The organism is bacterium (genome assembly GCA_035295165.1).
GTDB lineage: Bacteria > Sysuimicrobiota > Sysuimicrobiia > Sysuimicrobiales > Segetimicrobiaceae > JAJPIA01.
In genome coordinates, this window is sequence record DATGJN010000049.1 from 1 (window position 1) to 57,441 (window position 57,441).

Annotated in this window: 52 protein-coding genes and 1 tRNA gene; 33 read left to right on the forward strand and 20 right to left on the reverse strand. The window is 67.2% G+C overall.

All coding sequences use genetic code 11. The features are described from left to right. The coding region (locus tag VKZ50_07215) for an FAD-dependent oxidoreductase (protein HLJ59504.1) at window positions 1-1,399 on the reverse strand (1,399 nt) is incomplete at its 3' end. 244 nt (window positions 1,400-1,643) lie between these two features. On the opposite strand from VKZ50_07215, the gene VKZ50_07220 reads away from it, so the two are divergent. Both VKZ50_07220 and VKZ50_07225 read left to right on the forward strand, forming a co-directional pair. Continuing rightward, window positions 1,644-3,005 carry an aminotransferase class III-fold pyridoxal phosphate-dependent enzyme gene (locus VKZ50_07220; protein HLJ59505.1) on the forward strand — a complete coding sequence of 454 codons (1,362 nt, stop codon included), beginning with the start codon at window positions 1,644-1,646 and terminating at the stop codon, window positions 3,003-3,005. A gap of 14 nt (window positions 3,006-3,019) precedes the next feature. After that, entirely contained in the window at window positions 3,020-3,799 is a 780-nt protein-coding gene (locus VKZ50_07225) for an enoyl-CoA hydratase-related protein (GenBank protein ID HLJ59506.1), read from the forward strand. Between the two features lie 226 nt (window positions 3,800-4,025). Here the strand turns inward: VKZ50_07225 and VKZ50_07230 are convergent, their stop codons facing one another. Continuing rightward, window positions 4,026-5,009, reverse strand: a complete 984-nt coding sequence (locus tag VKZ50_07230) for a sensor domain-containing diguanylate cyclase (GenBank protein ID HLJ59507.1) — start codon at window positions 5,007-5,009, stop codon at window positions 4,026-4,028. Between the two features lie 934 nt (window positions 5,010-5,943). On the opposite strand from VKZ50_07230, the gene VKZ50_07235 reads away from it, so the two are divergent. The 7 genes from VKZ50_07235 to VKZ50_07265 all read left to right on the forward strand — a co-directional run bounded on the left by VKZ50_07235 (window position 5,944) and on the right by VKZ50_07265 (window position 11,635). Further along, entirely contained in the window at window positions 5,944-6,381 is a 438-nt protein-coding gene (locus tag VKZ50_07235) for a transcriptional regulator GutM (GenBank protein HLJ59508.1), read from the forward strand. Between the two features lie 104 nt (window positions 6,382-6,485). Further along, window positions 6,486-7,067: a PTS glucitol/sorbitol transporter subunit IIC gene (locus VKZ50_07240; protein ID HLJ59509.1), complete on the forward strand. Its 582-nt coding sequence runs from the start codon at window positions 6,486-6,488 to the stop codon at window positions 7,065-7,067. Further along, entirely contained in the window at window positions 7,064-7,603 is a 540-nt protein-coding gene (locus VKZ50_07245; GenBank protein HLJ59510.1) for a PTS sorbitol transporter subunit IIB, read from the forward strand. Before VKZ50_07240 ends, VKZ50_07245 begins: the two co-directional genes overlap by 4 nt. Window positions 7,604-7,628: 25 nt before the next feature. After that, a complete protein-coding gene (locus VKZ50_07250) occupies window positions 7,629-8,012 on the forward strand; it encodes a PTS sorbitol transporter (protein HLJ59511.1) in 384 nt (127 codons plus the stop codon). A gap of 87 nt (window positions 8,013-8,099) precedes the next feature. Next, entirely contained in the window at window positions 8,100-8,483 is a 384-nt protein-coding gene (locus VKZ50_07255; protein ID HLJ59512.1) for a PTS glucitol/sorbitol transporter subunit IIA, read from the forward strand. Window positions 8,484-8,509: 26 nt separating this feature from the next. After that, a complete protein-coding gene (locus tag VKZ50_07260; GenBank protein ID HLJ59513.1) occupies window positions 8,510-9,811 on the forward strand; it encodes an SAF domain-containing protein in 1,302 nt (433 codons plus the stop codon). A gap of 1,614 nt (window positions 9,812-11,425) precedes the next feature. Beyond that, window positions 11,426-11,635, forward strand: coding sequence for a hypothetical protein (locus VKZ50_07265; GenBank protein HLJ59514.1), 210 nt, complete (start codon window positions 11,426-11,428; stop codon window positions 11,633-11,635). 157 nt (window positions 11,636-11,792) lie between these two features. Here the strand turns inward: VKZ50_07265 and VKZ50_07270 are convergent, their stop codons facing one another. Next, on the reverse strand, window positions 11,793-12,287 hold the full coding sequence (locus tag VKZ50_07270; protein HLJ59515.1) for a hypothetical protein: 495 nt from the start codon (window positions 12,285-12,287) through the stop codon (window positions 11,793-11,795). Between the two features lie 197 nt (window positions 12,288-12,484). On the opposite strand from VKZ50_07270, the gene VKZ50_07275 reads away from it, so the two are divergent. The 6 genes from VKZ50_07275 (at window position 12,485) to VKZ50_07300 (ending at window position 16,067) form a co-directional block, all read left to right on the forward strand. Next, on the forward strand, window positions 12,485-12,769 hold the full coding sequence (locus VKZ50_07275; GenBank protein HLJ59516.1) for a hypothetical protein: 285 nt from the start codon (window positions 12,485-12,487) through the stop codon (window positions 12,767-12,769). A 762-nt stretch (window positions 12,770-13,531) separates the two neighbouring features. Beyond that, entirely contained in the window at window positions 13,532-13,741 is a 210-nt protein-coding gene (locus VKZ50_07280; protein ID HLJ59517.1) for a GlsB/YeaQ/YmgE family stress response membrane protein, read from the forward strand. Between the two features lie 818 nt (window positions 13,742-14,559). After that, window positions 14,560-14,853 (forward strand): GYD domain-containing protein, encoded by a 294-nt coding sequence (locus tag VKZ50_07285; protein ID HLJ59518.1) that lies wholly within the window; start codon window positions 14,560-14,562, stop codon window positions 14,851-14,853. Window positions 14,854-15,004: 151 nt separating this feature from the next. Beyond that, the gene (locus VKZ50_07290) at window positions 15,005-15,241 is read left to right on the forward strand and encodes a hypothetical protein (GenBank protein ID HLJ59519.1); all 237 of its coding nucleotides are present in this window, start codon (window positions 15,005-15,007) and stop codon (window positions 15,239-15,241) included. An 18-nt stretch (window positions 15,242-15,259) separates the two neighbouring features. Further along, on the forward strand, window positions 15,260-15,601 hold the full coding sequence (locus VKZ50_07295; GenBank protein ID HLJ59520.1) for a hypothetical protein: 342 nt from the start codon (window positions 15,260-15,262) through the stop codon (window positions 15,599-15,601). A 37-nt stretch (window positions 15,602-15,638) separates the two neighbouring features. Beyond that, window positions 15,639-16,067 (forward strand): TIGR03668 family PPOX class F420-dependent oxidoreductase, encoded by a 429-nt coding sequence (locus VKZ50_07300; GenBank protein ID HLJ59521.1) that lies wholly within the window; start codon window positions 15,639-15,641, stop codon window positions 16,065-16,067. A 27-nt stretch (window positions 16,068-16,094) separates the two neighbouring features. On the opposite strand, the gene VKZ50_07305 is transcribed toward VKZ50_07300, so the two are convergent. Together VKZ50_07305 and VKZ50_07310 are read right to left on the reverse strand one after the other, a co-directional pair. Beyond that, window positions 16,095-17,012, reverse strand: a complete 918-nt coding sequence (locus VKZ50_07305) for an LLM class F420-dependent oxidoreductase (protein ID HLJ59522.1) — start codon at window positions 17,010-17,012, stop codon at window positions 16,095-16,097. Window positions 17,013-17,139: 127 nt separating this feature from the next. Beyond that, window positions 17,140-17,400, reverse strand: coding sequence for a hypothetical protein (locus VKZ50_07310; GenBank protein HLJ59523.1), 261 nt, complete (start codon window positions 17,398-17,400; stop codon window positions 17,140-17,142). A 10-nt stretch (window positions 17,401-17,410) separates the two neighbouring features. Here VKZ50_07310 and VKZ50_07315 point away from each other — a divergent pair, with 10 nt between their 5' ends. Then, complete coding sequence (locus VKZ50_07315; GenBank protein HLJ59524.1) at window positions 17,411-18,322, forward strand: hypothetical protein; 912 nt, start codon at window positions 17,411-17,413, stop codon at window positions 18,320-18,322. Between the two features lie 218 nt (window positions 18,323-18,540). Here the strand turns inward: VKZ50_07315 and VKZ50_07320 are convergent. The 3 genes from VKZ50_07320 to VKZ50_07330 form a co-directional block, all read right to left on the reverse strand. Then, a tRNA-Glu gene (locus tag VKZ50_07320) sits at window positions 18,541-18,618 on the reverse strand. A gap of 158 nt (window positions 18,619-18,776) precedes the next feature. Next, a complete protein-coding gene (locus VKZ50_07325) occupies window positions 18,777-19,277 on the reverse strand; it encodes an NUDIX hydrolase (GenBank protein ID HLJ59525.1) in 501 nt (166 codons plus the stop codon). Window positions 19,278-19,290: 13 nt separating this feature from the next. After that, complete coding sequence (locus VKZ50_07330; protein ID HLJ59526.1) at window positions 19,291-21,750, reverse strand: AAA family ATPase; 2,460 nt, start codon at window positions 21,748-21,750, stop codon at window positions 19,291-19,293. Between the two features lie 148 nt (window positions 21,751-21,898). On the opposite strand from VKZ50_07330, the gene VKZ50_07335 reads away from it, so the two are divergent. From VKZ50_07335 to VKZ50_07380, 10 genes are all read left to right on the forward strand, one after another. Next, window positions 21,899-23,203 carry a hypothetical protein gene (locus VKZ50_07335; protein ID HLJ59527.1) on the forward strand — a complete coding sequence of 435 codons (1,305 nt, stop codon included), beginning with the start codon at window positions 21,899-21,901 and terminating at the stop codon, window positions 23,201-23,203. Window position 23,204: 1 nt separating this feature from the next. Further along, a complete protein-coding gene (locus VKZ50_07340; protein ID HLJ59528.1) occupies window positions 23,205-23,534 on the forward strand; it encodes a TrbC/VirB2 family protein in 330 nt (109 codons plus the stop codon). A gap of 4 nt (window positions 23,535-23,538) precedes the next feature. After that, window positions 23,539-23,859 (forward strand): hypothetical protein, encoded by a 321-nt coding sequence (locus tag VKZ50_07345; protein ID HLJ59529.1) that lies wholly within the window; start codon window positions 23,539-23,541, stop codon window positions 23,857-23,859. Between the two features lie 10 nt (window positions 23,860-23,869). Beyond that, window positions 23,870-26,350, forward strand: a complete 2,481-nt coding sequence (locus tag VKZ50_07350; protein HLJ59530.1) for a hypothetical protein — start codon at window positions 23,870-23,872, stop codon at window positions 26,348-26,350. 101 nt (window positions 26,351-26,451) lie between these two features. Further along, entirely contained in the window at window positions 26,452-27,555 is a 1,104-nt protein-coding gene (locus VKZ50_07355; GenBank protein ID HLJ59531.1) for a hypothetical protein, read from the forward strand. A 27-nt stretch (window positions 27,556-27,582) separates the two neighbouring features. Next, window positions 27,583-28,617, forward strand: coding sequence for a hypothetical protein (locus VKZ50_07360; GenBank protein ID HLJ59532.1), 1,035 nt, complete (start codon window positions 27,583-27,585; stop codon window positions 28,615-28,617). Next, entirely contained in the window at window positions 28,592-29,215 is a 624-nt protein-coding gene (locus VKZ50_07365) for a hypothetical protein (protein ID HLJ59533.1), read from the forward strand. The genes VKZ50_07360 and VKZ50_07365 overlap by 26 nt, the downstream gene beginning before the upstream one ends. 301 nt (window positions 29,216-29,516) lie before the next feature. After that, window positions 29,517-30,821 carry an MFS transporter gene (locus VKZ50_07370; protein ID HLJ59534.1) on the forward strand — a complete coding sequence of 435 codons (1,305 nt, stop codon included), beginning with the start codon at window positions 29,517-29,519 and terminating at the stop codon, window positions 30,819-30,821. A gap of 70 nt (window positions 30,822-30,891) precedes the next feature. Further along, window positions 30,892-33,177 carry a DEAD/DEAH box helicase gene (locus VKZ50_07375; protein ID HLJ59535.1) on the forward strand — a complete coding sequence of 762 codons (2,286 nt, stop codon included), beginning with the start codon at window positions 30,892-30,894 and terminating at the stop codon, window positions 33,175-33,177. Between the two features lie 218 nt (window positions 33,178-33,395). Further along, window positions 33,396-33,890 carry a hypothetical protein gene (locus VKZ50_07380; GenBank protein ID HLJ59536.1) on the forward strand — a complete coding sequence of 165 codons (495 nt, stop codon included), beginning with the start codon at window positions 33,396-33,398 and terminating at the stop codon, window positions 33,888-33,890. Window positions 33,891-33,902: 12 nt separating this feature from the next. Here the strand turns inward: VKZ50_07380 and VKZ50_07385 are convergent, their stop codons facing one another. The 7 genes from VKZ50_07385 to VKZ50_07415 form a co-directional block, all read right to left on the reverse strand. After that, the gene (locus VKZ50_07385; GenBank protein HLJ59537.1) at window positions 33,903-36,365 is read right to left on the reverse strand and encodes a DUF3536 domain-containing protein; all 2,463 of its coding nucleotides are present in this window, start codon (window positions 36,363-36,365) and stop codon (window positions 33,903-33,905) included. 72 nt (window positions 36,366-36,437) lie between these two features. Next, window positions 36,438-37,679: a glucose-1-phosphate adenylyltransferase gene (glgC, locus tag VKZ50_07390; GenBank protein ID HLJ59538.1), complete on the reverse strand. Its 1,242-nt coding sequence runs from the start codon at window positions 37,677-37,679 to the stop codon at window positions 36,438-36,440. 22 nt (window positions 37,680-37,701) lie between these two features. Continuing rightward, window positions 37,702-39,420 (reverse strand): 1,4-alpha-glucan branching protein domain-containing protein, encoded by a 1,719-nt coding sequence (locus VKZ50_07395; protein ID HLJ59539.1) that lies wholly within the window; start codon window positions 39,418-39,420, stop codon window positions 37,702-37,704. 94 nt (window positions 39,421-39,514) lie between these two features. Next, window positions 39,515-40,342, reverse strand: a complete 828-nt coding sequence (locus VKZ50_07400) for a mechanosensitive ion channel domain-containing protein (protein ID HLJ59540.1) — start codon at window positions 40,340-40,342, stop codon at window positions 39,515-39,517. Window positions 40,343-40,360: 18 nt separating this feature from the next. Further along, entirely contained in the window at window positions 40,361-41,440 is a 1,080-nt protein-coding gene (locus tag VKZ50_07405; GenBank protein ID HLJ59541.1) for a glucosyl-3-phosphoglycerate synthase, read from the reverse strand. Beyond that, a complete protein-coding gene (locus VKZ50_07410) occupies window positions 41,437-42,714 on the reverse strand; it encodes a glycosyltransferase family 4 protein (GenBank protein ID HLJ59542.1) in 1,278 nt (425 codons plus the stop codon). Before VKZ50_07410 ends, VKZ50_07405 begins: the two co-directional genes overlap by 4 nt. Then, window positions 42,714-43,121 (reverse strand): hypothetical protein, encoded by a 408-nt coding sequence (locus tag VKZ50_07415; GenBank protein HLJ59543.1) that lies wholly within the window; start codon window positions 43,119-43,121, stop codon window positions 42,714-42,716. The genes VKZ50_07410 and VKZ50_07415 overlap by 1 nt, the downstream gene beginning before the upstream one ends. Window positions 43,122-43,297: 176 nt before the next feature. Here VKZ50_07415 and VKZ50_07420 point away from each other — a divergent pair, with 176 nt between their 5' ends. Both VKZ50_07420 and ugpC read left to right on the forward strand, forming a co-directional pair. Then, window positions 43,298-44,359: a bifunctional phosphoglucose/phosphomannose isomerase gene (locus VKZ50_07420; GenBank protein HLJ59544.1), complete on the forward strand. Its 1,062-nt coding sequence runs from the start codon at window positions 43,298-43,300 to the stop codon at window positions 44,357-44,359. A gap of 110 nt (window positions 44,360-44,469) precedes the next feature. After that, on the forward strand, window positions 44,470-45,570 hold the full coding sequence (ugpC, locus tag VKZ50_07425; GenBank protein HLJ59545.1) for a sn-glycerol-3-phosphate ABC transporter ATP-binding protein UgpC: 1,101 nt from the start codon (window positions 44,470-44,472) through the stop codon (window positions 45,568-45,570). A gap of 74 nt (window positions 45,571-45,644) precedes the next feature. On the opposite strand, the gene VKZ50_07430 is transcribed toward ugpC, so the two are convergent. Continuing rightward, complete coding sequence (locus tag VKZ50_07430) at window positions 45,645-46,508, reverse strand: SPFH domain-containing protein (GenBank protein ID HLJ59546.1); 864 nt, start codon at window positions 46,506-46,508, stop codon at window positions 45,645-45,647. A 160-nt stretch (window positions 46,509-46,668) separates the two neighbouring features. Between VKZ50_07430 and VKZ50_07435 the strand changes: the two genes are divergently transcribed. Next, a complete protein-coding gene (locus VKZ50_07435) occupies window positions 46,669-47,862 on the forward strand; it encodes a Xaa-Pro peptidase family protein (GenBank protein ID HLJ59547.1) in 1,194 nt (397 codons plus the stop codon). Between the two features lie 188 nt (window positions 47,863-48,050). Beyond that, window positions 48,051-48,599 (forward strand): hypothetical protein, encoded by a 549-nt coding sequence (locus VKZ50_07440; protein HLJ59548.1) that lies wholly within the window; start codon window positions 48,051-48,053, stop codon window positions 48,597-48,599. A gap of 111 nt (window positions 48,600-48,710) precedes the next feature. On the opposite strand, the gene accC is transcribed toward VKZ50_07440, so the two are convergent. The 4 genes from accC to accD are packed head-to-tail and all read right to left on the reverse strand — an operon-like array spanning window position 48,711 to window position 52,513. Next, window positions 48,711-50,069: an acetyl-CoA carboxylase biotin carboxylase subunit gene (gene accC / locus VKZ50_07445; GenBank protein HLJ59549.1), complete on the reverse strand. Its 1,359-nt coding sequence runs from the start codon at window positions 50,067-50,069 to the stop codon at window positions 48,711-48,713. 8 nt (window positions 50,070-50,077) lie between these two features. Beyond that, window positions 50,078-50,566 carry an acetyl-CoA carboxylase biotin carboxyl carrier protein gene (gene accB, locus VKZ50_07450; protein ID HLJ59550.1) on the reverse strand — a complete coding sequence of 163 codons (489 nt, stop codon included), beginning with the start codon at window positions 50,564-50,566 and terminating at the stop codon, window positions 50,078-50,080. After that, complete coding sequence (locus VKZ50_07455) at window positions 50,563-51,612, reverse strand: acetyl-CoA carboxylase carboxyltransferase subunit alpha (protein HLJ59551.1); 1,050 nt, start codon at window positions 51,610-51,612, stop codon at window positions 50,563-50,565. The genes accB and VKZ50_07455 overlap by 4 nt, the downstream gene beginning before the upstream one ends. Next, window positions 51,593-52,513: an acetyl-CoA carboxylase, carboxyltransferase subunit beta gene (gene accD / locus VKZ50_07460; GenBank protein ID HLJ59552.1), complete on the reverse strand. Its 921-nt coding sequence runs from the start codon at window positions 52,511-52,513 to the stop codon at window positions 51,593-51,595. The genes VKZ50_07455 and accD overlap by 20 nt, the downstream gene beginning before the upstream one ends. A 149-nt stretch (window positions 52,514-52,662) precedes the next feature. Between accD and VKZ50_07465 the strand changes: the two genes are divergently transcribed. From VKZ50_07465 to argS, 3 genes are all read left to right on the forward strand, one after another. Further along, window positions 52,663-53,904, forward strand: coding sequence for a trypsin-like peptidase domain-containing protein (locus VKZ50_07465; protein ID HLJ59553.1), 1,242 nt, complete (start codon window positions 52,663-52,665; stop codon window positions 53,902-53,904). Between the two features lie 45 nt (window positions 53,905-53,949). Beyond that, the gene (gene glpX, locus VKZ50_07470; protein HLJ59554.1) at window positions 53,950-54,921 is read left to right on the forward strand and encodes a class II fructose-bisphosphatase; all 972 of its coding nucleotides are present in this window, start codon (window positions 53,950-53,952) and stop codon (window positions 54,919-54,921) included. Window positions 54,922-54,983: 62 nt separating this feature from the next. Beyond that, entirely contained in the window at window positions 54,984-56,657 is a 1,674-nt protein-coding gene (gene argS / locus VKZ50_07475) for an arginine--tRNA ligase (GenBank protein HLJ59555.1), read from the forward strand. The last annotated feature ends 784 nt before the right edge of the window (window positions 56,658-57,441 follow it).

Here is a 57,441-nt window from a genome sequence, read left to right on the forward strand (position 1 = left end):
CCGCGGGATGGAGCCGGTACGCGCCGTTCGTGATGTGGGTCGTGCCGATGTTCTTGGCGGCCGGGAGGAGGTTCGACGTTCGGGCTGGCACCAGCGCGCCGAGCGGGATCTGGAACGGTTTGGTGTCGATGTCGGTCGTCCGATCGCCGCACCCGTGGAGGTCGATCGGATAGAACGCGATTCCCACCGCGTCGTCGAAGCGTGCAGCGCGCGATTCGGGGTGTGCGTGCGCCGCGATGTCCCGTTCGACGATCGTAGAACGCGCCCGCAGGCGCCGTCCCTCGCGCACGTACGGGACCTGCGACAGGCCGTCTGCGCTGCCCATCACGTCCGGCCGGAGACGAAGCTCGGGGTACCCGGTGCCGCCTTCGTCCCGGGGCGCTTCGGTCTGGAGCCAGTACAGGAAACCCAGGCTCAACAACCGCGCCTGCCGGTACCGCGTCGCTTGTTCGTCGGCCGCCCGGTCGACGACGGTGCCTCCGCGAAAGTCGTTCCCCGTCCAGTTCAGGATGCTGACGTCGCGGGGAACCCGCGGGTCGTTGAAGTTGCGCGCGTCCAGCGCGCGCCGGTACGTCCAGAACGGACCCCCGGTCCCCTGGGCCGTTGCGAACATCTTGTACGGGGGCGTGCCGGTCAGCCACGGACGATAGACGAACGTGTAGGGCTGGGCGTCGCGATTCTGCTCGTACCCCTCGGGTTTGGGGATCGTGTGGTCTTCCCCAGGACAGTACTCCACGGCGATCGGGAAGGTGAAGTTCTGGAGGCAGGCCGGGTTCGGTACGTCGGGCGCCGATGGCTCTCCGGTCTCCGCCCGCGATTCCTGCCCGAGCGCATACGCCGTCGCCGTGTAGACGAGCACGTCGCCCAGATCCGTGGCGTCGAGGACGAACGCCGCCCGGAACCGGATGAATGTTCCGTTCTCGCGGTGCCGCGTGAGGACGGACGCGACCTGTCCGTCGTAGACTTCCGCGGCGACCGCGCGCGTGTGGTAGAAGACCTGGAGCTCGCCGGTCTCGTGCGGGCCGGCCATCATCGCCTCGAGCACCGCGGCGCCGGCGCGGGGTTCGAACGACAGCCGGCTGACCCACGCGTTGCCGGGGTTGAGTTGCGGAGCGGCCGCAGCCGCGGAGGTGAGCGCGTACTGCGAGCGGTAGTAACTGCGGATCGCCTCACGCAGCGCATAGTACGAGCCGGTCCCGCCGAACGTTTCGATGTAACGGTGTTCGTCGAGCGACGAGACGCCCTGCGTGCTGATCTGACCGCCCGGCCACCCCGTCTCTTCGATGAGGCACACCCGCCGCCCGAGCCGGACCGCGCGCAGGGCCGCTGCGCACCCGCCAAGGCCGGCGCCCACAACGAGGACGTCGCAGGCGATCTCGATCTCCTGCTCCACTCCCATGCGCACATGCTCCCTGGCGGGCCGCCGTCCCGTCCGGGGGCGCGTGCCTGGTTCCCGCCGAGTTCGCTTCTCGCGCGTGCCCGTAACGCCGTCCGGCCGAGGCGCGCGCACGGGCGTGGATGGCCGGGGCGGCCGGCCCCGATACGCGCGCAGGTTGCTTCGGCGGGGTCGTGGGGCTTCCTGCCCCACGCGACCGTCGAGACCGAGACGGGATCGCCCCGCTCCGGCAGAGAAATCTGGCGCCATGACGCGTTCACGTCCGCCCGTCCTGCGTGCGCCGTCTTTGTGGCATCAGGGGCAGACCCAGGCGGCGCTGGCCCGCGCCGGTGGCCCGCTGCTTCTCGTGCGAGGCCAGGGCAGCCACGTGTGGGATTCGCGGGGGCGCGACTACCTTGATGCGCGCTCCGGCCTGTGGGCGGTGCTGGTGGGGTACGGCCGCGACGATGTCATCGCCGCGGTGGACGCTCAACTCCGCACGCTCTCGTTTGCGCCGCTCACCGACGTGGCGTCGCCGGTGGCGGCGGAGCTCGCCGTCCGTCTCGGCGCGCTCGCGCCCGGCGATCTCGAGAGCGTGGCGCTCGTGCCGACCGGCTCCGAAGCGGTGGACACAGCGCTCAAACTCGCCAGGTTGTTTCACTATGCGGGCGGAGACCGTCGGCGGCGCATTGTGATCAGCCGCGAGTACTCGGCGCACGGCAGCACGTACGCCGGTATCTCGCTCAGCGACCCCGATCGCGGGTTGCTGCGGGGCATCGGTCCCGGCGTCCGCGGCATCCGGTTTGCGCCGACGCCGTATCGGTACCGCTGTCCCTACTGCGCGGACGCGTCGGCCTGCACGCTCGCGTGCGCGGGAGCGCTGGAGGACGCGATCATTGAGGCCGGCCCCGACCGCGTCGCCGCGATCTTCGCGGAGCCGGTCCCGGGACCGGGCGGCGTCATCGTTCCCCCGGACGCGTACTGGCCGAGCGTGCGCGCGCTCTGCGATCGGTACGGCGTGCTGCTCGTGGCCGATGAGGTGGTGACGGGGTTCGGGCGGACCGGCCGCTGGTTCGCGTGCGACCATTGGGGGCTGGTTCCGGATTTGCTGATCGTGGGGAAGGCCATGACCGGGGGATATCAGTCGCTCGCGGCGGTGATGATGCGCCGACGCGTCGCCGAGCGTCTCGCGACTCGGCTCGTGCCTCACGGGTTCACCTACAGCGGCCACCCGGCCGCGTGTGCGGCGGCGCTCGCGTGCCTGCGCATCGTCGAGGACGAGGCCTTGGCGGAGCGCGCCGGGCGCCTGGGGCGCCGCTTGCTCGACGGCCTCCGCGATGCCCTCTCGGGGTGTCCTCTCGTGGGCGAGGTACGCGGCATCGGGCTCATGGCCGCGGTGGAGTTGGTCGACGATCCAGCGACGCGCGCGCCGGCGCGTCTGACGGCGCGGTTGTTGCGCCGCCTGGACGCGGATCTGCGAGGGCGCGGCGTGCTGTGCTTCGTCGACAATCCCGTGATCGTCGCCCCGCCCCTCGTCGTCTCCGACGAGGACGTGGACCGCTTGGTGAGCGTCGTGTCAGAGTCGCTGCGCGCGCTGGCGGAGCGCCGGCGCACCGCGTGGAGCGGATGAAGGGGGGACGGCCCATGACCGAGGCGATCGTGACGCTCGACGGCCAGGATGGCATCTTCACACTGACGCTGCACCGGCCGGACGTGCTGAACGCGCTGAGCACGGTCCTGTGTCGCGAGACCGCGGACGCGATCGCACGCGTCGCGCAGGATCCGGGTGCTCGGGCATTGATCCTCACGGGGGCGGGCCGTGCGTTCTGCGCTGGCGCCGACCTCAAGGAGCGGGAGGGCGCGACGCTCGAGGCGCTCTGGGCCCACAACCGCAGTATCGTGCAACTTCCGCACGCGCTCGAGCGGCTCTCGGTGCCGACGATCGCGGCTATCAACGGGTTGGCGCTCGGCGGCGGCTGCGAACTGGCGTTGGGATGCGACCTGCGGTGGGCCACCGAGGCAACCGTGCTCGGGTGTCCCGAGGTGACCCGCGGCATCATTCCGGCGGCCGGCGCGACCCAGCGATTGCCGCGCCTCGTGGGACCCTCGCGCGCAATGGCGATCATTCTGACCGGCGGGCGCATTACGGCGCAGGAAGCCTATCGGATCGGGTTGGTCGACGCGGTCGTTCCGGCGGATCGACTCTTGTCGGCCGTGACAGAGGTCGCGCGGGTGATCGCGGCCAATGCGCCGCTGGCCGTGCGCGCCGCGAAACAGGCGATCCGAGAAGGCTTGGCGCGCGGGCCGGAGGAGGGGTTCGAACTCGAGGGCCGGCTGCAGCGGCAGCTGTACGAGACTGCCGACTGCCGGGAGGGGATCGCGTCGTTCCGCGAGCGTCGGCCGCCGCGCTGGGTCGGGCGCTGAGCTCGGCGCCGCGCGGTCGTGTCCAGCCGATCGCGAACTCCATTCTCGCGGCGGCGGCGTTGGGGATTGGCGAGGGCCGATCAGGGAGGCAGACCCAGGGTGTTGGTGACACCGCTGGCAGCACGAAGATCTCGATGAACACCCGGCCGTCCGCGCTGCCGACGACCCTTGGTCCACCGGCTACGTTACCGCGTCGCGTGCGCGCCCGCCGGCGGGGCCCCGGCGACTACGCGGTGGGTGTCTTGGGCGACAGCGACCGCCGCTTCATCGCGTACAGGCGGGTGTCGGCCGCCTGCAAGAGCTGGTCTGCGGTATCTCCGTCCACCGGCCACGTCGCGGTGCCCCAGCACAACGCCAGGTGATGATGCGCGGGCAGGATCTCCGCCGCGCGCAGCCGGGTGACCAGGGCCTCCGCCTGCTCCGCGGACGTCTCGGGCATTAACAGGACGAACTCGTCGCCGCCGTACCGAGCGGCCAGGTCGGACAGTCGAATGGACTCGTGCAAGGCGCGACCAAAGGAGGCCAGCGCCGTATCCCCCGCGTTGTGCCCGAACGTATCGTTGATAGTCTTGAACCCATCGAGATCAAGCAGGGCGATGCTGCACGGCCTGGTGGTGCGGCGGCAGCGTCCGATCTCGCCGGTCAGGCGTTCAAGTAGCGTTCTGCGGTTCGGTAGCCCGGTCAGCGAGTCCGTGGTTGCGGCCTCCCGCAACTGTTCGTGCAGGCGCGCCACCTCGATCGCGCCCGCCAGATAGCTAGCCACCACCGTGAGCAGGTCCAGATCGGCATCTGTGAACGCGTCGGTGGACGCGCGATACGCGCTCAAGACGCCGACGCAGTGGCCCTGGCTGATCATCGGCGCGAAGATGCCTGAGCGCACACCCGGGTCTCTTCGGGTCACGCGACCGTCTGCGTGGAGGTCGGGCACGATCTCGGGGGTGGCCGAATCGATGACCCTCCACACCAACCCTTGGCCCCTGGGTAGGACGTATCCGCGTACGATGTGCCGGAGTCCGGAGCCCGCTCGAACCACGACGACCTCCTCGCCGTCGCGTGTCTCGCACAGGCCGATCGCACACGAGTCAAGCCCGGCCGCGTCCCGCAGGGCGTCCACCACCTGGTGCAACAGATCGGCCAGGTTGAGCACGACGGTGAACTCGGTCGTCAGCCGCGCGAGAAACGCGAGGGCCTTGTCCGGTTTGTTCTGCATGGGTGCGTCCGCCGCTGGTCGACGTCGAGACCGCGCGCCGCTACTCGCGGGCCGCGGCGTATCGGAGGCGTCATGCACGCGGCCCGCGTGTGTTCACGCCACCGATCACGCTGTCCCCCCCGTGGTTCAAGTAAGGAACTCTGTCCGTACACAGCCATCCTGCCCTCATGCGGGCCGGCTTAGACGCAGGCACGCGATCGGGGATCACGCCGCCGACATGATCAGTGAGATGTGAATGGCGAATAGTCGCTAAGTGTGGTTGTGCCGTGCGATGGTGACGGCCACATGCAGGTTCAGTGCAAGTTTCCTTGAACCGAATGCGTCCCCCGCCGGATAGTCAGTGACTCACCCCTGGACCGACGTTCGCGCGAATCTGGGCCCGATGAACGCAGACGTGCTCAAACTTCACGCGAGGGACATTCCGGCATAAGCGGATGTCTCGCCGCATGGGCAAGCCAGCGTCGGCGTACGGCGAGCACGGCAGCAGGAAATCTCAGGGTACTCGCGTAGGATGTCAGTGGCGCCAGCATCTCCGGGGAGATCAGATGCGAGCGGAAGTTACTGTCTTCCAACCGGCCAAGGAGTTGCGCGCACATCGGTCATTGTGGTTGCGCCGCCGGCAGGTTGGTGGATACGCCTACGTTGCCTCTTGGACGGTCGGCGTGAACGGTTCGAATCGCGCGTGCGCACGCGTGCCGCAGGTGCTGATTGAGCCGCGAGCACCTTTGATCGTACGCCCTCTGCAACCCTGCCACATTTCATCAGGTACTGGGATGCCTGTAAGGCATCCTGAAGCTGATTCCGGCGCCCCCGAGACGGCCACAAGATCAGAAGGGAGTGGGCAGGCGCGCGTTCCGCGGATCGCCCGCGATGCTACTTGCGGCGATCCGGAACGCCATGCGCTACCAAGAACCCTCGGAGGCGAGGTCCAACAATGAGTTCCACGGCGGCGGTCATCGTCATCGCCCTAGCCATCGTGTGGACACTTCAGTACCTGCTGACCTTCCGGCAGATGCGGCGGTTCTACAAGCGCACGGCCGAGTTGCGAGGTGACGGACTGCTGTCCATTGGCGTGGCGGGCTCGACGTGGCGGCGGAAGCAGTACGCGGTGCTCGTGGTCGACGAGCATCAGCGGATCGTCCACGCTGAGCAACTCTCCGGTTGGACAGTGTTCGCGAGCTTGAAACCCATTCCGGGGATCGTCGGCCAGCCGCTGGGCAATCTGAGGGACGACGATCTCAAGCTGCCGGTGTCACCGAAGTTGTTGGGCGCGCTGCGTAGTGCGTCGACGTACATCGAAAACCGCACGATCCGCGAGGGTACGACGCAAGCAAACGGGACCATGGGGGGCAAATCGGCTACGGCGAGTTGATGCGTGGCGCACCCGAGAGGGGGTGAGGGTTCGAACAACACTACGAACTCGATCCTGAGGAACAGGATCGGTTCGGACCCACGATGCAACACCCGAGGTGGGACATGGATGCTGTCGTCGCGTCGGCGGTATGGTTCATCGGCTTGTTTCAAGCTGGCGCCAAGTATTTCACGGGTTTGGTCACCGGTATTATCCCACTGGTCATCGTGCTGATGACGGCGTTCAACGCGGTCATTGCGCTCATCGGTCAGGAACGCGTCGACCGTTTTGCCGTGTTCGCGTCACGCCCCGGCTGGGCGTACACTCCCCTGCGGTACGTCGCGCTGCCCATCGTCGCAGTATTCTTCCTCACCAACCCGATGGCGTATACGATGGGACGCTTCCTGCCGGAGCGGTTGAAGCCGGCCTTCTACGACTCAGCAGTGTCGTTCGTGCATCCCCCGCTGGGCCTCTTCCCACACGTCAATCCCGGTGAGCTCTTCGTCTGGGCCGGCATCGCGCTGGGGGTGACGACTGGCTACGGGGCCGCCACGACGGCCCGGCTCGCGGTCGCCTATCTGATCATGGGGGTCGTGGTCATCTTCATCCGTGGCATCGTCACCGAGCGCATCACCGCAGCGCTCTGGAAGGCGCCGGCGCAGACGCCGGAAACCGTGGCAGTCGCTGGTGAAGGAGAGGCCCCATGAAAGCGTTCACCAACTTCCTCGAGAGGCTCGGACGCGGCACGGGGAAAGTGGTCGGCACATTGTATCAGGCCGGCCGCGACTCGGTGGATCAAGTCGTCAAGAACATCCTGCCGTTCATGGCGTTCATTTCGTTCGTCATCGGCATCATCACCGCGACCGGGGTGGGCAGCTGGCTGGCGCATGTCCTGCGGCCGTTGGCCAGCAACCCCATCGGCTTGATTGTGATGTCGTTGATCGTTGGCTTTCCCGTGCTCTCTCCGGTGCTCGGCCCGGGCGCGGTCATTGCGCAGATCATCGGGACCCTGCTGGGGACTACGTTTGCGAGCAAGGCGCTCCCGGCATCCATCGCGCTCCCGGCGCTCTTTGCCATCAACCCGCAGGTGGGGTGCGACTTCATTCCCGTGGGCTTGGCGCTCGGTGAGGCCGAGCCGTACACGGTAGAGGTCGGTGTGCCGGCGGTCCTGACGTCGCGGCTCATCACGGGGCCCATCGCCGTGATCCTCGCGTACTTTGCGAGCTTTGCTTTTGGATTCTAAGCTACACGACGAGCGGAGGGCGCGCATGCCGGAGGAAAGGGTCTATCATAAGGTCCGCGTCAAGAAGGGTCCGAAAGGCTGGGGAGGGCCGTTGGTCATCGCCCCCAAACCCGGCCGCGATTTGATCTATTCGGTGACCGGGGGTGGCATTCATCCGCTGGCGGCCAGGATCGCCGAGATGACTGGCGGGATCCCGTTCGACGGCTATAGGTCCAAAGCGGCCTTCGAACAAATCGCCGTGGCGGTCATCGACTGCGGTGGCACCGCCCGCGTTGGCGTCTATCCGATGAAGAAGGTGCTCACGGTGGATATCTATCCCACGTCGCCGTCTGGACCGCTGATGCGTTTCATCACCGAGGAGCTCTTTGTCTCGGGTGTGCGGCCGGAAGACATCGAGCTCATCCCCTAGCGGGGATGGGCGCGGCGGGGCGCGGGCACGATCGGCCCGGCGGCGACGGCCACCGTGCATCCGGACAGACCGGTGGCTGCTGACGCCATGATCAAGTACCAGGCGCGTATCACGGCCATCGGGCCGCTCGTGTCCGAATTCGTCGACGCGGGCATCCTCGTGTTCTTCGGCCAGACCGCGCCGCCCGAGTTGGCAGAGTTCTCGATCTTGCACGATGGCGTTCGTCTCGAAGGCACCGTTTCCCCCGGTGATCAGTTTTGTTTCGACGATCACCGGTATCGGGTGCTGGCAGTAGGCGAGGTGGCCAACAAGAATCTCGATATGCTCGGCCATCTGGTAGTCAAGTTCACGGGCGCGACCATGGCCCAGCTGCCCGGCGATGTGTGCGTGGAAGCTGCTCCGCTGCCCAAGCTCGCGCTCGGGATGTCCTTTCGTATCGAAGGAGGAGACGGCGACACGCGAGCTAACTGAGAGTCTTCCAGGGAGGATCAACTGACATGTCGTTGCGTCGGCGACTGCAGGAACGCGCGCGGACACTTGGCCCGATCCGTGTGGGGCTCGTCGGTGCGGGGCAAATGGGCACGGGCTTAGTCTGCCAGATGGAGCGGATGGATGGGATGCGCATCGTGGCGACGGCAGACGTCGTGTCTGGACGGGCGGCCTCCGCGTACGGCGAGAGCGGTGTGCCAGTCTCGCACGTCGTCTCTATGGACGACGATGTCGAGAGAGCCGCGGAGTTGATTCAGGAAGGCAAACGCATCGCCACCGCGCACGCCGACTGGCTCGTGCGGATTCCCGCGCTGGACGTCATCGTCGAGTGCACGGGTGTTCCCGAGGTGGGTGCGCAGGTGTGCCTGGCGGCCATCGAGGCTGGCAAGAGCATCGTGAATATGAACGTCGAGGCCGACGCGACGGTCGGGTACCGGCTGGCCCAGCTTGCGCTCGACAAGAACGTGGTCTACACGCTGATCGGCGGCGACGAACCGGGAGCGATCAAACAACTGTACGATTTTGCGGATGTCTTGGGGTTTGAGATCGTGGCCATCGGGAAGGGCAAGAACAACCCCCTGGACCGTACCGCGAACCCCGAGACGGTCCGCGCACAGGCCATCGAGCAGATGATGAGTCCCAAAATGCTGGCGTCCTTTGTGGACGGCACCAAGACGATGGTGGAGATGACCGCGGTCGGGAACGCGACCGGCTTTGCCCCAGAAGTTCCGGGCGGGTATGGTCCCCAATGCACGGTGGACGATCTGCCCAGAGTATTCGTGCCCAGGTCGGCCGGCGGCATTCTCTGCGCCCCCGGCGCGGTCGACTACGCCATCGGTCCGGCACCCGGGGTCTTCGTCGTCATCACCACCGATCAGCCCAAGATCATCCGGGACCTTGATTACCTGCACTTGCGAGGCCATGGCCGCCATTGGGTTTTGTATCGCCCGTATCATCTGGCCAATCTTGAGGCCCCGATCACAATCGCTGATGCGGTCCTCGACAGGAAGGTGACCCTCGCGACCTACCGTCCGCCGGTGTGCGAGACCGTCGCATGCGCAAAGCGCGACCTCAGGCCGGGGGACAAGATCGATGCGCTCGGAGGATACACCGTATACGGCCTCATTGAGCGGGCGCAAACGTCGTCCGCCGAGGGCATGGTGCCCGTGGGCCTGATCGTCGGTGCAACGGTGGAGCGACCAGTGAAGGCGAACGAGCCGATCCGGTTCCCCGATGTGGCACTCGACGAAACCCAGTCCATCGTGCGCCTGCGGCGCGAGCAGGATCGGGCGCTTCTGACTGTATCTTGAACGTCCGGCCATTCCTCGCGGCCGCCCTGCACCCAATCCGATCATGTCGGCGAGATTGTGCGGTCCGGTGTTTGGTGCCCCCAGCGAGATTCGAACTCGCGGATTCTGAGGGGACTGACCCGAGCAAGCCCAAGCAGGACAAGGGTACCAGCGAGCCCACTTAGCTCCGCTTCCCTCTTTTGCACTTGTTTTGCACTTGTGAGTGCCCGTGCCGACGACGCCCGCTCGGCCACACTCCAGCATTCAAAGTAACGGCTTCGACGGCGGCCGCGTACCACTGTCCAAGCCGATACAGGGGGATTCCCCGGTCGTCGGCGTTGCTCCAGTGTCGTCGCCCCCAAAATAGAAGCGAAGGAGAGAGATGCGTAATGACCCCTTGGCAAAATCAAACAGACTACACCTTTGGCGCGTCACAAGGTACTCCTGGCTCTGGTGCTGTCAATCCGTTTTCGATCAATTCCGCCTACCCTGGAATCTCCCTGGTGGGGACCGAGGGGAGCGGGCAAACTGTCTCGTGGTATGAAGTCGCAGGCAATCTTTGGTTGACAGTCAATGCGGTCCCATCCACCACGTCAGGGTTGTTCTCGTGTGTTTCGACGGGCTCACCGGCCTATGCTATCGAGTTAGATTCGAGTGGGAACCAAACGAAGTGGACGAGTCCCGCAACATCCGGACCCATTTCCTGGGTACAGGTCTGGACCGTAGACGCCAACGGTATCATTTCCACATCGGGACCTCAGAGATTCTCTCTGCTGACCCTGACTACAGGCACGACAGGAGCCCATACCATTGGCGGTGCGGCCACCTTTGGCCCCAATGTCACCTTCCCGTCCAGTCTCGCCACGACCGGCGGCACACAGACGGTTGCCAATAAGACAATCAATGCTTCCACGTTTGGCGGAAATGTCACATCCGCTATCATCTCGGCTTCAACATTCAGCGGCGGGAATCTCATCGGCGCAACCACATTAAGCGGAGCCTTGACGCTCGCAGCAGGAGCGACCATCGGCGGTGCCACACTCGCCGTTCCCCAAGTTACGATGTTCGGCGCAGGATCGAGTGTGTATACCTCGCCCTCCGGTGCCCGGTGGCTGATCGTTGAGGGCGTGGGGTCTGGTGGCGGCGGCGCTGGAGGGACCAGTGCCAATAACGGGTCTCGCGGAAGCGCAGGAGGGTACTTCAGAAAACTCCTTACCGCTCTTGCCACGACATATGGCTATACGGTGGGCGCAGGCGGCAGCGGTGGGAGTGCCGGGGGTAACAATGGTGTCGCGGGCAACGCCACGACATTCGGCACAGGTGGCTGAAACGACAGGTCGAGTCTGTCTCGCTCGGGTGAACGGGTGTGGCGGAGGGATGTGGGATTCAAACCCACGAGACCTCGCCGCACAGGTGCATTCGTGAGTAAGAGTCGGCACGAACGCTGACTCCCCAGCCCGGAACCGCTCCGCCACACTTAATTCGGTACTGCCCATCCTAGCTTTGAGCTAGCCGCGTTCGGCAGGAGCCGCGCACCGAACACGGGCGCAGGCGGGAATTCAGCGTGGACATTCTTGGGGCGGGGCTCTAGGAAGGCCGGTCGGAATCTAGCCCAACTCGTACGATCATGCCGGGTTGTTCGATGGCTTCCTCGGCGACCGTGCACACCAACTCATGTGGCAGCTTTCGCATTTTGCGCGCCAGGCGACGGTAGTGCTCGATGGCGCCCGGCGCGAGACCGAGGACCCGCAGCAACTCGAGCGACTCCATGAAGCGGGCTCGCCGCCCGACGCCGCGCGGGCTCGTGTCGCGTCGTTCGACGAAAACCTGTCTGCCCTCACGTGAGGACTGTTTCATATCCGGCCCCGGGCCATGTCACCGCGTGCGTCCCATCCGTATTCCTCGTAAGGTCCATACCCGTTGCCGAGCAGCCTTAGACGGGCGCTCTCTGTTCGGCAGGACCTCCGCACCGAGCCGTTCTCGTGGACGTGAGATCTTGCGCCTACTGACGGACTGTGGGGAGTTTGGTTATCACGGACAGTTCTGTGATTAGTTCCTCGAGGGGTGGGACGCCTTTCGGGTAGTTGACCACGATAGGCGGGTGGTTCCGCCCGTTGGCATCCGTCTCTCTCCAGACGCGGAGCAGGTTCAGCCCGGCCTTCGTGAAGGATTCGAGCGCGTCTTCGAACGCTAGGCGTCGCGGGTCGTCCACTGCCGCGGGATTCGGCGGCCTCACAGCCTCTCCCGCGATGCGACTGAATGCTGCCGCAATCACTCTAGAATCCGCCGCGGCCTCGCTCACCGCTACCTTGGCCAACTCACCACAGATCGCTTCGAATCTCTCGCGCCCCACGGCACCCAACACTTCCCACCCGTGCCGGAAGGGGGGACGCCGCAGCAATATGCCGTCGGCCCGCAGCATAACTGCAGATTCGTCCGGCATCTCCCGTCGTGCGACCTCGCCCGGGTTCTGCGAACCGCCCTTAACGCCCGCCATATTGTATCCTTTCCGTCGAATACCCCTTGCAACTTGAACATAGTGACCCCCGTTCTGAAAGACTATCAGTCGCAAAGAGCATTTCGGGCCTTCTGAGTGTTTGATGCGGCGGTCCTGCCAAACAATGAAGAACGTACTCCGCACCAAGATGTTCGTTCGGCAGGCCCCCCGCACCGAACACCTAGTAAGCACATTCCATGTGCCCCTACTGCGGCGAGCGCGACTGCGCGCACGTGATCCTGCGCTATCGGGGTCGGGACGCGATTGCTCGGCTCTATATGTGGAGTGAACTGGGCGTGAACACCGTCCATGCCGCCCCCGGTCCCTCCCTGGCAACGGAGATCCTCAACGCGCTGAACACCTACTGCTCGGTGCAGCGTGACGTCGTCTACGGCACCGAATGGGGACGAGAGTACGCGAGGCGGCAGGTTGCAACATACCTTCGGGAGATTGGGCTAGAAGTGGACAGTGGGGAGACTTAGGGGCCACGCCCTGACGAAGCGACGCGGCCCCTCTACCTCCAGCGGCAAGTTTACTAGCGCGGAGCAGTGGCCCGTTGGAACGCCGCTCTGTCGCGGTCGACCGCGGAAGCCCATGATTGAAGCGGGGTCACATGCCATTTGACTATCCCCCAAAACGGCAAACTGGCTAGCAGATCGCCCAGTGCTTCGTGAGAGTCTGCTTCGACCATGAAGACGCCTGCGCGTTCACCCGCCAACACACCACCCTTTATCTTACCCTCCTGTTCCCACTTGGCGAGTGTCTGAAGGCTCGGGAGTATGACGTTCTGCGCGAGTGGACCAAGGTGTTCGGGCGGCAGCAGCGCGCCCGTCTCAACGTACTTACCGGTAACCAAGAAACGCATATCCACACCCCCATAAATCAAATGTGGTGTCGGTAATGGCTTCGCGCCCTCTTTCGTCCGTGAAACGGCTGACGTAACGTCAGGTACTAATCCGTCGAGTCAGACTCCTGCCCTGACGACCGACGGAGCGCGGTTCCGGCGTTGTTCGGCAGGAACCCCGCACCGAAGGTCGGGCCAACCTAGCGCCAGGGATCCGTCAAGTCACGCTAGCGGGGATAGAGGGTTCGTGTGTAGTCCAGAAGAACAGGGCACTCGTGCTTCAAGGTGTTCCCCGTGATCTGTCGTGCGGTAGTTGCTTCGCATTCGCCATCAGGGAAGCGCCAGCGTGAGTATTCTCGCGTGGATTGTCGTCGGCATTATAGCGGGATGGCTTGCGAGAATGCTCGTGCCAGGTGAGGGTCCCGGTGGTCTCATCGGCGACCTCGTTATCGGCATCGTTGGAGCCCTTCTTGGCGGATGGATCTTTAGACAGTTGGGGCATGCCGGCGTGACCGGACTCAATATCGGTTCCCATCGTCGTGGCCTTCATCGGCGGCGTGATTCTGTTGTTGATTGTCCGCGCTGTGACGGGGAAACGGTTAGGGCCTAGGCTTAGACGGCTTCGCCCGCGCCTGAATCCAGGTGACGGGTCATGTGCGGCCGCGGCTCCGGGGTAGCCGAGTTCGTGTTGCAGGAGCCCCGCACCGAACGCCGGGAACCCTCCGCATATTCTCACTCGAGAGAGTCCACAGCGTGTCACGTGATGCCGAACGTATCCTAATCGACTTCCCTGGGTTTCTCCGCAGTGCCGAGGGAGGCTATATCAAGATCGAGGACTTCCTCTCGTTCGTTGCCGGCGCGTCACAGGGCAAGGGAGACACCAAGGATCGGGCGATGGCCTGGCTTCGGAAGCAAGGCGTAAGCGGGCCGATCGACCACCTCTCGCCGGCAGACGTCAGCCGACTCACCGCCGCTGCCCAGAAAGTAATCGCCGCCAAGCACGGGGCGAGACCGTCGCGTTGGTCCGTCCGCTGGCACGCCCGACCTCCCACCACTGCCAGAACCCAATGACGAGGAGCCCACCGAGGGATAGCGAGCACGACTATGCCATGCAAAGGCTTCCACCGTGTGACACTCGAGCAGGCCCACCAGCCGACGATCACCACCTTGCAACACCTACGCGACGAATCGATCCGCATGGCGAAGGACTCACTCGCTACGGGGAGTGGCGATCCGCGCTCAGCTGCTTGGGGAAGGCGGCACAGTATGAGAACCAGAGTGTGGCGCTAATCCAAAGAGACGCTCTCGAGGGGGAAGCGGGCGGAGTGGAGGTGTCCGGCTCCTACGCCGCCGGAGGGGTCCGAGACGGGCAGGACGAACGACAGCGACGGGGGCGTACCATTTTGTTTCTCTTTAGGGGGTGATTCCGTGGCGACCTACGTCATGTTGGTCAATTTCACGCAGAAGGGAATTGAGGATATCAAGCACGGCCCCGACCGGCTCACTGCGGCAAAGGAGCGGGTCCGCAAGAGCGGGGGAGAGATCAAAGCCTTCTATCTGACGATGGGGCAATACGATGCGATCATCATCATGGAGGGCCCGAACGACGAGACGGTGGCGACGGGAATTCTCCAGGCCGCTTCTCAAGGGTACATTCGCACCCGGACCCTTCGGGCGTTTCCCGAAAACGACTACCGGAAGATCGTCGCGGCACTGCCGTAAGCGGGATGGTAGTCACGGGTGCGCCCCCGAAGAAGACATGTGAAGTCGCACGCGACCAGTCAGTCGTCGAGTGAACCGACCCCAGAATAACGGCCCCGAGCTGTTGGCGTTAACGCCTGCCGGTGGTTAGTATTCAACGGAGGTGAGGAGCATGGCGTTTATTCGCACGATTCCCCCGGAAGAAGCCGCTGACGTGCTACGACAACTCTACGACAGCGATCTCAAGAGCGGAGGCGCCGTGGCCAACCACACTCGCGCCCTCAGCCTCCGGCCAGATGTTACGGTGGCATGGCGCGCCCTTAGCAAGGCCATCCGCACACACATCGATCCACGCCGGTACGAGTTGATCACCACCGTGGTCGCTGCCAGTCTGCGGTGCAGCTACTGAACACTTGCACACGGGGCGGTGCTCCGTAACCAGTTTTTCAAGCCGGAAGAGGTCGAAGCCATCGTGCGCGATTACCGGAATGCCGGGTTAGCCGCTGCGGACGTCGCTATGCTCGCGTTCGCGGAGAAGGTTGCGCTCCACGCCTACCGGGTGACGAAAGAGGACGTGGATGAACTGCGGAATCACGGATTCGCCGACGACGAGATCCTCGACATCGTCCTTACGGCTGCGGCCCGGAACTTCTTCAGTCGGGTGATCGATGCGGTGGGGGCGGAGCCCGATCCGGAGTACCTCGACCTTGAGGCAGGCTTTCGGCAGACCTTGGCAGTCGGGCGTCCATTTGGAGGGCCGGCCAAATAGTAGACCGATGGAGGTGCCTGCGCTACGGCGGATCCCAATGCTGCTACGTCGCGCCCGGGTCGGGCACTTAGCTACCGCCGACCGGCGTGGACAACCCTACGTCGTCCCCATTTGTTTTGTTTTCGACGGGTACGCGATCTTCACGCCGATCGACAAGAAACCCAAACGGGTGGCACCGCGACAACTTCGACGGGTGCGCAACATCGATGCCAACGCTCGCGTCGCCCTCATGGTGGATGCGTATCGTGAGGACTGGCGACGCCTGTGGCATATCCTCGTCCTTGGGACTGCGAAGGTGATTCAACCTGGCGCAACGGATCACGAGCGTGCAGTGCAGTTGTTGCGTCGAAAATACCGTCAGTACCGTACGATGCGACTCGAGGATAGCTTGGTACTCCAAATCGCCCCGCACAGAATCACATCGTGGCGCGCCGGCACGCGATCACGTATTCCGCGGTCCAGCTAACTCCCGGATGATGAGGTGGGATGGTCGTCAAACGACACGGCGAATCTCCTCCAAGATCCTGAGAACGTCGCTCTCGGAGTGTACCCCGGGTGAGAACGTGGCGTCAAAGAAGATCTCATTCACCCCAAGTGTTTTAACAGCCGCGATGTCAGCTTTGATTTCCTCCAGTGTGCCAGAGAATATCCAGCGCTTTTCCCCCAATGGCTGTTGGGTTATCGAGAGATTAGCGCGCACCACGACCTCTACGGAGGCGGGGTCTCTCCCTGCAGCCCTTGCCATGTCCTTGAGGCCCGCCATCATCTGCTTCATTCCGTCCACCGGCACGGCTACCGGATTCCACCCATTTGCCAGCGTTGCTGCCCGCTTGAGGGCGCTAGGAGAGAACGCAGCGAGGTACAGTGGCGGATGAGGTTTCTGCACAGGTTTGGGCTGGATGATGGACTTAGGGATTTGAAAATAGTGGCCGTGAAACTCCACAGGGTCAGTCGTCCAGATTGCCTTGAGAACCTGAATGAATTCGTCTGCACGCTTGCCCAGTCCGTTGGGGGAGATTCCCACCGCATCATACTCGTCCTTGGACCACCCTTGGCCAAGCCCGACGCGTAGGCGCCCCGCCGAGAAGATGTCCAGAGTAGTCAGGCGTCGTGCCAGCATCACGGGATTGTAGAATGGCATATCGAGCACACTGGTACCGAGTGCAATGCGCTTCGTTTGGGCCGCCACAAACGTGAGCGTCTCAAGGGGATCAAAGACAATTTTGTATGCCTCCGGCAGCGAACCGTCCGGGGTTGCACCATAAGGCGTCTGGGGTTTAACCGGGTAGAGCAACCGCTCCGTGACCCACACGCTATCGTAACCTAAGGCCTCCGCACGTTGTGCGACCCGTACGATCGAATGAGGATTTGCACTGGAGCCCACTTGGGGAAGGACAAAACCCGTACGCACCAGTCCACCCTCCTGACCTCGGAATCTGATTAATACCGACGAGGTCACGCACGATGGTAATCTGACAACGCCGTTTTGGGTTCCTGCACTCCTGTGTTCGAGGAGCCACCCTACCAAGATAAGATCATCAAGCGGACCCCCTACCTCGCAGAGCCTTGAGCGCCGCATGGCGCAGTCCATCCTTCAGCCTCTCGCGATACTCAACTTCGACGACGAGCGTCGGCTTCACCCAATGCGGCGGCAGGTCGGTCCGTAGCTCACCCCAGTGGTCGCGGAGAGTCGGAACGGGCGTGAATGGGCAGGTCTCGGCGGGCGTCGCCTTGAGCTCTTCGAGGATCACTTTGCGGGTATCGACCGGAAGCCCGCTGCCTGCCAGTCCCGCATACACGAGTTTGCCCTTGCGGTCGTACGCCGAGACCCTGCTGCACCAGCGGATCTATGAAGTGCGTTCGGGCAAGTACCCGATTCTTGCTAAGCGCACACGAATAATCTTCGCGGCCTTTGCCGAAGAGTGGCAGACGAAGCATTTGGTCCGTGTGCGAGCCTCAAGCGCCAAGCGATACCGTGAGCTACTCCAACAGCAGTTGCTACCAGAGTTCGGAGACCTGCTGCTTGCTGGCATCACCGTTTCGCTTGTACAGACGTTCATGGCGGAGAGTATACGGTCCGGCAAACTTGCGCCCACGACGATCAACAGCGCAGTCGCCTTGCTCAAACAGATGCTAGCGTCTGCCGCGGACTGGGGCTATCTTACCACGTCGCCGATTGCCAAGGTACGGAAACTCCCGATTCCGCGACGGTCTCTGCCGCTCTGGACGCCGGCCGAACTCCGACGGTTCCTCCTGGTGGTCCCTGGTGCGTGGCGTCCCTTGTGGCTCGTGGCGACGTTCACAGGACTTCGCCCCGGCGAGATCCAGGCGATGCGATGGACCGATCAAAACTGGCCTGATTTCACGGCCAACAAGATCCACGTCACGATGTCCTACGAGGCACGATCGAAGGTGCTTGGGGCCCCGAAGACCGACCGGTCCGTGCGAGACGCGGATATGGTTCCGACCGGGTGTCGGATCCTGCAATCGCGTCCGAGTCGTGCGCATGGCGGACTCGTGTTCCCCGGGGCTGGGGGAGGAGTCTTCAGCCGGGACACCATGAGGGCGGCGTGGGAGCGTACGATCTCTGCGGCGCGAGTGCGTCCGCTTCGGCCTTATGATCCGCGGCATACGTTCGCGTCGCTCCTGATTGCGGCCGGCAAAAACCCCACTCTACATCGCCCGTCAGATGGGCCACCACTCGGCTGGCTTCACTCTTGACACTTACGGGCACCTGATGGAGTCCGCGCCCAAGCGTCAGGTCGAGTGGATTGACGAGCTTGTCTTTCCTGAGGGGTTCGAATCTGCACTTAATTTGCACTTGTACAGCGCTCCGATCGATTCAGAACCGTGCAGTTCTGTTCTATCGGGGGACAGGTCAGACCCCTTGTATGACGGGCTTCCCGGTAGTGTCGTGCCGAACGATGCAGAACAGTGCGTGGTGCCCCCAGCGAGATTCGAACTCGCGTTACCGGCTTGAAGGGCCGATGTCCTAGGCCAACCTAGACGATGGGGGCGGTTTCTCGATCACCTTATCATATCTGCGATGCCCTCGTCATCGGGGTTTTCGCATCTATCTGGATCGGTGCAAGCGCGACCCGACTGGCCTGCGATGCGGGTTCTCTTCGGACGCCTTGCCTCCCAAGTGTGGTAGGACATTGTCGAATCAGCTGGTTCATGAAGAGTCCGGCCCCGCCGGGCCGCGCGGGCGTTCGTCGAACGCCGGATGTCCTATCGACGCGAGGATCAGCGCCCGATGATCCTCGCGAAGTCCTTCGGGCCATTCGCCGGGCAGGATGTAGCGTACTTCGACGACCTCATCGCTCGGACGGAACGTGCCTCCCTCGATGCGGGCGGCGTACACCACGGTCAGGTGGTGGGGCCCTTCCCGCTGGACGGTCAGCGGTCCCACCGTCCTGATGCGCAGCCCCGTTTCTTCGAAGACCTCTCGGACCACGGTGTGCGCCGGGTCCTCGCCGCGCTGGATCCAGCCGCCGGGGAGTCCCCACGGCCGCTTCCGCCGGTAGGTGTGGCGTGCGATCAGCACGTGCCCCCGGTCGTCGCGGACGACGGCGACCGCGCCGATCACGAAATGGGCGTTGAGCCGCCAGACGAGGGCATTCCGCGCCCACGCCGGGAGGCGCGACCACAGCCGCGCCCCCAGTTGTCTCCACATCTGTGCCGGCGGGCTAGTGAACCGATGCGGGCGGCGGACCGTCGTCCTTCTTGCGTTCGTCCGGTTGCCCGTCGCGTTCCGCGAACTTTCGGTAGCGCTCGGCGAGGTCGGCGAGCCTGGCGGTGACGCGCCCATTCACGGAGGTCGCAGGATACCGCCCCGCGTCGTCGCGCGTGCCTGCCGGCGTGCCGGTGAGGATCTCGATCCCTTCGTCGATGTGGTGAACTGCCCATACCTGAAAGCGGCCCTCGCGGACGGCCGCGACAATCTCGTCACGGAGCATGAGGTCCGTCACGTTTTGGTGGGGGATGATGACCCCTTGACGCCCCGTCAGCCCCTTCGCTTTGCACACGTAATAGAACCCCTCGATCTTTTCGTTGACGCCGCCGATCGGCTGGATCTCACCCATCTGGTTCACCGAACCGGTCGTCGCGATGCCCTGATCGATCGGCAGCCCCGCGAGCTCGCTCAGGAGTGCATACAGCTCCGTCGAGCTCGCGCTGTCGCCGTCCACATCCGAGTAGAGCTGCTCGAACGTCAGCGACGCCGACAGGCTGAGGGGCTGCTGTTGCGCAAATCGGCTTGCCAGGAACGAGGAGAGCACGAACACGCCCTTGCTGTGGATCCGGCCCGACATCTGCGTTTCCCGTTCGATGTTCACCACGCCGCGCCCGCCGACGTAGGCGCGGGCCGTGATCCGGCTCGGTTGCCCGAAGGTGTAGTCGCCGAGCTGGAGCACCGAAAGACCGTTGATCTGGCCGGCGACAGCACCGTCCGTGTCCACGAGGATCTGTCCCCGCGTCATCATCTCCCGGATCTTCTCCTCCACGAGGTTCGAGCGAGACGCCTTCTCGTCGATCGCGCGTTGCACGTGCTCGCGTGTCACCAACGGGCGCTGGGCTTGCCGCGCCCAGGCGGCGGCCTCGAAGACGATCTCCACCACCTCGTTGAAACGCGTGCTGAGCTTGTCTTGCTGCGCCGCGAGGCGGGCGCTGTACTCAAGAATCCTCGCCACGGCCGACGGATCGAGATGGCAGAGCTGATTCCGGTGGCAGATTGCCGCGATCGCGCGCGCGTACTCTTGAATCGTGGCCGGCGTGCGATCCATGACCACGTCGAAATCGGCCCGGATCTTGAACAGTTTCTCGAACTCCTCGTCGAGCGCGTACAGGAGGTGGTAGATGTCGGGGGTGCCGATCAGCGCAATCTTGACCTGCAGCGGGATCGGGTCCGGTTTGAGCGTCGCCGTGGGCATCATGCCCATGCTCTCGCCGAGTGACTCGATCCGGATCTGCTGGCTCCGCAATGCGCGCTTGAGCCCTTCGTACGCGAAGGGGTTGGTCAGCACGTCCCTGGCCTGCAGGATGAGATAGCCGCCGTTCGCCAGGTGCAGGGCACCCGGCTTGATCATTGTGAAATCGGTCACCATCGCGCCGAACTCGGCGCGATACTCTGTCTTGCCGACGAGGTTATAGTAGGTGGGGTTCGGCTCGATGACGACCGGTGCCCCGGTCCCGTCCTGGTGCGAGACAAACAGGTTCACCTGATACCGGGCGAGCGGATCGCGCCGGGGCATCGGCAGTTCGAGCCTCGGGGTACCGCCGCCCTCCTCGTCGCCGTCGCCGCGAATGTCGGAGAGGTGCTCCAGCATGTCTTGCTTGGCGGCGTCGAGAAACGCCGCGACGGCTGGATGGTCCGCGTACTGCTCCTTCACCCGGTCCACCGGCGTGTCAATCATGTACTGGGCGGTCTGTCGCTCGAGCGCCCGCAGCGCCTCCCGTCCTTCCCGTTCCTTGGCGCGGATCTGTCGCACCGTGTCTGAGACCAGGTCCTGCAGCCCCTGGGTGCGCTGGACGATCTGCTGCCGGTCGGCCTCGGGGAGCTGCTGGAACACTTCCTCGGAGATCGGGCGGCCCTGGAGATCGACGGGCACCGTCGCCACGCCGGCGGGGGTGCGTTGCAGGACGAGGCCCTGCTGACGCGCCTGTTCCTCGAGCTGTTGCCAGATGCCCCCAACGGCTTGTTCGTATTGCTTGAGGATTTCGGTCCGACGCCGCTCGTACACCTCGCTTGCAAACGCACGGCGCAGGCCATCGCGCACTTCCGCGATCATCTCCGCGACGTCATGCTGGAACCCCCGGCCGCGCCCCGCCTGGAGGGAGATCGCCGTGGGCTGGCTGCCGTTGGCGAAGTTGCGGACGTAACACCAATCCAGTGGCGTCGGGCGGGTTCGCGCAGCCCGCTCGACTTGGACGCGGGTGTAGGTACTGCGCCCGGTGCCCGACGCCCCGCTGACGAAGATGTTGTAGCCGATCTGTTCGACTGCGAGCCCAAACTCGAGGGCGCGCAGTGCACGTTCTTGTCCGATGATCTGCACGTCAGCCGCCAAGTCTGCGGTCGATCCGAACTCGAGCTGCGTCGGATCGCAACGCCATGCCAGCGCATCGGCGGCGAGCCTCCGTACGTCACGCATCGAAATCCCCATATTCGTGCTCTTCGCTGGAGAGCAACAGTTCGCCTCTTGACGCGCGGTGACTTTCCGATATATTGATGCTCAGACATATAAGCATCCCACATAAGACCACGGACAGCGGTCCACGACAGGAGCGGTGGGGTTGCACATGGAGATTACTCTCAGCCCCGAGACAACGCGGCGGGTTCGCGACGTGCTCGGGGACGATGTGGACCTGTCCCCCGGCGCCGTGCCATCCGCGCTGGCGAGGCTCGCGGTTGAGGCGCCGCGTGTATACTCGCAGATCCTCACGGAACTGTCGGGGACGGAGATCCGGCTCGACAGCGAGCGTGTGCTCGTTCGACGGCGCTGGTGGAGCGTGGTGCGGCGCCACCTATTTGGGTGGGCGGAGTACGAGAGCGACGCGGGGGACCGGCTGGTCGCCAAGCGCCACGTCGCGGCGGCGGTGCCGCTCGGATTGGCCGGCGTGATTCTTCTCCTCCTGGCCGGCTCCGCGGTGTTTCGACACCATGCGCCCGGCGCGGGCGGTCGCCGTCCGGCGGTCGCAGCGGTGCCGCACACGACATTCGCCCTGCCGCATGCCGCTGCGTCCACGCAGGTGCTCGCCGCTCACCAGACCATGTCCCCGCCGCTGGTTAACCTGCCGATTCCTCCGCTCGGGCTCCTGGCGTTAGGTGCGGCTGCGAGCGCGCCTGCGGCGCAGGCGGCATCCAGTGCTGAGCCGCCGCGAGATCCCTTGGTGTTCCAGTCCGATCCGGAGCCGTCTGCGGCGACGACCACGGCAACACCTGCGTCGCACGACGCGGGCGTGGACGCTGCAGCGGGGAGGGGTTCTCCGATCGTCTACGATCGCGACCGAGACGAGGCCGAATCGGTACCCGCCGCTGCCAGGGCCACATCCGTGGGACGCGGACCGATGGACGTCGGGAGCGCAGGACAACTCTTGGCCGCGGGCATGCGCCTTGAAGCGCGCCTCGCCACCGGCGTACTGGTGGCATCGGGCGGGTTGCCCTCGCCGGCGATCGCCGAGACCAGCGGCCCAGTGTTCACGTGGCTCGGACACGCGACGCTGGGCGTGGACGGGCGCGTGCAGATCGAATTCACCGTGGCCCGACGCGGTGACGTTGTTCGAGGCGTCGCTCTGGACCCCGATCGACTCGTGCCGGGACTGCCCGGTCGGACGGAGTTGCGGCAGCCGCGGGCGGCGGCGGCGGCGCTGACAGCGGCGGCGCGTGCGGTCGCGGAGTATGCGCGCGCGCTCGCTCAGCAAGGCCTCGCCCTGGCCGGGAGTTGGGGTCAGATGACGCTGGGACAAGCGGCGCCGCCCTGGGCCTACTTTGCCTCGTCCTTCGCGGACGGTATTGCGCCGCGCGGCGACGTCCCGGGACCCGTGGAGACCAGCGAGATCTCCGCGGGGACACCCCTGCTCATCCTGGTGACGGAGGCGCCGTGAAATGTCCGACCCCATCACGCGCCGGATCCTCGCCAGGGCTGCCGCGGCAACCGCCGCCGCAGGTGGGCTAGCTGTGTCCCCGTCCAGCGCTGCCGCGCAGACGACGCAGTCCGGCGGCGACCTCTTTGCACCGTTGACCAACCTGTTCAACGAGGCGGCGCTCAGCCTGTCAGGCGCCTTCGGGCTCGCCTACGCGACGGCGGCGCTGCTGGTCGCGGGCGCGGTGATCGTTGCCGATCATCGGAACGGGGTGCGCAACGCCCTGTGGGTGATCATCGGGTCCGTCATCCTGTTCTTCGGCGGTCAGATCATCCGGATGATTCACGGCTGACGCGATGCTTCCGCAGCACCCCGTGTACCGCAAACTCGACTCGCCAGTGACGTTGCTCAGCGTAGAGTTGGAGGACTGGTTCGGACTCGGCGTGGCGTTCGTCGTCTTATCGCGCGTGAGCGATCTTGTCATCGGAGGTGCGCTGGGGTGGCCGCGCGCGGAGGCTGTCGCGTCACTGCTCATGACCGGATTGTTGTTTGTCATTTGGCGCCGTGTGCGGGAGCGAACTCCGCGCCACTACCTCCGTCACCTGCTAGAGTATCTCGGCGAGCCTCACGTCTACGAGCTTGACCCGGATGTCGACGCCAATCCCTACCTGCGGTGACCGTCTTGTGATGCGGAGCGACCCGGCCGGAAGCCTCACGCGCGAGCTTCCGTATTGGACGGTCGGCGATGGTGTCGTGGTGTTGCGCGATGGGAGCTACCGGATCGGTTTTGAGATCACGCTTCCCGGGACGGAAGTGTGGAACGCCGCACGCCTAGCCCGGAGCAACGACCACCTGCGAACGCTGTTGAACGCGGCGGTGCCGGAGGGTGAATGCCTCCGCGTCATCGTCGAAGTGCACGCGGACTACACGGACGTGCTTCGAGCGTACGCGGAGGGATGCCGGTCGCCGCACCCGGTCGTATGTGATCTGCACCGTCGACGGGTGGTCGCGTGGAGCCGTGCACACGCGGACGAGCGCCTCACCAACTACCGACTGTTTTTCGATCTTTCGTACCATCCGGCCCGGCGTGCGCGACGCTGGTGGGCGTCGATCGACGCGGCCGTGTATGGGCACCATCTCGAGGAGGTGCGGTTTCTCCGGGATGCGATGGCTGTGCACGCTGACCGCGCAGGGTTTCGCGCCAGGCCGATGACTGACGCGGCCCTCGTGGGCGTGGTCTGGCGGTACTTCAACCCGGGCCGAAAGCGCACCGGGGCCCCTCCGCCGGTGCCGGCGGGGAGCCAGGAGGTGGAGTTCCCCCGGCGCCTGCTCGCGACTTGGCCGACGCTCGGGCGGCCCTCGTTGCGGACCGCGCTCGCGCGGTCGGATCTCTATCGACGATGGGACTTTCTCTGGATGGATGGCTTCGCCCATGCGGTTGTTGCCATGGACTTGTTGCCCGACCGCCCCACGTCGCCGAACGTGCTCGCGCCGCTGCTCAGTCTACCGGGATCCTGTTGGATCGTCATGGAGGCATGGAACGACCCGCGATCCGAGCAGGTCAAGCGGCTCGAGCTCAAGAGCCGGCTCAGCCGGCAGGCGGTTCACGCGCAGGACGGGGGTGATTCGAACTCGCGCGCTGTGGAACGCCAGGTGGCGAGCGCGCTCGACCTGGTGCAACTTACCGGCGAGCGTGTGATGCGCGTCGGCGCCGCGGTCGTGCTGCAGGAGCGCACCCCGGAACGCGCGCGCGAAGCGGCGCATCGTGCGCTCGACGCGTTCCGGCAGATTCCCGGAGTTGACGCCCGGATCGAGTCGGTCGCGCTCCGCCGGCAGTTCTTTCAGCTTGCGCCGTTCAGCGGGTTGCCGAACGAACGCCTCCTTCGCATGCTGACGAGCAACGCCGCCGACTTCGTTCCCTGCTACGCGCCATGGCGGGGCGGGGGCCGCCCCGTGTGTCCGCTTCTGACACGCGGGGAGAGCCTCGTGAGCCTCGATCCGTTCGACCCGCGGCTGCCGTCATGGAACGCCGTGGTTGTGGGCGAGTCCGGCGGTGGAAAGACGCATTTTGCGATCGCGTGGCTGTCGCACTTGCTCACGCTTGACCCGGTGATCGTGATCGTGGACAAAGGCGGCGCGTACCGGGCGTTCTGCGACGTGTACGGTGGGCAGCACGTGCGGCTCGATCCGACAGCGGACGTAGCGGTCAACCCGTTCGAGCTCCTTCCGGGGGAGATCGAACCGGACCCGGCGCATCTCGTGCTCCTCCGTAGTTTGGTCGCGCTGATGGTGGTCGAGCCGGCGGTCGAACCAAGCCGGCAGGAACTTGCCGTGCTCGAGTCTGCGATTCGGCAGACGTACACCCGCGCCGCGGGTGCCCCGGTCTTGCTGCGGGACGTCGTGCGGACCCTGCGTACGTTCGAGCAGGTCGGGCGGCAGGATGCCGGCCCCGAGGAGTGGGCGGTCGCCCGCGGGATTGCACGCCGCCTCGAGCGTTGGACGGGGCACGGCGTGTACGCGCGACTGCTCGATCGGCCGTCCACCGTGGATCTTCACGCGCCGATCGTCTGTCTGGACACCGAAGGGTTGGACGCTGAGTATCCCGAGCTGGCGCCGATCGCCGCGTTGCTCGCCAACCACCTGATCTACCGCCGGATCCGTACCGAAGCGCTGCGGCCGAAGTACGTCGTGAGCGACGAAACCTGGGCGGCGCTGCTCAACCCGGTCGCCGCCGAGTCCCTGGTGGGAATGTTTCGACGGTTTCGGAAGTTCGGGGCGGGGGTCATGGCGATCAGCCAGCGGCTCGAGGACTTTGAGGGAGAACACGCGCGCGGCATCTTGGAAAACGCGCCGATGAAGGTTCTGACGCGCACCGCGAACGTGGACCGAGTCGCGCCCGTGCTGCACCTCGACGATCAGTACCGCGCGCTCTGGAAAAGCCTTGGCCAACGCCGCGGCGTGTTCAATGAAGTCCTGGTCGTGTTGGATCTTCTCGAAGGACGAGAAGGGGGCGTGGTCGTCGTCCGGGACATTCCGGAGGACTACGTGATTGCGACGACGACCGCGGCCGAACGGCTCGAACGGGACCGGCTCGGTCGCGAAATCGGCGTGTGGCCAGCGATCCAACAGCTCGCGGCGCGACGGCGCACGCCGCCGCGCCGCGATTGAACGGCCGGGCCTTGCGCGTGCGCGGCATCGGTGCAAGGGGACGCACCGCGATGCGTTCCGCGTGCGTTACTGGACGCTTCACACCAAGGAGGAAGCGCGCCATGGCGACCCATCGCGAACGGTGCTCCGCCAGGTCGGTCCGCACGGTTGGTACGTCGTTCAACGTGTCATGTCGCCGGGCCTGGATGATGGGGCTGCTTGTACTTTTGGTCGCAACCGTCATGTTGGAGATCGAGTCGGCATTCGTTCAGCCGGCACGGGCGGGAACGGCACCCGCGGCGGACGGTCCGAGCTCGGCGCCGGTGCCCCTGCCGCCGCTGGGCCCCGCGCGTCCGCTGCCACCGTTCGTTCCGATCCTTCCCCTGGCGCAGTCGGAACCTGGGGACGCAAATCCGACGTCGATCCTCAACGATCTCGAGAGCGTGATCGCCGGCGTGCAGCAGGTGCTCGACGCCGTCGCCGGGTGGGTGCGCAGTGCACAAGAGGCGACCGGGAACGCCATTGCGGAGATCATCGGCGCTACGCCTGGGGATCTCCCTCAAGGGGTCGATCTTGCTCGGCTGCTCGGCTCGGTGCCGGGGCTCCCGGCCGATCTTCGACGCATGCTGGCTGCCGTGCTCGCCGGGTGGCAGAGCCCGGTCCAACCGGGTTCACCGGTTGCCGACCACCAAGCGTACGTCTCCGCCGACCCCGTGCTCGCGCATGACGCGATTGGCGTCGCCGTGACCTCCGCCGCCCTGGCAGCCGGAAACATCCGCCAGCAGCTCGCGACCTCGGTAGCGTCTCAGGACGCCGCCGCGGTGGCTGCGGACCCCGTGTTGCCGGCGGCCGCCCGGGCCGCGCGCCAGGTCGGCGCGGCGCTCGTGCAGGGTGCACCGCAGTTGCCGAGCTCTCGCGCGGGGATTGAAATGCTCGTTGCGGGAATGGGGGCCGGCATGCAACAACAGGCCGATCTCGAGACGGCGCTCGCGGAACGCCTTACCGTGCTCGCACAACAACTTGCGGCCCTCAGCCAACAAATGGGGACGCTTGGAGAGACGACCGCCGCGTTGGCCGCACGCGATGCGGAGCGGGATCGGCGGGAGCTCGATGCGCGGCTTGGTCTGATGGACGCGGTTCGCGCCGGTGGCCAGGTCCTGTCACAAGCGCTCGCCGGTGCCGGCGAACCGTCGGGGGTGGAGTTGCCGCTCGTGTCGTTGTACTGACGCCGCCGCCTCGGAGCCCAAGCGTACGTGACCGGCGACATCGAGCACGCGATCGCAGACATCTTCACGGCCCTTGAGACATGGTTGGTCTCCACCGGCGCCACGGCGTCAATGGGACGGTTTGCGTGGGCCGTCTTTACCGTGCTGTGGCTGGGGCACGTTGGCGCGTCCAGCCGTCCCGGCCGGCAGCTGGACCTGATCGAGGCGTTTGGACGTCTGGTGGTGGCCGGCGGGCTCCTCAGCGCGGTCGGGCCGCTCACGCAGACGATCGTCTTCGGGTTTGACGCGTTTCGGGATGCAGGTACCGCGGTGCTCAACGGGCTGATCGGTCAGAACTGGGATCAATTCGTGCAGGGATGGCTCGTTCCACAGATGACTTCCCTGTTCAACATCGCGGGCCCGTGGTTTACGTACCCGTGGGCCTTGACGGTGCTCGTAGTCGGGTTGCTGCTCGGTGTGCTCTTGTTTGCCGTGGGCGTCATGGTCTACCTCGCCATCCTGTTCTTCGCGCACCTGACACTGTTGCTGGCGACGTTCCTCGCGCCGTTGGCGATAGCGCTGCTGGCAGCGCCCGCCACCCAGCGCTGGACCGGCCGCTGGGCGGTCGTGGTCGTGCGGACGGCCCTCATCGTGTTTTGTGTCCGAGTGATCCACGCCGCCGTACTGTACCTCGCCGTCATCGTGCCGGTGCGCGACGCCGCGTCCGGCTTCCAGCAGGGGGGGCTCCAGCCGGGTGCCGACCCTGCGGCCGCGCTCGGTGCGTTGCTCTTCAATCTCGTCGGGTATCTGTTCGTGATGCTGGTGGGCACGGGGATCGGAATCTACGCGATGCTGCGGGCGGAGCACCTCGTCGGGCAGTTCGTTGAGGGCACAACGTTTGGCCAGGGCGTGCTCTCCGGACCGATGTGGCTTCAACGACAGACGGCGGGGTGGATCGAGCGCCAAAGTCGCGATCAACTCGAGCCGAACATTGCGATGGGATCCGCCAGCCCCTGGGCCGAAGGGATGGGGGGCGCACAGGAGGCCACGATCATGCGTGCGACCGGCCGATTCGGCGCGTGACCGCGCCATGATGCGTGCGCCCAGATGGGTCGCGGCCGTAGGTGTCGCGGTCGGTACCGGTGTGGTGCTGGCGTTGGGGCCGACGGTCGGGGGATCGTCAGGGACGCCGCTCCCAGTTGCCGCGAGTGCCCCCGCGCTTCCCGCCGGCGCCACCGGCGCAACCCTGTCGTTCGTGGACGCAGCGTCGGGTGTGGTCGAAGTCGTGCGGCACTGGCCAGCCGCCCCCGCTGACGTTGCGGTCGTTCCGTTCGTGCCCTATTTCTGGGACGGATGCCCTGGAGATGGCGCAATCATGATGTTGCTCACCGGGCCGCCGACCGCAGGCGCCCTCGGTCGGCGCGTGGCCGCGGTCCTCGAAGCCGGCGGAGTGCGCGCCGGCTCCACCTCGGATGCGCTGGCGCGAATCATCGCCTCGCTGCGAACCCCCGGCTCGCCAGCGGTTGAATCGCTGAAGACAATCGCGCCGTGGGTGAGTGACCTCGCGACATACGAGCGCGAGGGATACGCCGTGTTCCTGTTCGTGCGTTGGACCGGCATGGCATGCGCCGTGACGCTGCGGGCGGTGCCCGAAGGGTACGGGATCCCATACGTTCGTTGAGAGCCCTTTCGAGCGCGTCGCGGTCGCGGTGAGGCGACGTCGCGGGCGGCGCCTGACGAGCGCGAACCAGACTCGTCCTCCGCAGTACATGCCAGACACCACGGCGCGCGGCGATCAGGGACGTGCGTGCTCTGCCGATCCAGGCCATCCCCGTGACCCATGCTTGTGTGTGCGGGGCCGCTCCTCCGCCGGCTGCGCGGCGCTTCGAGCCCACGGCGTCCGACCATCGTCACCGGTGCATAGGACTCCGCGGCCAACGGGATGAACTGAGCCGATGTCACCCGCCGGAGGTCTGCGGTCTATGTCCGTTACGCGAAACACCCACATTGAGCGGGCGGACCGACCTCCGGTCGCCGGGATCGTTGGGGCGCGGGCCCGCCGCGTCCTGGCGATCTGCTGCGGCGTGCACGCGCTCCATGACGGATACACCGACGTGCTCTACGTGCTCTTGACCCTGTGGCGCACCGAGTTCCGCCTCGGGTATGCCGAGGTAGGCCTGTTGCGCGCGCTGTATACCGGCGCCATGGCGGTGTTCCAGGTTCCCGTCGGCCTGCTCGCGGAGCGCATCGGGACCCGAGGAGCGCGCTATGTCCTGCTCGCCCTGGGGACGGGTGTGGCCGGCCTCGGCTACATCGCGGCGGGCGCGAGCACCGGTTTTGCCCTCCTTGCCGCTGCACTCGTCTTCAGCGGAGCCGGTTCGAGCACCCAGCATCCTGTCGGCGCGGATCTGGTCGCATACGCGCACCGCGATTCCACCTCGCGGCGGATCGCACTCAGCACATACAATTTTTCTGGCGATCTCGGCAAGATGGCGATGCCCGCGGCGGTCGCGTGGACGGTGACGCTGCTTCCGTGGCGTTCAGCGGCCGTGCTGCTGGGCGCGGTCGGCGTCGCCGCAGCCTGCATCGTACTGCCGCTGCTCCGCCGCGTGTGGCCCGACGACTCCGTGACGGCCGCCCCTTCGTCGCACCCCCACGGCACCGACGCGGATGCGCACGCCGGGGGAGTGCCCGGGGAGGATGTGCGCGAGACGAGACGATACCGCGGGTTCCCGCTGTTGTTTACTATCGGCCTGATCGACAGCGCGACCCGTATGGGGTTTCTCACGTTTCTCCCGTTCCTCCTCATCGCGAAGGGGGCGACCGGGCCGACGATCGGTCTCGCGCTGAGCCTGATCTTCGCGGGTGGCGCGGCCGGCAAGCTGTTGTGCGGCCTGTTCGGCGCGCGGTTCGGCATCCTCGCGACCGTGCTCGCGACCGAAGGGCTGACCGCGGCGGGCATCCTCGCGTTGTTGCCGTCGACGCTGGGCGCAGGTCTCGTGCTGCTGCCCGTGCTCGGCGTGGCCCTCAACGGGACGTCGTCGGTGCTCTACGGCAACGTGCCGGCGCTGATCCCGCCGGCGAGACGGACGCGCGCGTTCGGATGGTTCTACACCGGCACGATTGGCGCCGGCGCCGTTGCGCCTGCCCTGTACGGCGTGGTCAGCGACGCGGCCGGCGTGCCCGCCACGCTGACGATCGTGGCAGGTGTCGTCCTACTCACCCTGCCGCTCGCCTGGGGCCTGCGCCAGGTGCTGCGCGCATCCGGAGAGACGGCTTCCAGGTAGCGGCCCACCACGTCAGCGCTGCGGTAGAGGCGACACAGGCACGGGCGCGGGCCGCAGCGAACACGATCGCATGGACATTGCGCGTGTGCTCGCCGCGCTCGAACACGAACCCCAGTACCGCGGCCAGATCGTCCACCGCGAGCCGTTCTCCGCCAAACCTGCCCGGTACGGGGCGATCGAGCGGCCCCTCCCGGCCGAGCTCGAGGCGGCGCTGGAGCGCCGAGGGGTGACCCGGCTCTACGCCCATCAGGCGGAGGCGCTCGACGCCGTGCGCGCGGGTGCGTCCGTCATCGTGACCACCGGGACCGCGAGCGGCAAGACCCTCTGCTACGCGCTGCCCGTGCTCGAAACGTTGATCGCCGACCCGGGCGCGCGGGCGCTCTTCATCTATCCGACGAAGGCGCTCGCGCAGGATCAGCTGAACGCGCTCGCGGAGTTGAACCTCCCCGTGCGCATCGGGACCTATGATGGCGACACGCCCCAGGATGCGAGGCGGCGCCTCCGTGTCGAGGCCCAGATCCTGCTCACCAACCCCGACATGCTGCACGTCGGCATCTTGCCGCAGCACTTCCGATGGACGTCGTTTCTGCGTTCGCTCCGCTACGTGGTGCTCGACGACATGCACGTGTACCGGGGCGTGTTCGGGAGCCACGTTGCGCTCATCCTCCGGCGACTCAGGCGTCTGGCCCGGCTGCGCGGCGCCGATCCGCAGTTCATCTGTACGTCCGCCACCATCGCGAACCCCGGAGAGTTCGGCGGACGCCTGACGGGGGTGCCCCTGCGCGTCGTCGCCTCCGACGGCGCGCCGCGCGGCCCCAAACGGTTCGTGCTGTGGAACCCGCCGCTCGTGGACCGCGCCCGAATGGCGCGGCGCAGTCCCTATCTGGAGGCGAGCTGGCTGTTCGCGGCGTTGGTCCGACGGAACATCAGGACGATCGTCTTCACGAAGGCGCGGAAGATTACGGAGCTGATCTATCGGTACGCGGTCGAGGCGGTGCGCGACGACCCCGCGCTGGCCGCCCGCATTCGTCCCTACCGGGCAGGCTATCTCGCCGAAGAGCGGCGGGAGATCGAACAGCAGTTGTTCCGCGGCGAGCTGGCCGGGGTCGTCAGCACGAGCGCGCTCGAGCTCGGCATCGACGTGGGTGGGCTGGATGCGGCGATCCTCGTGGGGTATCCGGGAACGATGGCCAGTGTGTGGCAACGCGCCGGCCGCGCCGGCCGCGGCGCGGAGGAGTCCCTCGCCGTGTTGATCGCGCTTGAGGACGCCCTCGACCAGTATCTGATGCGGCAACCCGCCTATTTCTTCGGACGGCCGATCGAGCATGCTGCGGTGAACCCCGACAACCCCTACGTTCTGGCCGCGCACTTGCGCTGCGCTGCGTCCGAGATCGCGCTGTGGCCCGGGGACGAGGCGCTGTTTGGCTCCAGGATGCGGGAGGTCGCCGGCGCGCTTGAGACGCTGGGGGTGCTCACGCACCGGCGAGACCGGTGGCACGCGCCCACGCGGACGTATCATGCCCGGTCCGTAGACATCCGTGCCGCGTCCGGCGACACGTACCGCATCGTGCGCGCGGGCACGCGGCGGGTACTCGGGACGGTGGACGCGTCCCGCGCGTTTGAGCAACTTCACGAGGGCGCGATCTACCTGCACCAGGGTGATGCGTACCGCGTCGCGCGGCTCGACCCCGACGCACGCACCGCGGCCGTCGAACCCGATGCTGGCGGGTACTACACCGAGGCGCGCGTGCTGACCGACCTCTGGATCGAGCGCGCCACCGGCGCGCGGGAGGTTGGACCCGCTGAGGCGCACTTGGGCGACGTCCGCGTGTCCCAGCAGGTCGTCGAGTACCGGCGGAAGCAGCTCGTGACCGACACGGTCTTGGGCGTGACGCCCCTCGAGATGCCGGCGCAGGACCTGCGCACCGTGGCGCTGTGGATCGTGCTGCCGGATGCCCTCGCCGCGGCTGTGGCGACGGAGGGGCTCGACCTCGCGGGCGGGATCCACGCGATCGAGCACGCCGCGATCGGCCTCCTGCCGTTGCTCACGATGTGCGACCGGTGGGACATCGGCGGGGTCAGCTACCCGGTCCATCCCGAGACGGGTCGCGCCACGATCTTCATCTACGACGGTTACCCCGGAGGCGTGGGCGTCGCCGAGGAGGGGTTTCAGGTGCTCGACGCGCTCCTCGCCCGGACACTCGACGCGATCGTGTCGTGTCCGTGCGAGTCGGGGTGCCCGTCCTGCGTCCAATCACCCAAGTGCGGTAATCTCAACTCGCCGCTCGACAAGCGCGCGGCGGTGTTCCTGTTGCGGCGCCTGCTGCGAACGGAGACCGCGACGGTGCGCCCGTGAGTGGGCGCTGACTGGGTGGCCCTCGCTCCTCCGGGTTCGACGCGGCAGGGGCGACGGATGTGACTGCTCGGAACCCGTCGCACCATGGGAACGGCGTCCCGGCCCCGGGGACTCTAAACACGGCGGGCGTAGGCCGCGTCGGGATCGATCCCGGGATCGTCGTAGGAAATCGTCGTCGCATTGCGATGCAGCAGAGATCGCCGCATTGGGGGTGGGTAGTGTGCCCGTATTATCTTGTCGCGATCCTTGTCGTGTCCGTCTTCGCGTCTGCCGCGCCCGCCGCGTTGGTGGACGCGAGATACCTCGTCGTTCCGGGGCGGGGCGTTGGTCCGGTGAAGCTCGGCATGAAAGTGGGGGAGGTCGCGGCGATTCTCGGTACCCCCGCGAAGGTCGACCGGGACGCCCGAACCGTTTGGTACACATGGCGGGATGCCCCGCAGCGCCCGGTTCGCTCGCTTGTCGTCGAAACCGTGGACGACCTGGTTATTCTGATCAGCGTCGCCCACGACGGGCGCTATCGGACTCGTGAAGGGGTCGGCGCCGGCGACACGGACGGGACGGTGCGCGACGTGTACGGCCGGCCCTCCGGGGTCCTCCATCTTCCCGGATACGACATGCTTGAGTACCGGGCCCGCGGGGTCAGCTTCGTCGTCGCTACCGCGACCGCGAGCCCCCGCCTCGTGACCGGGGTGGTGGTGGCGGCGCATCTCTAGGCGCCAGGCGCCCTATGTCGGCGCGGGTGTCCCGGCGCGGAGCGACTCGAGGTTGAAGTTCAACCGGGTCCCGAGGCGCCAGAACTCGGCGACGCGGTCGGACCAATCAGCCGGCCCGTCGCCGGATGGGGTCGGATCGCCGCGCAGCGCGTCCCGATGGGTGACCGCCGCGGCGTGGTAGAGGTTTTGCACCTGCCACAGGTTCACGGTGACCCCGAGCGTGTCCGCGAGATCGAGCAGGCGGTGCGTCTGGGCGAGCGCGGGGCCCAACGGGTCCTGTTTGAGGCCGTCTGCTCGCGCCGCCAGCGTCTGCCGGAGCAGAGGGGCGGCGTCGGCCCATTCCGCCGCGAGCCCGAGCGCATCGAGATCGCCGGCGAGCTCGAACGCGCGATCCCCGAGCGGCTCGTCCGCGGCGCGGCGGATCTCCTGGGCGAGCGCGCGCGTCAGGGTGTACTGGGCCGCCATGAGGAACGCCGGCGGCACCGGGATCTCGGACTCCCGCATGAACGCGAGCAGCGGCCGGGACTCTTCGTACAGCTCGCGGTAGACGCCCTCAAACCGGCCGAGCCGCTCCTCGGTCAGGAGCCCGAGGATTTTGCGTCGCTCCTCCACGAAGAGGTCGGGCAGACCGAAGAGGCTGCGCCCGAACCGGTCGTCCAGATGGCGGAGCGCTGCGCTCGCTCCCTGGCCGAGAAACGCGTCCGCCAGCGTTTGCTTCGTCGCCTCGTACCACGCCGGGGTCGCGTCCGGTCGGACGCCGCACTGCAGATCGTGGCCGCCGAGGTGCAGCGCCGCGTACGCGGCGTCCGCGGTCTCCTCCGTGATCCGGGAGGTGACCGTGACGAGCTCGGCGGCGAGCGCGTGGCCGCCCGCGGTCTCCCGGCGGGCGTCGCGGCGCCGCACCGTGTAGCTGAAGACGGACGTCTCGTCCTCGTACGGCTCGAACAGCGAGCTGATCCCGTAGTGGGCGACCACCCGCGGCAGGGTGACGATCGACCGCTTCACGGCGCGCCGGTACACCCCGGCGCCGTCTCCCCACTGCCGCAGGTTGCTCTTCGCGATGGCGAGCCGTCGGACGAACTCGTCCTCCAGACGGGCGCCGAAGCGTTCTGCGAGCTGGAGCGCCCGCGCGGCGTACTTGATCACCTGGACCGTTTCGATCCCGGATAGCTCGTCGAAGAACCAGCCGCACGACGTGTACATCAGCATGGCGTGGCGCTGCATCTCCAGCAACTGCAGCGCTCGGCACCGCCCGTTCCCGTCGGGGGCCGCTCGTGCGTGCGCGGCAAAGAGCGCGTCCACGGCCTCCGGGGCGCGGGTGAGGATCACCTCGATGTATGCGTCGCGCGCCGCCCACGGATCGGTGAAGTAGTTCCCGCCCTCCCGCTCGAAGACGCCCGCGAGCTCGTCGCGCAGCCAGTCCAGCGCGTCCCGCAGCGGCCCGCGCCAGGCCTGGTTCCAGCCGGGGTGTCCCGCCCGGCACCCGCAGTCCGCGCGCCACCGCTCCACTCCGTGCGCGCACGACCAGCTCGTCCCTTCCACGATCTCCGCCGCGTGGTCCGGCGGAAACATCGCCAGGTACTCGCCGAAGTTGGTCAGGCGGCCCAGGTTCCGCTCTTCGATCACCCGCAGCGCGTACGTCAGCGCCATCTCCCCAAACGGGTGATGATGGCCGTAGGACTCGCCGTCGGTCGCGACATGCACGAGCTGCGGTCCCGGTCGATCCGTGAATCCCGCGGCGAGCCGCGAAGCGAACCGCTCGCCGTTGTTGAGCAGTCCCTCGAACGCGATCGCCCGCGAGATCGGGCCGTCGTAGAAGAAGACGGTGATTGCGGCACCGCTCGGCAGGCGGCACGTGTAGGGTCGCCTCGGGTCGACATGTTCGCCCCCGACGTCGCTCCAGTCGCCGCCGGCGAGCGGCCGGATGCGCGCCGCCTGGTGCGGCGCCAGGATCGTGAACGCGATCCCGTGGGCGGCGAGCACTTCAAGCGTCTCGATGTCGACCGCCGTTTCCGGGAGCCACATGCCCTCGGGATCGCGGCCGAATCGGTGACGAAAGTCGGCGATCCCCCAGGCCACCTGTGTGTGTTTGTCGCGCTGGACGGCGAGCGGCAGGATCATGTGGTTGTACACTTGGGCGAGCGCGTTGCCGTGACCGCCTCGCTGCGCGCGGCTCGCCCGGTCGGCGTCGAGGATACGGGCGTAGGCTTCGGGGGCGGCGTGCTCCATCCAGGCGAGCAACGTGGGGCCGACGTTGAAGCTGATCTGCGCGTAGTTGTTGGTGATCTCGAGGATGCGCTGGTTGCCGTCGAGCACGCGCGACGCGCCGTTGGGCGCGTAGCACTCCGCGGTGATCCGGGCGTTCCAGTCGTGGTAGGGCGCCGCCGAGTCCTGGACCTCGATCACCTCGAGCCACGGGTTCTCTCGCGGCGGCTGGTAGAAGTGGCCGTGCACGCAGATGCAGTGATCGGTCATCGGCTCTCTCGCTTTCGCACCACGTCGATCTCGCGCCGCTCCGTCCCGGCACGCGATCGTTCGCGGCCCGCGTCAGGGATGCACGTGCTGGCTGCCCCGGACGCGCGTGGCCCCGCGGCCCACGACCACGATCCCGGAGGGATCCAGGATCCCCGCGTCGAGGTCCCGCGACGGATCCCACCCGAACACGGCACCGGGGTCGATCGTGTTGAAGCGGTCGATGATCGCCCGGCGGATCCGCGCGTGGGAGCCGACCGTCGTGTTGTCCATCACGATGCTGTCCTCGATCATCGCGCCGGCCTCGACCAGCACGCCCTGGCCGAGGATGGAGCGGCGAACCGACCCGCCTCGGATGATCGAGCCTTCCCCGAGCATCGAGTCTTCGACCTCGCCGGCGACGACCCGCGCCGACGGGCCGGCGAACGGGGGAGCGAAGATCGGCCAGCGCGGATTGTCGAGATCGAGCGCCGGCGTCTGCCCTAAGAGATCCATGTTGGCGCGCCAGTACGCCTCGATGGTGCCCACGTCCCGCCAGTACCCGCGTTCCTCGGTCGGCTTGAGATCCGGGAGTTCGTTGGTCAAGAAATCGTACGCGTACACCCGCGCGTACGGGTAGAGTTCCGGGATGATGGTGCGACCGAAGTCGTGGTCCGTGCTGCGCCGGGCATCCTCGACCAGCACGTCCTCCAGGACTTCCGTCGTGAAGATGTAGTTGCCCATCGAGGACAACGCCCGGGCCGGATCGCTCACCATCGGCTTCGGCCGGGCCGGCTTTTCCTCCCAGCCGACGATCCGGCCGTTCGCGTCGGCGTCGATGATCCCGAACCCCGACGCCGTCTCGATCGGCACGGGGAGCGCCGCGACGGTGACGTCGGCCCGGCGGGCAAGGTGCGTGTCGACCATCTGCTGCAGGTCCATGCGATAGATGTGGTCCGCCCCGAAAATTGCGATCAGATCCGGGTCGATGTCGCGAATCAGGTTCAGGTTTTGGAACACCGCGTCTGCGGTCCCGCGATACCAGGACTCGCCCCACCGCATCTGTGGCGGCACGGGGATGATGAAATGCTCGTCGACGACCGCGCTCATCCGCCATCCCCGGCGGATGTGGTCGATCAGCGACTGGGATTTGTACTGGACCAGGATGTACAGCGAGAAGATCCGCGAGTTGATGAAGTTGCTGAGCACGAAGTCCACGATCCGGTATTTGCTGCCGAACGGCACCGCGGGCTTGCTGCGTTCCTTCGTGAGCGGATACAGGCGCTCGCCCCTGCCGCCGGCGAGGATGACGCCGAGGATGCGGGGACGGGTTACCAATGTCGCCCGCGCGCGAAGCCGGCTACGCCGGCGGGAGCCCCGCGGCCGCCTCGATGTGCTCGGCGATGCCAGGAAAGCAGAAGTCCTGGGCCTCCTTGCCGACCAACAGTTCGTCTTCCTCCCACGACAGCGTTCCGCCGCCGTGCACGCGCTTCGCGAGCTCGAGCAGCCGCGTGAAGTCGGCGTAGTGTTCGGCGAACCGCGTCTCCGCGTAGTTCCGAGCCGCCCAGGTCGTGATCAGGAACTGCCAGTCCGAGGCCTGCAGCAGGAGCATCTCCCGGCCGAGCTGGGCGACGATTCGCCGCAGCAGCGGGGTCCGCTGCCAGGGCGTGTGCGACACAAATTCCCACAGTTCCTCCTCGGCTTGGTAGACCATCTCCCACGTCCATGCGGTATCCTTGTTCAGCCAGACGCGGTGGTCTCCTCCTTCCCCCCACGACCCTTCGAGCAGCGTGATCGGGCCGCTGGCCCGATGCTCGGCATGATATGTGCCGGCCGCGGTCGCCGACACGCCCTCGGCCGCGAGGCCGCGGAGCACGTGATCGAGCCAGGTGGGACCCTCGTGCCACCAGTGTCCGAACAGCTCGGTGTCGAACGGACTGCAGAGGACGCCGGCCTGCCCTGCCTCGTCCGCATGGCGCGCGAGCACGCTGCGGACGAGTGCCGTGAAGTGGGCCGCGTGCGCGCGCGTCCGTTCCCGGGCCCGCTCCGGCACGTAGATCTGCTTGTCGGCGAGGTCGCTCTTCGGATGCGTGACCCGCCAGAACCGGAGCCCGCCGGGAAAGTGGCGCTTGTGAAACTCGAGGTACCACTCGTCGCCCGGATACCCCGCGTCCCGGCTCCAGACCTGGAGCGTCGTCTCCGGGTCACGCACGAACGACACGGCGTCCCCGGTCCCCCCCCGCGAAGCCACCCGGTAGGACAGGTAGGGACTCCGGTCCTCCCGGCGGTGAAACTGTCCCTCCGGCCCCGCCACGGTGCGCAACCGGGGGAAATAGTCGCGGTACGCCGACAGCGCTTGTCCGCCGCGTACGAGGTGGACGTCGGTGAAAAAGTACGCGAGGCCGTGCCCGGCCAGCAACTCCTCGACGCCGCGGCGCCGGTACCGGACCTTTCCGCTGCGCGGCCCGACCGGCGGGGTCCACTGGTACCGCGGACGATACGCGCACTCGGGAAGCCACACTCCCGTCGGCGCGCGGCCGAAGTGTCGGCTGTGCGTCTCGACGGCCGTGCGGAGTTGCAAGTCCAGGCTCTCGTCCCGGCTGAGCAGCGGGAAGTAGCCATGCGTCGCGGCCGTTGTGATGAGCTCGATCGCGCCCCGGTCCGCGAGGCGGCGGAAGCGTGCGAGCAGATCTCCGCCCATCTCCTCAAACTCACGCCGCCGCGCTTCGTAGACCGCGCGCCAATGGCCGCAGAGGGCCGCGAGGGTGTCCTCGTGCGTGTCGGAGAAGTGGCGGCGGGTTTCCTCACAGCTCCGCAGGCACTGGTCTAGGAACGCTGTGATCTCCTCGCGGAACGCGACGCTCGCGAGCTGCTCGCACAAGATCGGCGAGATATTGATGGTCACCGCGGCGTCGACGTCGTCGTCGGCCAGGCGGTCCAGCATGCGGAGGAGCGGGAGGTAGCACTCGACGGTGACCTCGGACAGCCAGTCGCTTCCATGTGGCCACCGCCCGTGGTTGAGGACGAACGGGAGGTGCGTGTGTAGGGTGAAGACCAAGTGGCCGACCGGTTTCGACATGGTGTCCCTGTCGCGATGGGGTAGATCAGCGCTGATCGAGATGGCCGCATCGAGTGCGGTGCAGCCACTTAACCCGTATTGTAGCATTCCCGTGTCACAAAGTGACGGATACCCGGGAGTCGATCGGAACCCCCCGCGCGGCGAGCGCCGCGATCGCCCGCTGCCGCAGCACCGATTCCACGGCCCACTGCCGGCCGGGGCGCACGCGGACGGACAATTGGAGGACGACGCCCGCCTCGTGCGCATCCACCGCGCCGTCCACGATCGGCTGTCCCTGCGCGTCCGCGGTGTTCTCCGCGGCCCATTCGGTCGCGACGGTGCGCAGGACGTCGAGCGCGACGGCGAGATCCGCCCGGTACGGCACGGTGATCCGCACCATCGCCGTCCCGTAGTCGCGGCTGAGGTTGCCGATCCGCCCGATCTGGCCGTTCGGGACCGTCAGCAACTCGCCGTTCGCCTTTCGCAGCTGGACGGTGCGCAGCGTGACGCGCTCGACGGTCCCCGTGTCGCCGTCGAGCCGGACGATGTCCCCCGTTTGGACGATGCCCTCCGAGATCAGGAAGAGACCCGCCAGCACGTCTCTGATGAGGTACTGGGCCCCAAAGCCCAGCGCCACGCCGACCACGCCGGCGCTGGCCAACAGCGCCGTGACGTTGACGTGCACCACCTGGAGTCCCAGCACGAGCGCGGCGAACACCACCGCAAACTGGATCACCCCCTCGACGATGGGGATGAAGGTGCGGCCGGCGGCGGTGCGTCCGGCCGCCGCGCGGCGGAGCAGCCGGCGCGCGGCGTGCAGCACCAGCCACGCCGCGACCGCGATGAGGACGAGCGCCGCCACCGCCTCGATCGCCGCGGCGAGGTGGGGGGCGGTCAGGGTGTCGCGTTGCAGCTGCTGCGCGATGTCTCGTAGCAGTCCCATGTCAGCGAGCGCTCCCCATCAGCCGCGGGTCGACGGGATCTCTCCGTCCGAGATCCCGGCGGGCGTCGTTGCCGAACGGGCCGCCCGGCGCAGGCGGTACGCGGGGACCGTCACGATCGGCGGACGCTCGCGCTCCTCGAGTTCCCGAACCTCGAGCGACGGCCCATTGTCCAGGTGGATCAATTTCATCGCAAGGTTCATCTGGTCGCCCAGCCGCGCACCGATCCGCGGCCCGAGTCGTGTCATCGCCACCTGGACGATCGCAAACGCCATCAGCGAGAGCGACGTCAACTCCCGGTTCCGGTGGACGCGTTGTTCCAGGTTGACCTGAGCGATGGCGTCCAGCCCGTATCGGGACCACGCGTCGATGAGCAGGCCCATCTCCACGCCGTATCCCGTGAAGAACGGGAGTTGCTCCAGCAGGGTACGCCGGCCCGCGTATTCGCCGGCGAGCGGCTGGATCACGCCCGACAGCTCCGGGTAGAACAGGTTCAGCAGCGGCCTGGCCGTGAGCTCCGTCACGCGCCCGCCGCCTGTGCCGTGGAGCCGGGGGCCCACCTGGATCGGTCGCGCGTAGTACCCTTTGACGTAGCCGATCCGTGGTTCCCGGAGCAGCGGACCGAGCAGACCGTACACGAACTTTGGATGGATGTTCCGAATGTCCGTGTCGACCCAAACTATCAGATCCCCGCGGAGCACGTGCAGGCTCTTCCAGAGGGCTTCACCCTTGCCGTCGAAGGTCCCAGTCTCAGGGAGGATGCTCGAGTGCAGGTACGTCGGCACGCCGAGTCGCCGGGCGACCTCGACGGTCCGATCGGCCGAGCCGCTGTCCACCACGACGATTTCGTCCAGCAGCGGCACCTCGTCCATGAGGGCCCGGCGGAGCACCGAGATCTCGTGGCCGATCGTCGCTTCCTCGTCGAGCGCCGGCAACCCGAGGCTGATCGTCACTCCCTGACGCTGCTTGAGGGCGACGAGACTGGGGAGATCGTCGAACTCCCCCGCGTGGAACGTGTTGGCGCGGAACCATTGGTCCACGATCTCCGAGGTCCACCGTGGGAAGGTGGAGACGACGCCGAGCGGGACGGAGTCGCTCATCGCCGCGCCGCCGCGTCGCGCTGGGTCAGGAGGGGTACGATCCGGTCGCGCATGACGACCTCCCACGTGTACGCACCGAGGATCCGGTGCCGGAGCCGGTAGCCGCGATCGTCCATGAGACCGTGGATGATCCGCTGGGCGCATGCGGCCGGGGCATCGTCTGTGCCGAACATCTGCACCGCGTCGCTGCCGATCTCCCGAAACGTGCGGAGACTGGTCGTGAACGCGGGCACGCGCGCCAGCGCCGCCTCGAGGAGCGGCAACCCGAACCCTTCCTCTCGACTGGTCAACAGCAGCGCGTCGGCGAGCGCGTACAAGTCCGTCATGACGCGATCCGACAGCACCAACCCCCTGCCGTCGGGCCCGGGAAGCTCGTGACAGAACACGACCTGCTCGTCCAGGTGCAGTGCGTGACGCAACGCCCGAAGCTCGTTCAAATATTCCGCGTTCCGAGGGTTGTGCGCGCCGGGCGGCCCGGTCACGAGCAATCGGACCGCGAGCTCGCGCCGCACCAACTCCGCGACCACTTGCAGCGCGTACTCGATGCGTTTGCGGCGGGTGATGCGGACCGGGAGGAGCAGGACGACTTGCTGTTCCCACAGGCGAAGCGTGTCGGCGAGCCATTGAGCGGCGGGGGTCAGGCGAAGGAACAGCGCCGGATCCACCCCGTTCGGGATGACCTCGATGCGCGACAGGGGGAGTCTGAGGCCCGCACTCAGTTCCCGCTGGCGGTCTCGTGACACCGCAACGTACGTCGCCCCAGCGATCGGGGTCGTAAGCAGGCTCCACGGCGCGCCGGCGTGGAGCGCGGGGCGGTACTGGGGGTTCGTCCAGGCCAGGTCGTGGCACCAGGCGATGACGCGCAGCGCCGGCCGTCTGGCGGCAACCGCGTGCAGCGCCTCGGTCAGCGCGAGGTTTTTATGGAGGGTCAAGACGTTGTGGGCGAGACAGACGTCGACGCCCCGAAGTGCCCGCGCGAGCGCCATCTCAATCTGCGTGGTCAGCACTGTGTAGGCCGGCGTGACATGCCCGTCTTCCAGCTGGCGCGTGACCGCCATGACCCGCGGATGCCGCGAATCCAGCAGCGGGAGGCGGTAGAGCCGCACCCGGCCCCCCGGGGCCGCCCCACGCCCCGCCACGATGCGCACCTGAAACCCGCCGTCGGCGAGGAGGTGTGCCTGCCTCGCGAGCACCCGTTCGACGCCGCCGATCACGGGGGGGGCCGCGTAGTGCAGCAGCGCGACGGTCGGACGCGCGTGGCGGAGGTCCGGCATCAACCGCGTGACAGGGACGACGGCGCGCGGGCCGTCGGCGCGGTGTCCGCAGTGGGCCGGCGGCGTTCCGCGCGCCACCGCGTGAGACGGCGGACGTAGCGGGCGAGCGTCTCAGCGTCGGCCGGCGGAAGGGTCCCGAGGCGCCAGTTGATCTCGCGGACGAGCTCCCCGGACGTCATGTCGGGCAGAGCCGACGGCGGGCCGAGTGCCGGCCGCGCGCCGTCCGGACCGATCGTCCGCTCATGACGCAGCCGTTCCATCATCGCGAGCACGCGGCGCTTGGCGTGCCGGGGCAAGAGATATGCGGTGATCTTGATGAATTCGCGATCTTGGAGCAGCGCGCGGACGTTCACGACCCGCCGCGCCGCCTCTTTCGGGTGCCGTCGTGCGTGTGGTCCGCTTCCCACCGGGGTGCTCCTCCCGGCCGTGCGGGGCCCGGCCGCGGCCTTGAGGTTCCCGCCCCCGTGGTTCGGGTTCGCCGCGGGGACTCCCTGCGGCTCCGCCGTTCGCCGGGAGCGCCGCCCACAACCCCCGGGCTTCGACGGATGAGGAACGCCGGGGAGACCGGCGAATACTTTCGGGCATGGTGGCCCTCGACGACGTTTCCGCCTTTCGTGCCTGCGATCCGTCCGGCATGCTCAAGACCGTGCTGGCGTTTCCGGCGCAACTCCTCGAGTCGTGGGAACGTGCCGTCGCGGCGCCGATCGCGCGACCGGCCGTGGCGCCTGCGCACATCGTCGCGCTGGGCATGGGCGGGTCTGCGATCGCGGCGGATCTGGTGGCCGCGTACCTCGCTCCGCGCCTCAGCCTTCCGCTGGTCACCGTGCGCGACACCCGCGTGCCGGCCTACGTGGGCCGGGCGTCGGCGGTGATTGCCACGAGCTACTCTGGCGAGACCGAGGAAACACTCGCCGCCGCGGAGATGGCGGTCCGAGCTGGCGCGCACGTCGTTGTGATCACCTCTGGAGGGCGGCTCGCGACGCTGGCCGCCGGAGGGACGGTGCTGCGGGTCCGCGGCGGCCTGCAGCCCCGCGCGGCGCTTGCGCACCTGTTCGCCCCGACGCTCGCGGTCCTCGAGAAATGGGGGCTGGCCGGGCCGTGCGGCGCAGACGTGGACGAGGCCGTCGGCGTACTGGGCGCGATCGCGACCGAGGCAGGGCCGGATGTCCCGACGTCGCGCAATCCCGCGAAGCAGCTCGCCGAGGCGCTGCAGGGCGTGATTCCCGCCGTGTATGCCGGCACGCCGGAACTCGCACCGGTCGCCCGTCGCTGGAAGACGCAGTTCAACGAGAACAGCAAAACGCTGGCCACCTGGGACGTGTTTCCCGAGTTGACCCACAACGAGGTGGTCGGGTGGGGCGCGCCCCGGGACCTGGTTAGCCGGGCTGCGGCGGTCATCCTGCTCGGCGGGGACGAGGACGAGCGGGCCGTGCGGCGCATCCAGGTCGCCCGCGAAGCGGCGTTGCAGGGTGCCGCAGGCGTGCATGAGGTGCGTGGACGCGGCGCCGGCCGCCTCTCGCGGATGCTGTCCCTCGTGTTTCTTGGCGATCTCGCGAGCGTGTATCTGGCCTATCTGCGCGGGGTGGATCCCACCCCGGTCGGAGCGATCGACCGCGTCAAGCAGGGGATGCGCGCCACCTCGTAGTCCCCGGCAGGGAGGCGGGTCGGGGACGTCGTACTGAGCCCAAGACGGCGGAAACTCACTGGGCGCGGCTCGCCGCGCAGAGACTGGTCCGCCGTTCGGGGGTGGCCATCGTGGCCAAGGTGATGCTCGAAGAAGTCGTCAAACAGTTCGGCAACGTCCTCGCTGTGAACCACGTCTCGCTCGACATTCCCGACAAGCAGTTCACCGTGCTGGTGGGACCGTCGGGATGCGGGAAGACGACGTGCCTCCGGCTGGTCGCGGGGCTTGAGGAGGCGACCGCGGGCAACATCTACATCGGCGACCGGATCGTGAACGATGTGGCCCCGAAGGATCGGGACATCGCGATGGTGTTCCAGAACTACGCGCTGTACCCGCACATGACCGTGTACGACAACATGGCGTTCGGGCTGCGCCTGCGGAAATACGCCCGGCCCGAGATCGACCGACGGGTGAAAGAGGCGGCCGAGATGCTCGGGATTCAGGAGCTGCTCGGCCGCAAGCCGAAGCAGCTTTCCGGCGGACAGCGTCAGCGCGTCGCGCTCGGGCGCGCGATCGTGCGGGAACCGCAGGTGTTCCTGATGGACGAACCCCTCAGCAACCTCGACGCGAAGCTCCGCGTGCAAACCCGCGCGGAGATCAAGAAGCTGCACGCCCGGCTGCAGACCACGACCGTGTACGTGACCCACGACCAGGTCGAGGCGATGACGATGGGCGACCGCATCGTGGTCATGAAGGATGGGGTCGTCCAACAGGTCGACAGCCCCCTGAACCTGTACGAGCGCCCGGCCAACCTCTTCGTCGCTGGATTCATCGGCTCGCCGGCGATGAACTTCCTGGAGGCGAAGCTCGCGAAGCAGGACGGTAAGATGATCGTCGACGGCGGCGTGTTCCGCGCCGACGTCCCGGCGGAGTACGTGCCCAAGCTCGCGGACTGGGCGGGGCGGCCGATCATTTTCGGGGTCCGGCCGGAGGACGTGCACGACCGGGCGTTCCACAAGGGGAGCGACAACGGCGCGGTGATTCATGCGAACGTCGATGTGCACGAGCCGCTCGGGTCCGACATCATTCTCTACTTGACCGCAGGCGAGCACAGCATCGTCGCCCGGGTGGACGCTCGCAGCCAGGCCCGGATGGGGCAGTCGACCGACGTGGTGATCGACATGAACAAGATGCACGTGTTCAACGCGGATACGCACGACGCGATCTTGTAGGCGCCGACCCGATCGCGAAATGACGACGGGGGCCTCGTTCGGGGCCCCCGTCGTCATTCGGTGAAGCCAGCCCGCTACGGCGTGCGCGGCGTGCCGGTCCGTCCCGCGCCGTCGATGAACGGCTGCAGCAGCTTCGTGAACTCCATCGGAAACACGAACTTCGTCGCGGGGCTCGCCCCGAGTGCCTTGAGCGCCTCCAGGTACTGCAGGCTCATCGTGTTCGTGTCGACGCCCTTGGCGACGGCGAAGATCCTGTCGAGCGCAAGCGAGAACCCCTCCGCGCGAAGGATCGCCGCCTGGCGGTCTCCCTCCGCCTTCAGGATCGCGGCCTGCTTCTCGCCCTCCGCGATCGTGATCGCCGCCTGCTTCTTGCCGTCCGCCTCCGTGACCAGGGCCCGCCGGCTGCGTTCCGCCGACATCTGGCGCGTCATCGCCTCCTGGACGTCCCTCGGCGGCGTGATCTCCCGGATCTCGACGGTGGTTACCTTGACGCCCCAGCGCTCCGTGACCTCGTCGAGCTTCGCGCGCAGGATCTGGTTGATCTGGTCGCGCTTGGCGAGCACCTCATCGAGGCTGATGTCACCGATGACCGCCCGGAGCCCGGTGGTGGCGATCCCCTGCGCGGCGCCGGCGAAGTTCCCCACCTGGATCACGCTGAGCGACGGGTCCAGGACCTTCCAGTAGATCAGGAAGTCGATCGAGATCGGGGCGTTGTCCTTCGTGATGCACGTCTGCGCCGGGATCTCAAGGAACACCTCGCGCAGGTCCACCCAGACCGCCTTGTCGACCAGGGGGATCAAGTACACGAGCCCCGGGCCCTTCTGACCCACGCTGCGTCCCAAACGGAACACGACGAGGCGCTGGTACTCTCGGACGATCTTGATCCCGTTCCACCACAGCAGCGCCGCGACGATCACCACCGCGACCAAGAAACTCATCTGGGTCTCCCCCTCTCGCGTCTCGGGTCCCGTTCGCGCCGCAATCGTACGCTCCCTGCCGCGGCGGGAGGGGTCGCGCACGGCGGCGAATCACCCGGCGGGGGCGCGGATGTCGGCGTCGGGACTCTGGCGTCCGGTGGGGACGCGGGCGAGGTGGACGATGCGGTGGACGATCAGCGAGGATGAGTTTCGCGGCCGCCAGGTACGGGTGCGCGAGGCGTTGGCGCGCCGCGGCCTCGGGGGGTTGTGCTTGTTCAGCCCGACCCAGGTGTTCTATCTGACCGGGTTCGCGTTCATTCAAACCGAGCGGCCGATCGGCTTCGCGTTTCCCCGCGAGGGGCGGAGCGTCCTGTTCGTGCCGCAGCTCGAGGCGGAGCACTCGCGACTCCACGCGCTCGTGGACCAAGTCGAGGCGTACCCCGAATACCCGGGGCGCACCCATCCGATGAAGCGCTTCGCCGAGATCTGTCGCGAGCTCGGGTTGGGGAGCGGTCGCGTCGGGGTCGACGGGGACGGGTACGGCGGCGGATACGGCTACCGCGGCCCCGCGTTGAGCGAGCTTCTCGCGGACGCCAAGATCGTCCCCTCGCGCGACCTGATCGAGGAGATGATCGCGGTGAAGTCGCCGGAAGAAGTGACGTTGATCCGCGAGAGCGCGAAATGGGGGAATCTCGCGCACACGCTGCTGCAGCAGTACACGCGTCCGGGCCTCACCGAAACCGAGGTGAGCGGGCGTGCGTCGTTCGACGCCACGCAGGCGATGATCCGCACGCTCGGCCCGTCCTACCGGCCGCTGTCCTGGTTACGCGCGGGCGCGTACGCTGGGTACCGGGGTCAGATCGGCAAGGATTCGGCGCTGCCGCACTCGCTGACGACCAACGCGGTGTTCCGGGCCGGCGACGTCCTCGTCACAGGCGCCGCGTCCGGCGTCGGGGGATACGGCAGCGAGTTGGAGCGGACGATGATCATCGGCAAACCCGACGACCGCCAACGGCGTTACTTCGACCTGATGGTGGGGGCCCAGCAGGCGGCGTTCGACGCGATCCGCCCCGGTGCCAAGTGCTCGGACGTGGACCATGCGGTAATGGCGTTCTTCGAACAGCACGACCTCATGTCGTGCTGGCGGCACCACACCGGCCACGCGCTCGGTATGGGGATTCATGAGGGACCGTTCTTCGACGTCGGCGACCACACGCCGATGGTACCGGGAATGGTGTTCAGCGTCGAGCCCGGCATCTACATTCCCGGCTACGCCGGGTTCCGACACTCCGACACGGTGTTGGTCACCGAGGATGGGATGGAGATGATCACGTACTACCCGCGGATGTTGGAGGACCTGGTCATCGACGCCTGAACGTGGCGGGCTGCGCGCCCGTCCTACGACGGAACAAGGGGCCCCGCGCCGGTCGAGCCGGCGCGGGGCCCCTGCCCGTCCCCCGGGCCCGCGTTCGTGGCAGCGCTGTGACCGTGCGGTGACGCGCGCGTGAACGGCGCCCCCCATGCTGTGGGGTGAGGCGGAACCATCTTGGGGAGGTGACAGGATTGCGGACGAGCGTACGTGCGACGGCGGTGCTGCTGGCCGGCGCTCTCGCCGTGGTCGGCTTGGCCGCGGCGGGCTTCGCGGCGGGGTATACGGTCGATACGGCGATGGTGACGGTCGGGGGCGCGCAGAAGAAGGTGCTGACGGATGCGAACGGGATGACCCTGTACTACTTCTCGGCGGACACTCCGACCCAGAGCGCCTGCACGGGCGGATGCGCGGCGTCCTGGCCGGCGGTGGTGAGCACGGCGGCCCCGACGTCCGAGACGCAGCTGCCCGGAAAACTCTCGCTCGCGCACACGGCGAACGGCTCTCAGGTCGCGTACAACGGTCATCTTCTGTACCGGTACGCCGCTGACACGGCGCCCGGCCAGGCGAACGGCCAGGGTATCGCCGGCAAGTGGTGGGTGGCCGGCCTCGACCTCAAGCCGCTTGCGGTTACGCCCAGCGTGCCGTCTGGCGGCTACGGGGGATACGGCGGCGGGGGCGGCGGGATGGGCGGTGGCGGCATGGGCGGCGGGAGCAACAGCGGCGGGGGCTCGCACTACTAGGCGGGCGTCAGGTAGCGCCGCGCGTCCGCGTGCGCGCTGGCGGCGAGATCGACGGACCGGCGGCGGGCGCGTTTGCGCCGCCGGTCCGTCTTCCCGCTCCCGGTTCCGCGATCAGGCCGGCCGGAGGCCGCCGAGGTCGACGCGCCGCTGAACGAAGTTGACGTACACCTCGCCCTTGCGGAAGAACGCGTTGTCGAGAATCTCGAGGTGAAGCGGGATCGTCGTTTGGACCCCGCCGATCTCGAACTCGCGGAGCGCACGCTGCATGCGCGCGATCGCCTCGTCCCGATCCCGCCCCCACGCGACCACCTTGGCGATCAGCGAATCGTAGTTCGGCGGGATCGTGTAGCCTGCGAACGCGTGCGTGTCGACGCGGATGCCGGGTCCACCGGGCGGCACAAATGCGGTGATCTGGCCCGGGGAGGGGAGGAAGTCCCGAGATGGATCCTCGGCGTTCACGCGGCATTCGATTGCATGGCCGCGCGACTCGACCTCCCGGGGCAGCGACAGCCGCTCGCCCGCCGCGATCCTGATCTGCTCCTTGACCAGATCGATGCTCGTCACCATCTCGGTGACCGGGTGCTCGACCTGGATCCGCGTGTTCATCTCGATGAAGTAGAGATGGCTGGTGCCCTCGACGAGGAACTCCACCGTGCCGGCGTTGACGTACCCGACCACCTCCGCGGCGCGGACGGCGGCCCGCAGCAGCGCCCGGCGAAGCCGCGCGGTCAGTCCGACGGCGGGGGATTCCTCGAGCAGTTTCTGGTGGCGGCGCTGAACCGAGCAGTCACGTTCGCCGACCGCGATGACCGTTCCGCGGCCGTCGGCGAGGACCTGAACCTCGATGTGCCGCGGTTGCTCCAGGTACTTCTCGATGTAGACTTCGCCGTTTCCGAATGCGGCCTCGGCTTCCTGCTGCGCCGCGGTGAACGCGCGCCTGAGATCGGCGGCCGACTGGACGACGCGCATGCCGCGCCCGCCGCCGCCGGCGGCCGCTTTGATGATGAGCGGGTAGCCGGCGCCCCGCGCGGCGGCGAGCGCCGCGGCCTCGTCGCGGATCGGCCCCGGGCTCCCGGGGATGACGGGGATGCCGGCCTTACGCATGATCTGCCGCGCCGCCGCCTTGTCGCCCATCTTGTGGATCGCCGCTGGCGGCGGGCCGATGAACGTGATCTTGCAATCCTGGCAGATCTCCGCGAAGTGTGGGTTCTCCGCAAGGAAGCCGTACCCGGGGTGGATCGCGTCCACACCGAGCAGCTCCGCGGTGGCCATGATGTTCGGGATGTTGAGATAGCTGTCCCGCGACGGAGGCGGACCGATGCAGAACGCCTCATCCGCCAACCGCACATGCAGCGCATCGCGGTCGGCCTCGGAGTACACGGCGGCCGTCCGGATGCCGAGTTCGCGGCACGCGCGGATCACGCGCACGGCGATCTCGCCACGGTTGGCAATCAGGATTTTGTTGAACATGCGGGCGGCTACGCGACCGGGGATGGGTCGAGAAGGAACAGCGGTTGTCCGTATTCGACCGGGGCGCCGTTTTCCACCAGGACGCGAACGACACGGCCGGCGATTTCGCTCGGGATCTCGTTGAACAGCTTCATCGCTTCCAGGATGCAAACGGTCTGTCCCGGTTCGATCGCGTCGCCTTCCTGCACGAACGGCGCGGCATCCGGCTTCGGGGCGCGGTAGAACGTACCGACCATCGGCGCGACGATCGGCGCGTAGCGTTTCTCTGCGGTCGGCGTGCGACCTTCCTCTGTATGGGCGTCCGTCCCCGCGCGCGGCGTCGCGGCCGACGAGCCGGCCGTCACCAACATGACCGGTGCCGCCCCTTGGTCGTGCGCCTTCTTGATCCGGACCTTGACGTGCGCGCCCTCGACTTCGAGTTCCGCGATGTTCGCCTCGGCCGCCAGCCGGATGAGCGCCCGGATCTCCTCGAGGTCAAACCGCTGGTGCTCGCTCATTCCGTCTGCCCCCCCGCGTCGTGGTTCGCCGCAGCGCCCGGGTTTGCAGCATCGCGCACGTGTCCGATGCGGCGGTACCGCTGATACCTGGCCGCAACGAGCGATTCCTCCGAGCGTCCATGCTGGGCCGCGAGATGCCGGCGCACCGCCTGGGCGACCGCGACGACGGCCTCCTCCCGATGTCGGTGGGCGCCCCCTGGCGGTTCGGGGATGATCTCATCGACGATCCCGAAGCCGGCGAGGTCGCGCGCCGTGAGGCGCAGGGCGTCCGCCGCGTCGCGTGCGCGCGACGCGTCCCGCCACAGGATCGCGGCGCAGCCTTCGGGTGAGATTACGGAGTACACCGCATGTTCCATCATGAGCAGGACGTCGCAGACACCGACCGCGAGCGCACCGCCGCTCCCGCCTTCGCCCGTGATGACGGTGACGATCGGCGTGCGCAGATGCGCCATCTCGAGCAGAGACCGCGCGATCGCCTCGCTTTGGCCGCGTTCCTCCGCTTCCTTGCCCGGGAACGCGCCGGCGGTATCGATCAGCGTGACGACGGGGATCCGCAGCTTTTCCGCGAGCCTCATCACACGCACTGCCTTGCGGTAGCCTTCGGGGTTTGGCATCCCGAACCGGCGCAAGATGTTCTCGCGCGTGTCGCGCCCTTTGGCATGACCGATAATCGCGGCGGGCCGCCCGTCGATCATGCCGAGCCCGACCACGACCGCCGGATCGTCGCCGAACGAGCGATCGCCGTGCAACTCGACGAACTCCGAGGTCAGGCCCTCGATGTAGTCGCCGATTCTGGGGCGTTCCGGGTGCCGCGCGAGCTGGACCGTCTGCCAGGCGGTGGGGTGCCGCGCGATCTCTTCGCGCAACCGCTCCGCCTTTGCTTCGAGCGCCGAGATTTGCTCGCCCAGATCCATTCGCTGGGCCGTGGTGATGCGCCGGAGGGCGCCGATCTCCCGCTCCACGTCCGCGAGGTCCCGCTCCAGCGCTTCCGGCGGAACGGCGTCCCCGGCGCCCGGGCCGGCGAGGTCAGGCGGTCGGTGGCTCATCCGCGGCGGCAGCCTGATCGACCGCCCATCCCTGCGCACTCGCCCCGACCATCGCTGGGTCCAACGGTGCGTTCGTCAACCTGAGGAGGCGCGCGAGCGCGGCCCGCAGCTCGCCCCTCGACACAATCGCGTCGAGGAACCCGTGTTCGAGCAGGAACTCGGCGGTCTGGAATCCTTCCGGCAGCTTTTGCCTGATCGTCTGCTCGATGACCCGAGGGCCCGCAAAGCCGATCAACGCGCCCGGCTCGGCGACGATCACGTCGCCCTGGAACGCGAAGCTCGCGGCGACGCCGCCGGTCGTCGGATCGCACAACACCGTGACGAATGCGACGCCCGCGTCCGCGAGTCGGGCTAACGCCACGCTGGTCTTCGCCATTTGCAGCAGCGACAGCGTGCCTTCTTGCATGCGCGCGCCGCCCGAGGCCACAAACAGGACGAACGGCCACCGGTGGTCGTGCGCACGCTCCGCGGCGCGGGCGATCTTCTCGCCGACAACGGAGCCCAAGCTGCCTCCCATGAACCCGAACTCCATCGCGCCGACCACCGTCCGCGCGCCTTCGATCGCACCGGTTCCCGTGAGGATTGCTTCCGCCTGGCCGGTCTTCCGACGATATTCTTCGACCCGCTCGGGGTAGGGCTTCTCGTCGACGAAGCCCAACGGGTCCCCGGGTACCAGCTCCGCGTCGGTCTCGATGAACGAGCCGCGGTCGAGCACGAGGGCCAGCCGGTCTACCGCCGAAAGGCGATGGTGAAAGCCGCACCGCGGGCAGACGCGCAGGTTGCGCTCCAACTCCTTCCGATAGACAAGGTTGGCGCAGCGGGGGCATTTGATCCACAGCCCTGCCGGCATGTCGCGCCGTTCGGACGCGGCGTGCTTGGGTCGACTGAGCCAGTCTAGCAACGCAGGGACCGCGTCAGCGGACGCGTCATGGGATGAGCAATCACATGAGGGTGTCTCAAGGCCACTCGATTATACCGCACGCCCCCTCAGCCGAGCAAACGCGCCCGGCCGCGCAACAACGGGGGTGTTATAATTGGGAGGCATCGAACGTGCAGGGAGGGATCGTGGCGATGGCGATGCAGCCCCCCGGTCCGCGCGAACGTGGCGGTCCGGCGTACTCAACCGCGGTGGCGCTGGTTCTTGCCGCGGTGGTTGCGGGAGCCCTGTTGGGGGGCGTGGTGCTGCCCGACTACCTGAACGTGCATCCGCTGTTTTCGTCCCCGGTGGCCCCAGCGCCGGCGCCCACGCCGCCGACACCGCCGGCGACACCCGGCCCGTCGGCTTCGGCCCCAGCGCTCACGCCCGCCGTGCCGATCGTGCCGGTGCAGCCACCGACGCGCGGATCGACGCTGACGCCGGATGAGTCCGTAGTGATCAACGTCGTCAAGCTGGTCCGGCCCTCGGTCGTCAACATCAACACCGAATCGCAGGTTCAGACGATGTTCGGCGTGTTCCCGTCGCAGGGCGCCGGTTCTGGCGTGATCGTGCGCGCGAACGGGTACATCCTCACGAACAACCACGTCGTGCAGGGCGCGGCAACGATCAAGGTCACGCTGGCCGGCGGGAAGACGCTCACCGGCAAGATCGTGGGAACGGACCCGTTCGCCGATCTCGCCGTGATCAAGGTGGATGCTCCGGAACCGCTCCCCGCCGCGGCGCTCGGCACGAGCGGCGCGCTCCAGGTCGGCCAGCTCGCGATCGCGATCGGCAACCCGTTCGGCCTCGGCAGCACCGTCACCACCGGCGTGGTCAGCGCTCTTAACCGCAACATTCAGCTTCCCAACCTGATCGTGGAGAACCTGATCCAAACCTCGGCGCAGATCAACCCGGGGAACAGCGGCGGGGCGCTCGTGGACAGCGGAGGCCGGGTGATCGGGATCAACACCGCGATCATCCCCAACGCGCAGGGGATCGGGTTCGCGATCCCGAGCGACGTGGCCCGGGTCGAGATGGAGCAGCTGATCGCGCAGGGCCGCATTATCCGCCCCTGGGTGGGCGTGGACTACGGGGGCGAAGTCGACGAGCAGATGTCGAAGGCGTACAACCTCGGCGCGGATCACGGCGTCGTTGTGCGCAATGTCGAGCCGTCGTCGCCCGCGGCGAAGGCCGGCGTGCAGGCCGGGGATATCATCACCGCGGTCGACGGCAGTCCGATCGCGAGCTGGAACGACTTTGTGCGGGAGATCGTCACCAAGAAGATCGGCGGCACGGTCACGCTCACGGTGGTGCGCGACCACGCCGCGCGGAAGATTCCCGTGGGCCTGACCGAGCGGCCTGCCGAACCTCGCTAGGGCCTCGAGCCGGGAGCAGACCCCGCGGCCGGGAAGGGAGGGGCGATGGAGGAACGAACGCTCGCGATCGACGTCGTCACCGTCACCGAGGCCGCGGCGTTGGCCGCCGCCCACCACATGGGGGAGGGCGACAACGAGGGCGCGGACCAAGCGGCCGTGACGGCGATGCGCGGGGTGCTCGGTCGCCTGCCGATCCACGGCCGCATCGTGATCGGGGAAGGCGAGCGCGACGAGGCCCCGATGCTCTACATCGGCGAGGAGGTCGGAACCGGTGACGGGTTCGCGGTCGACATCGCGGTCGACCCGGTGGAGGGCACCAATCTCGTGGCGAAGGGGCTCCCCAACTCCATCGCCGTCCTGGCGCTGGCCAAGCGCGGGGACATCCTGCACGCGCCGGACATTTATATGGAAAAGCTGATCGTGCCCCCTCAGGCTGCCGGCAAGGTCGATCTCCGCTGGCCGCCGGAGCGCAACCTCGGAGTCCTCGCTGAGGCCCTCGGACGCAAGGTCACCGACGTCACCGTGGTGATCCTGGACCGCCCGCGGCACGCCGACTTGATCGCGGCGGTGCGCCGCGCCGGCGCCCGCATCAAGCTTATCTCGGACGGCGACGTCGCCCCCGCGATCTCGGTCGCCGTGTCCGGTACGGGGGTCCACGCGGTCATGGGGATCGGCGGGGCGCCGGAGGGAGTGCTGGCGGCCGCGGCCCTCCGATGCCTCGGGGGCGAGATCCAGGGGCGGTTATGGTACCGAAACGACGCGGAGCGGGAGCGCACGCGGGCCATGGGGGTCAGCGATCCCGACCGGATTTTCCGGACCGACGAGTTGGTGCGCGGCGAGAACCTCATCTTTGCCGCGACCGGGATCACGGACGGCGATCTCTTCCGTGGCGTACGCCTGTTTGGCGGCGGCGCGCGCACCCATTCGCTCGTCATGACCTCGGGCACGCGGGAGATCCGGTTCGTGGACACGATTCACATTCAAGATCCCTCCCGGATCGGTGTCGTCCGGCTGTAGAGCCGGGTCGCCGGTCATCCGGCGTCCGCGGCGCACCGTGAAGAGGATGGGGCGGTAGCGGCGTGATCACGCGAGAGCTTCGTGCGCTCATCGCGTCGGCGGTTGGGCGCGCCGCTGCCTCCGGCGACCTGCCGCCGTTGCCGGAGCCGCTGCCCGCGTTTGAGGTCGAGCCCCCCCGGGATTCCCGCCACGGCGACTACGCGACGAACGTTGCGTTGGTGCTGGCGAAGATCGCCGGGCGGCCCCCGCGGAGCGTCGGTGAGGCCGTGCTTCGCCATCTCGGCGTACCGTCAGACCATCTGGTCCGCGCGGAGCTTGCCGGCCCAGGCTTCCTGAACCTCTTTCTCGCCCCCGGGTTCGTGCACGGCTGGCTCCGGCGGGCGCACGCCGAAGACCACCGCTTCGGCGGTTCGGACGAGGGCGGCGGGCGCCGCGTCCTGGTGGAATACGTGAGCGCCAACCCGACGGGGCCCCTGCACGTGGGCACTGGACGGAACGGTGCGGTCGGTGAAACTATCGCCCGACTGCTCGAGGCGCTCGGATACGCCGTGTCTCGCGAGTACTATGTCAACGACTACGGGGGGCAGGTCGAGACGCTTGCCCGCTCCGTTGAGGCCCGTTACCTGGAACTGGTGGGGCGGTCCGCCGAGTTTCCCGCCGACGGCTACCAGGGGGCGTACGTCGGCGAGATTGCGCGCCGGATCCTCGAGGTCGAGGGCCCCGGACTCGCGGACGCAGGAGAGGCAGACCGTCTCGCTCGGATCCAGGATCGTGCCCTCCGTATGATGGTCGACGAGATCCGGGATACCCTGGCAGCGTTTGGGCTCACGTTCGACACGTGGTTCAGCGAGCGGACGCTCTACGAGCGCGGCGACGTCAAGCGGTGCCTCGACGCCCTGCGAGAGCGCGACCTGGTCTACGCGCAGGACGAGGCGCTGTGGTTTCGGGCGACGCGATTCGGGGATGACAAGGATCGCGTGATCGTGCGTCGCGACGGCCGTCCGACGTATTTCGCGGCGGACATTCCCTACCATCTGGACAAGTTCGCGCGGGGATTCGAGCATCTGATTGACGTGTGGGGTGTGGATCACATCGGTGACGTCGCGCGGGTGCGGGGGGGCGTCGAGGCGTTTGGGCACGACCCGACCGCGCTGGAGGTGATCCTGTACCAGCACGTCCGGTTGCGCAACGAGGGCGAGGCCGTGCGGATGAGCAAGCGCAGCGGAGAGTTCGTGACGCTGCGTGAACTCATCGAGGCCGTTGGAAAGGACGCGGCCCGCTTCTTCTTCATCATGGCGAGTCCGTCCGCCCCGATGGACTTCGACTTCGCGTTGGCGCGCCGGCAGTCGTCCGAGAACCCGGTGTACTATGTGCAGTACGCTCATGCCAGGATCTGCAGCATCCTGCGCGAGGCCGAGCGTCTCGGTGTGCCGGCGTCGTCGCCCGAGACAGCCGACCTCGGGCGGCTCGCCGCACCCGAGGAGTGGGCCCTCGCGAAGCGGGTGGTCACGTTGCCCGAGGTCGTGTACGCCGCCGGCATGCGGCGCGAGCCACAGCGCCTGTGCGCGTACGCGCGTGAACTGGCGGAGGCGTTCCACGTGTTCTACGGACAGTGCCGTGTGCTGACCGACGACCCGGTGCTCACCGGGGCGCGCCTGGTGTTGGTCGACGCGGTCCGACGGGCGCTCAGGAACACGCTCGACCTGGCGGGGGTCGCCGCCGTGGAGCGTATGTAACGCGCTCGGCCGCCGGCCGTCCGAGGATGCCACGTCACAGCCGGTGGGCGCAGGTCGGAGGTCACCGATCCGCGTGCCGGATCGAGTGCTTCAGCAGCGGCGGTGCCATCGACGCGGTCCGCTTGGTGCCGTCTTGGACCGTCATCACACGCTCGAGCGACGAACGATGCATGGTGAAAAGAACGTGGGCAGTGCGCCGCGACCGCGCAACATTACCAAAGATAACCTGTCCCGCGGGATAGGGTGCGCTCGGCGCGATCCCAATCAGCGTTGCGCCAGTCCGCGCAGGCCGGTCCGAGACCCGAAGTCGTTTGAACCCGCTGCACAGAGGTAGTATACTGTCAGTGGTTCCGGTTGCTCCTGTGTTGCCTACCTCTTGTCCGTCAAAAGGCGCAAGACGCTGCTGGGTCCCCTGGCGGGTTGTGAAGTGCGTGATTGAGCGTTTGCCGGGACCGTGACGACTGATCGGACGGGTTCGAGGGAGAAGACAGATGCGGGAAGAAGGAAAATAGAGTGTCGCGGAGAATACCGCGCCCGAGGTTGATGGTCCATTCCGCATGATTCACGGTCATATATCCGCCCAGGTCGTGTGTGCTCGGGTGGCGTCTGTTCTGAGTCTGCGGAGGCCCCGGACGAGCGTACGGCCCGCCTGTGTAGGCATCCCTTCCGGTGATGTCTCGTCTGTTTCCCCAACCGGCCGTTAGCGCGTGGTGCCCCCTAAGAAACGTTGCCGCCCGCGTGTCGATTGCGGTTATGCGAAAGTGACCCGCCGCCGCGGGTCGAG

What these genes read in the sequence shown, in the direction of transcription:
- VKZ50_07220 (HLJ59505.1), top strand. Translation starts at nt 1,644, where the DNA reads ATGACGCGTTCACGTCCGCCCGTCCTGCGTGCGCCGTCTTTGTGGCAT.
- VKZ50_07225 (HLJ59506.1), top strand. Translation starts at nt 3,020, where the DNA reads ATGACCGAGGCGATCGTGACGCTCGACGGCCAGGATGGCATCTTCACA.
- VKZ50_07230 (HLJ59507.1), bottom strand. Translation starts at nt 5,009, where the DNA reads ATGCAGAACAAACCGGACAAGGCCCTCGCGTTTCTCGCGCGGCTGACG.
- VKZ50_07235 (HLJ59508.1), top strand. Translation starts at nt 5,944, where the DNA reads ATGAGTTCCACGGCGGCGGTCATCGTCATCGCCCTAGCCATCGTGTGG.
- VKZ50_07240 (HLJ59509.1), top strand. Translation starts at nt 6,486, where the DNA reads ATGGATGCTGTCGTCGCGTCGGCGGTATGGTTCATCGGCTTGTTTCAA.
- VKZ50_07245 (HLJ59510.1), top strand. Translation starts at nt 7,064, where the DNA reads ATGAAAGCGTTCACCAACTTCCTCGAGAGGCTCGGACGCGGCACGGGG.
- VKZ50_07250 (HLJ59511.1), top strand. Translation starts at nt 7,629, where the DNA reads ATGCCGGAGGAAAGGGTCTATCATAAGGTCCGCGTCAAGAAGGGTCCG.
- VKZ50_07255 (HLJ59512.1), top strand. Translation starts at nt 8,100, where the DNA reads ATGATCAAGTACCAGGCGCGTATCACGGCCATCGGGCCGCTCGTGTCC.
- VKZ50_07260 (HLJ59513.1), top strand. Translation starts at nt 8,510, where the DNA reads ATGTCGTTGCGTCGGCGACTGCAGGAACGCGCGCGGACACTTGGCCCG.
- VKZ50_07270 (HLJ59515.1), bottom strand. Translation starts at nt 12,287, where the DNA reads ATGGCGGGCGTTAAGGGCGGTTCGCAGAACCCGGGCGAGGTCGCACGA.
- VKZ50_07275 (HLJ59516.1), top strand. Translation starts at nt 12,485, where the DNA reads ATGTGCCCCTACTGCGGCGAGCGCGACTGCGCGCACGTGATCCTGCGC.
- VKZ50_07280 (HLJ59517.1), top strand. Translation starts at nt 13,532, where the DNA reads ATGCTCGTGCCAGGTGAGGGTCCCGGTGGTCTCATCGGCGACCTCGTT.
- VKZ50_07290 (HLJ59519.1), top strand. Translation starts at nt 15,005, where the DNA reads ATGGCGTTTATTCGCACGATTCCCCCGGAAGAAGCCGCTGACGTGCTA.
- VKZ50_07300 (HLJ59521.1), top strand. Translation starts at nt 15,639, where the DNA reads ATGCTGCTACGTCGCGCCCGGGTCGGGCACTTAGCTACCGCCGACCGG.
- VKZ50_07325 (HLJ59525.1), bottom strand. Translation starts at nt 19,277, where the DNA reads ATGTGGAGACAACTGGGGGCGCGGCTGTGGTCGCGCCTCCCGGCGTGG.
- VKZ50_07330 (HLJ59526.1), bottom strand. Translation starts at nt 21,750, where the DNA reads ATGCGTGACGTACGGAGGCTCGCCGCCGATGCGCTGGCATGGCGTTGC.
- VKZ50_07335 (HLJ59527.1), top strand. Translation starts at nt 21,899, where the DNA reads ATGGAGATTACTCTCAGCCCCGAGACAACGCGGCGGGTTCGCGACGTG.
- VKZ50_07340 (HLJ59528.1), top strand. Translation starts at nt 23,205, where the DNA reads ATGTCCGACCCCATCACGCGCCGGATCCTCGCCAGGGCTGCCGCGGCA.
- VKZ50_07345 (HLJ59529.1), top strand. Translation starts at nt 23,539, where the DNA reads ATGCTTCCGCAGCACCCCGTGTACCGCAAACTCGACTCGCCAGTGACG.
- VKZ50_07350 (HLJ59530.1), top strand. Translation starts at nt 23,870, where the DNA reads ATGCGGAGCGACCCGGCCGGAAGCCTCACGCGCGAGCTTCCGTATTGG.
- VKZ50_07355 (HLJ59531.1), top strand. Translation starts at nt 26,452, where the DNA reads ATGGCGACCCATCGCGAACGGTGCTCCGCCAGGTCGGTCCGCACGGTT.
- VKZ50_07370 (HLJ59534.1), top strand. Translation starts at nt 29,517, where the DNA reads ATGTCCGTTACGCGAAACACCCACATTGAGCGGGCGGACCGACCTCCG.
- VKZ50_07375 (HLJ59535.1), top strand. Translation starts at nt 30,892, where the DNA reads ATGGACATTGCGCGTGTGCTCGCCGCGCTCGAACACGAACCCCAGTAC.
- VKZ50_07385 (HLJ59537.1), bottom strand. Translation starts at nt 36,365, where the DNA reads ATGACCGATCACTGCATCTGCGTGCACGGCCACTTCTACCAGCCGCCG.
- VKZ50_07395 (HLJ59539.1), bottom strand. Translation starts at nt 39,420, where the DNA reads ATGTCGAAACCGGTCGGCCACTTGGTCTTCACCCTACACACGCACCTC.
- VKZ50_07400 (HLJ59540.1), bottom strand. Translation starts at nt 40,342, where the DNA reads ATGGGACTGCTACGAGACATCGCGCAGCAGCTGCAACGCGACACCCTG.
- VKZ50_07405 (HLJ59541.1), bottom strand. Translation starts at nt 41,440, where the DNA reads ATGAGCGACTCCGTCCCGCTCGGCGTCGTCTCCACCTTCCCACGGTGG.
- VKZ50_07410 (HLJ59542.1), bottom strand. Translation starts at nt 42,714, where the DNA reads ATGCCGGACCTCCGCCACGCGCGTCCGACCGTCGCGCTGCTGCACTAC.
- VKZ50_07420 (HLJ59544.1), top strand. Translation starts at nt 43,298, where the DNA reads ATGGTGGCCCTCGACGACGTTTCCGCCTTTCGTGCCTGCGATCCGTCC.
- VKZ50_07430 (HLJ59546.1), bottom strand. Translation starts at nt 46,508, where the DNA reads ATGAGTTTCTTGGTCGCGGTGGTGATCGTCGCGGCGCTGCTGTGGTGG.
- VKZ50_07435 (HLJ59547.1), top strand. Translation starts at nt 46,669, where the DNA reads ATGCGGTGGACGATCAGCGAGGATGAGTTTCGCGGCCGCCAGGTACGG.
- accC (HLJ59549.1), bottom strand. Translation starts at nt 50,069, where the DNA reads ATGTTCAACAAAATCCTGATTGCCAACCGTGGCGAGATCGCCGTGCGC.
- accB (HLJ59550.1), bottom strand. Translation starts at nt 50,566, where the DNA reads ATGAGCGAGCACCAGCGGTTTGACCTCGAGGAGATCCGGGCGCTCATC.
- VKZ50_07455 (HLJ59551.1), bottom strand. Translation starts at nt 51,612, where the DNA reads ATGAGCCACCGACCGCCTGACCTCGCCGGCCCGGGCGCCGGGGACGCC.
- glpX (HLJ59554.1), top strand. Translation starts at nt 53,950, where the DNA reads ATGGAGGAACGAACGCTCGCGATCGACGTCGTCACCGTCACCGAGGCC.